Below are 57671 nucleotides of genomic sequence, written 5' to 3' on the forward strand. Positions count from 1 at the left end.
GGGATATAAGTTTTTACCTGATGGATTATGACAACTGGAGTCGGCCACATCAGTTCAACGAGGGGGTGCCACCGGCAAAAGCTGAGGCTCTCTCTAATTTACTGTCCGGAATTAGTTGACCACTACACTTTGTATGTGCTGAGCTTTGTGCTTTAATTCCCATAAACACCTTTCCTTATTTGAGTTACGTATATTAACTTGAACATCTATATCGTAACGGAAAGGTGTTTTTCTTGGTATAACCCTTGATTTCCACCCGCATAGCGGGTGGTTTTATGTTTAAGAAGCTGACGCTACTTAAACTGGCTAAAGCCATAAATAAGAACAAAAATGCCGATCTTAAATATCGGCATTTTGCTGTAAAAGAGAAGATTAATTTAATGCTTTAACGTTTCAATTTTATCTCGGCTCAGTCCGGTACTGGTGACAATAATGTCCAAACTCACGCCATGCCGTAATAAGGCACGAGCCGTTTCCAGTTTACCTTCCGCTCGGCCTTCCTCTCGGCCTTGCACAATACCTTGCTTAATACCTTGCACAATACCTTGCTCTCTACCTTGCTTGATACCTCGCTCAAGCCCTTTTTGTTCAAGCTGTTCTGCAATAGTCATCAACATCGTTTCATGCTCCGGAGATTGTTCAATCAGTTGATGGACAAATTGTGAGAGATCCAACGTATGTCCATTCAGTAAAATATAGCGTAACACCACACTGCGCTGCTCGGTTGTATTATACCCTGCATTCAAGAGTTCCACCAATTGGAGGAGCCATTCCTGCATATCCCGGCAGCGAATGTGTTTTTGCACCAGCTCCATCAGGGCAACGCCTTTATGTGTCAGGATCTCTTCATCGCTGAGCACGCTGACGTCCACCAACGGAAACGCCTGGCGGTATAAGTGAGCAGCCTGTTCAGGGAGCGTAAAACAATCCAGCCACCGGTTTGAATAAGGATACGGCCGAACCTCACCATGATAAAACAGCAAAGGCGCCACCAAAGGGAGTTCAGTATGGCCTTTTTTCAGGTGAGCCGCCATGGCTAACATGGCATAATACATCAGCCGCCAGGCCATCAATGGGTCAGGGGTGGATTGATGTTCAATCAGGCAATAGATATAACCTTGCCCCCGGGCCGTTTCAACCGAATACAGAACATCACTGTGCAGTTGACGTAAATGCTCATCCACAAAACTGCCGGGCTCCAGTTTCAATGTGGCTAAATCACACAACAACTGGATTTCTTCGGGCAGATAAAGGGATAAGAACTCCCTGGCCGTTTCGGGCTGCGTTAAAAAATGTTTGAATAATGCGTCATGGTGAGGCCGTTTTTCTTTCTTTGCCACAATCCGTTTCTCTGTCTTATTAGTTAGTCATTACCATTTATAGTATTTCTACCAAGTTACAAAAAACATTGTCTCAGATTTCCCCAGGCAAATCTTTACCGAATGCATTAATAGAAGAGCCTAAAGAATCAAATACCAGAAAAGAAAAAAAGAGAAAACATTATATTTACAACAATTACTTTATGAAAGCCATTCATTTCAATTAGTTTTTAACTTGCATTCGCATAATGATAATCCCTTTATCAAAATATCGATTATTTATATTTCCGTTAATCTTGGATGTTCAGATCGCAAAAATTTGTCTGAGTTCCCTCCAGATGATCACTTATTTTGAAATGTTATTTATAACCGGATTTTCGTGGAGAAAAAGATGACAATAACCACTATCATTATCTCCCTCATTACTGTAGGACTTATCGGTTGGGGGATCACAATTTATAACCGGCTAGTTGCTCTGAAAGAGCAGACAAGCAATACATTTGCCAATATCGATGTTATTTTAAAACAGCGTGCAGAACAGATCCCGCAGCTTGTGACCGTGCTGGAAAAGTCTATGGAACATGAACGTGATATTTTTACTCGGTTAAATGATGCACGGCAGGGATATCTTAATGCCGATACCTTCACAGATAAAATCAAAGCCTCCAATGAAATGAACAATGCATTCCGATCTGTACTGGCCGTAGCTGAAAACTATCCGACACTGATTTCAGGTTCCCAATTTTCACAATTGCAGACATCGGTGACGGATCTAGAAAGTAAAATTGCTCATCGCCGCGAAATGTTTAATGATGCAGTAACGAAGTATAATACGGCGATTTATCTATTCCCTGATCTGATTTTTGCCCGCATGTTTCATTATCAGAGGCTACCTTTATTAGAAATCTGTCAGGAAGAAAAAGCCTATGACGGTATCAAGTTTAAATAAATCAGATAGTAAACCTTATGATGACTATGATATTTTTTACTTTTATTTTTGTTTTTTCCTGCGTATTAATCTTTATCCTCAATCTCCTTTTAAAAGAAGTCGTGGGATTTAAACGCCTTCACTGGCTTTCCGTTCTTTTAATTGGATTGATCATTACCAGCACGGTTTTTTATCTCGATTATCCTTTCAAACATTTTTCCTATATACCCTATGGATTTCAAGATGCATCGCGGCGGCAAGGGAGTGAATCCCCGGGAGCATAGATAACTATGTGACCGGGGTGAGTGAGAGCAACCAACAAAGAAGCAGCTTGAAAGATAACGAGTATATACTTCATTTATTTTAACCTGCCATAATCATTTAAAAGTGAAAATACAGAAGTATTAAATTTTTATATCAAGGGAGGATTTAACTTGGTTAAAACCTTTCATAAGGAGAGTTAATGGAATTTAATCGAAAATCATTAACCATTAATAATGAATTGAAAATAAATCTGCATGTAAAATAATATTACCCAAATAAATGGGGATTAAGGTGCTTTGCCACCGGTTATTTTTTTATTTTATGAAGAAAATCGTAAAAATAACGCAATAAAAAAGAGATAAACAGTGTGGATTGTCAGACACACACCGTTTTCCCACCAATGAAATTGCTGCCAGTACACCACCCGCTTCATCAACCACTCAAATATCCCCTATCGGTTCAATCTGGTTATAATGAAAAACCCGTTTACCCACTTTTAACACTAATTTTGTGAATATAAGGGTCCGGGGTTTTACAATCACAAACGGCACTTTTCATGTAAATCGAAAGCATAGTCTTTCCTTATCTCTCAGTATTAACTACCGGAAAAAGTTAATACTGAGTTGTTTTAAAAAGGCCATAGTTATCTAGAAATAACCACTTTTCCATTGATTAGAGAAAAATAGAGGCTAAATGTGCGACCATTCTCACTGTTATTTTTATCTTCAATTAACAAAGGTTAATTATTGCTATGCTCAAGCTGTAACCTAAATAACCGTCCCCCCATATAACGTATCAGTTTATATTTACTCCAGTCTATCGGTACTGCCTGATAACCATTATCAAAATCTTCCTTAAAGCCCAGAGAATCAAAATAACCTTGTTCTGTACTATCATTGGCCTGTGCATGTTCATATAACATTAATTTGGCTATCGATTGCAAAGTCGATAAATCTTTATTTTTCATTATTTGCCAGATATCTTCATAGGCTTTTTTAACTAACTCCGTACCTGCTGCCGTTTCCGGCAAAGGCATAGCCGTAGTCCAAGCCCAAGCGGGCAAATTATTTAATGTAACTGTTCGCTCAGTATGATAATAAAATTCATTAGGGTATTCTTTCGTCATGATTTTGCCAGATTGAGTAGTATCAATATTAAAATTAATGGACTGCATACTGTTAGGTTTCAATTCACCATTTTCATCTACCACCTCAGTAACAATATTAGTAATTTCATCCGATTGATAAGGTGTAACTCGCACTAATCTAACCTTACACTCTGCGTCTTTTTCTTTATAAATATATTTATTATCCCTGGCACTTAATGGCCCCATATCAAGACTGAGAATGTTTTTACCATTTTGTAATAGCGGTGCAATGTTATATCCGGTTGATATAGTACCAGATATAGAGCTAAAGTTGTCTAAAGTAGTGATTCCATTCACTTTAAATCTGCAAAGTACCCGATTAGTTTCTAAATAAGTGATATATTTAACTTGATCCATAGTGTTTTTCCCATAAGCTGATAATGAAAATAGAACTATAAAAAATAAAAAAACTTTTCTCATTGCGATAACCTCAGTTTGTATATTGATTTCTATTTTAGTTATATTTCCTTACTCCCCAGTATTAACTGCAAAAAACAGTTAATACTGAGTTATCCAAAAAAGGCCACTATTATCTAGAAATAACCACTTTTCCATTGATTAAAGAAAAATAGGGACTGAATGTACGACCGTTTTCACTGTTATTTTTATCTTCAATTAACAAAGGTGAATTATTGCTATGTTCAAGCTGGAACCTAAATAACCGCCCCCCCATATAACGTATCAGTTTATATTTACTCCAGTCTATCGGTACTGCCTGATAATTATTATCAAAATCTTGCTTAAAATCCAGAGAATCAAAAAAAACCTGCTCTGTGCTGTTATTGGCCTGCGCATGTTCATATAACATTATTTTGGTAGCATGTTGCAAAGCAACCAAATCTTTATTTTTCATGATCTGCCAGACATCTTCATAGGCTTTTTTAACCAGTTCAGTGCTTTCCGCTGTCTCCGGTAGAGGGGTAGCCGTCGTCCAAGCCCAGGCAGGGAGATCATTTAATGTCACTGTCCGCTGCGCATAATAAAATCCCCTATCTTTAAGATTTTTCTCCGCGATTTTGCTGTACTGAGTGGTATCAATATTAAAATTAACGGACTTCATGCTGGTTGGTTCCAACGTACCATTTTTATCTGCCACACTGGCGATAATATTAGTCACTTCATCAGACTCATAAGGAGTTACCCTTACCAATCTAACCTTGCACTCAGTACCTTTTTCTTGATAAACATACCCCTCTTTTGCATTTCTGAACGGCGCTATTTCAATATAAATAGTATTTTTACCATTTTGCAATATCGGAGCAACATTGTAACCCGTCGAGATGGCCCCTGTAATTGAACCCAAATTACTTAAAGTATAAATCCCGTTGACTCTAAGAACACAATAAGCACGGTTTGTTTCTAAATAAGTAATATATTTAACTTTATCCATTGTATTTTCCCCATAAGCTGATAATGAAAATAGGACCATAAAAAAATAAAAAAACTTTTCTCATTGCAATAACCTCAGTTTGTATATTGATTTCTATTTTAGTTATATTTCCTTACTCCCCAGTATTAACTGCAAAAAACAGTCAATACTGAGTTATCCAAAAAAGGCCACGATTATCTCGAAATGACCACTTTTCCATTGATTAAAGAGAAAAATGGGTTAAATGTAAATCCATCTTCACTATTATGTTTATCCTCAATTAGTAACGGAGAATTCATACTATTTACAACTTCAAACCGGAATAATCGGCCATTGAGATAACGTACTAATTTATATTTACTCCAATCTATCGGTACTGCCTGATAGCCCTTATCAAAATAATGTTTAAAATCTAGAGAATCAAAATAAATTTGCTCGGTACTATTATTCGCCTGAGATTCTTCACATAATGTTAATTGATAGGCTGTTTTCAGTGACTCCAAATCCTGGTTCTTCAACATTTGCCAAACATCTTCATAGGCTTTTCTAACCAGTTCTGCACTTGTTTCTGTCACCGGTAATGGTGCAGAGGTGGTCCAAGCCCAAGCAGGTAAATCATTTAACGTAACCGTTCTCTCTGCATAATAAAAACCTTCATTCTCGATATTCTTTTCCGTAATTTTACTATACTGCGCTGTATCGGTATTAAAATTAACGGATTTCATACTATTAGGCTCTGCTACACCATTTTTATCTGCCACACTGGCAATAATATTCGTGATTTCATCTGACTGGTAAGGTGTCACCTTTACCAACCGGACTTTACACTCCGCATCCTTATCTTTATAAACATATCCTTCTTTTGCATCACTAAATGGAGCCATTTCGATGTAGATGGTATTCTTACCATTTTGCAATATCGGAGCAATATTATACCCCGTTGATATAGTGCCGGTAATTGAATGCAGATTACTTAGAGTATACATTCCATTGACTCTAAGGACACAACGTGCCCGATTAGTTTCTAAGTAAGTGATATATTTAACTTTATCCATAGTGTTTTTCCCATAAGCTGATAATGAAAACAATGCCATAAAAAATAGAAAAGATTTCTTCATTGCGATAACCTCAGTTTATATGTTGATTTCTATTTTAGTTATATTTCCTTACTCCCCAGCATTAACTGCAAAAAACAGTTAATACTGAGTTAGTTAAAACAAACCATAGTTATCTCGAAATAACCACTTTTCCATTGATTAGAGAAAAATAGGGGCTAAATGTTCGACCATTTTCACTGTTATTTTTATCTTCAATTAACAAAGGTGAATTATTGCTATGTTCAAGCTGGAACCTAAATAACCGCCCCCCCATATAACGTATCAGTTTATATTTACTCCAGTCTATCGGTACTGCCTGATAATTATTATCAAAATCTTGCTTAAAATCCAGAGAATCAAAAAAAACCTGCTCTGTGCTGTTATTGGCCAATGCATGTTCATGTAACATTAATTTGGCTGACGATTGTAAAGCTACCAAATCTTTATTTTTCATTATTTGCCAGATATCTTCATAGGCTTTTCTAACTAACTCGGTGCTTGCTTCCGTTTCCGGCAAGGGAGTAGCCATAGTCCAAGCCCAGACAGGCAAATCATTTAATGTCACTGTTCTCTCTGCATAATAAATACCTTCATCCTTGAGGTTTTTTTCCGTTATTTTACTATACTGTGCTGTATCAACATTAAAATTAACAGATTTCATACTATTAGGCTCTGCTATGCCATTTTTATCTGCCACGCTAGCAATAATATTCGTGATTTCATCCGACTGGTAAGGCGTCATCCTTACCAACCGGACTTTACACTCCGCATCCTTATCTTTATAAATATATCCTTCTTTTGCATCACTAAATGGAGCCATTTCGATATAAATAGTATTCTTACCATTCTGCAATAATGGTGCAATATTATACCCGGTCGATATAGTGCCGGTAATTGAATGCAAGCTACTTAATGTATACATCCCATTGACTCTAAGGACACAACGTGCCCGATGAGTTTCTAAATAAGTAATATATTTAACTTGATCCATAGTGTTTCTCCCATAAGCTGATAATGAAAATAAAGCTATAAAGAATAAAAATTCTTTTTTCATTACGATAACCTCAGTCTGTATGTTGATTTCTCTTTTGGCAATTTTGGATATATTTCCCACTTTTTTTGTTTTTTATTATCTTTTCCGTCTTTTTGTTTAGCAGAATCGCCATCACTTTTAGGTGGAGCAATTCCTGCCCCATACTCTACATAATAACTGGCGGTGATGCCCTCATGGAAAAACACCAGAGATAACTCCTTATCCTGTTTATCCAGTTCAAAACATCCTTCCGCTTCAATATCCGCCTCCGCTCTAAAATACCCCTCCACCAGATAATATTTAAACCCAGCTTGAATATTGGTTTCCGCTTTAATCGCTAGCGTACCTCTTACCATATCCCCCAGTTGAAATTCCATTTTATGCTCTTCATTACTGGCATATTTAAATGACAGATTTAACGCCCCTTCCAGAATCATATCTAATTGCGCCCCCAGATAAGCCCCATTCCGTCCCTCTTTTACCGCCTCCTGACCTTTTAATCCCTGTTCACGAATTAAGGCGATTAATTTCTCAACCCCAAATTCCGTCGCAAACGCCTCAATTAAATCCAGCCGCAGTTTTATCCCAATCAGCGGCTCTAATGCCACCGAAACCGTATGCTCAAAATAAGCTGCGTCGCCATGTGTGGCATTCACCAGTTTACTACCACCGCTTAATTTTATTTCCGGAGTCTGGATTTCCACCTCCAACAGTTTAATTTCCTGACTGCCTTCACTGGAAAACAGTTTTTGCAACGTCTCAACCGCCTGCAAGCCTTTATTCACCAGACCCAGTTTTTTACGTTTTTCTTTAAATTCCTCTTCCAGTTCACGTGTAAGTGTGTGGGAATAAGGACCCAGCTTATAAGCAAAACTCCCTTCGGCAGTTAACGTGTCCGTTAATTCATAACCCGCCGTGTGTTTATGCCAGTTTTGACCGGGCTTTTTCGCGTTCGGATTGGTTTTCTTTCTCTCCTTCAGCGCCTCCGCTTTTCTTTCCGCCGCGCTTCTTTCCCGTACTTCTTGTTCTGCCCCTATCGTCACATCCAGTGTCCATTCATATTGCGGCAACACATGGATTTTGGTACTAAGGGCGTCCACTCTCCCTAGCATCAACATTTTCACTTTATCATCCGGCAAGAGAAATGAGCGCTGGGCAAAAGGCTGACCGTAACATTGCGTCAGGGCCAGAATATAATCCGTATGCGGTAAAGAATTCAGATCCCCCTGCTGAAACAGCGACGATGCAATAAAACCTAACGGATCATTTGCTATTGGATCGACCGGCAAGTTATGACGGGAAAAACTGATTTCATAATCTACTCCCGGTCCCTTAATTGGATTTTTATCCAATTCATAAAATTGAAACGCCGGGTTATCCGGGCTATAGAAAACCGCTTTGGGACAATGTGCGTTTTCCGTTATACACTGTTTTCCCACCAATGAAACAGACACCGGTATCCCCTCCGCTTCATCAACTACCCAAATATCCCCTATCGGTTCAATCTGGTTATAGTGAAAAACCCGTTTCCCGACTTTTAACACTAATTTGTGAATACAAGGGTCCGGAGTTTTACAATCACAAACCGCACTGCGCATATTAACTGAGAGCATGTTTTTTCCTTAACCAATATTCACACTACCACCACCAACCACAATTCCACCACAACTCACCGCATCACCGGTTCTCGCCGCAGGTTTACCATCAACAAAAACGGTACTGGAACCACCGGCAATTATTCGTGAATGAGATGAATGTGGTGCCAAGCTATCGCCCTGACGAGCTAAAGGAATACCGTCAACTTTCACACTGGTCGATCCCGAAATAACCGGTGTCGCGCCACAATCATCATGCGCCGTGCCAATATCACCGATCTTTACCGCATTACCCATATTGCTTCCTCCATATCTGGCAAAATTAAAATAATTTGTCTTTAAAATGGAACCAAGGTACTGATGAATCACCTAACTCCTGTAATAGCAACTCCTCAGCCCGTATATGTCCCGGTTCACAGATTTTATTTAATATGCGTTTACAGCGAGTGGGCGATCTTTCAACAGATAGATATCTTCGTAAGAAGAATAATTTTAATATTCCCCGAACACTGTGATCATCCGTAATACCGATATTTTTTAACTCGGTAAGTATCCCCCGGATATAACCAACGTAATCAAAATCCTCAATAGTTTCCCATTCGATAATTAATGCTGCCAATGTCTGTACATAACGTTCAGCAAAAGCGATTTCAATCTTTTCCAGTTGTTCTGGCGTAATCGATAATAGCTTTCTTTTGCTGCTGGCGCCCCGTGGATATTGCTCTCTATTAACCATAAAATCATGACTTTGAATATTGCCCTGATAGTTGGTGGCAATTTTATCTATCGGCCCCATGAAACAGTGAATTTCCCAGTCACTGAGGACATTGAGAAACTCCCAGATATTACGCGGATCATAAAACCGGAAAAATACCGGTTTATCCTGTTCAGGTAATAATACTTGTAAATATTTACGCAAATGCCGACGTAATGTTTTCATATCCGCCTGAGAGCTTAAGAAAATTCCCCAAGGTATGTCACAGTTCTCCAAATAAAGTTTTAACTTTTCTGTCACTTCCACTAAATAAGGCGCCACCTTAAGCAATTCAGGCGGTAAAGATTCATCATAAAGACAGGTAAAAGGCGGATCAAAATACTCCAATATAAGAAACCATTTGGATTCTGTCGCGGCGTCAACGACAGCATACAGTTTTTCTTTAACCATTTTTATCTTTCCCCTTCGGGCAATGTGCGACAAACATCGAACCGGCATGAGCCGCACTCTGCAAAATCGCCGGATTAACCGGTTGCAATAAGACGCCGGGATTACCACCTGAATTTAAGTTAATAGACGCACCTTTGACATCTACGCCACCACCATGAATAACAATAAAATTATCACCTACTTTCAGGGTGATTTTGCCGCCGCCTTTTATCGTAATGTCATCATTGGTATCGATGCTGAATACGCCCTGTATTTTCTGTATTACATCGCCTTTGACCTGTAAGGTTTTGTCACCATCAACCTGATCGATATAGTCACCAGTGGTTTTATGTTCCTGCTGCCCATCAACAGTGACTTTACGGTTACTGGCAATCACCAGTTCATCATCATGGCCAATGCTGGTTGTACGGTTGTAATTAATTCGTTCATCCCGGGAATTCAGCACCTTAATCGCCAGATTCTTCTGAGCACGAATAAATACTTCTTCCCGATCTTTTTCATCTTCAAATCTCAGTTCATTAAAACCATCCCCTTTATAGGTTTTTGAACGAATTGACATCTGGGTCTTTGCTATCGGCAAATCGTTAGGCACAACGTTACTGGTATGATAGGTACGCCCAATAATAATTGGCTGATCTGGATCGCCATGCAGAAAATCCACCAGCACTTCCTGACCTACACGTGGGATAGCAATCATGCCCCAACGCTGGCCGGCCCAAGCCTGACTGACCCTGATCCAACAGGAACTTCGGTCATTGAATTTGCCATATTGATCCCAGGCAAACTGTACCCGAACACGCCCGTATTCATCACAAAAGATCTCTTCCCCCTCCGGGCCAACCACTGTCGCAATTTGCAAGCCATCAATACGCGGTTTGGGATAAGGCGAAGGACGCCATACCCGGTTGCAATCGCCAAAGGTGAAATCGTTCGTTAAGGTCGTTCCTGCATTACCGAAAAGAGATTCATCCGCCTGCGGCTGTCTACCGTAATGGCTGATTTTAATCACCAGCCACTGGGTATTAAATTGCTCTTTCGGATGATCAGTAAGCGTAAACCCTGATGCCGGCGCCAGAGCAAAACAGTCACTTTGTGCACGGCCAAACATAGTGTCAGTGCGGAGTGCTTCCAAACGAAATTGACTCAGGCGCTCGCCACGCTCATCTTTAAAGCGCCCGGGAAAATCATAGTAAGTGTAACTGGGCAAATCTGAACGCTGGTGATTAATTTGGCGTTCGTGATAGTAATAGTCAGCCCCCCACAGTGGATTTTTAAAAGTACGATCCTTCAACTCAATATTGGCAATCCCGACTTGTTCACGCCAACAGAATCGATTGATACTGCATTGGCTTCCTGTAGCGTCCAATTCTGGGTGATAGGGCAATGAAAATGTTTTATGTATCCGCTGAGTATCACTAAAAGCAATTATCGATTCACCCGGCTTGTGGTCAAAACTAAAATAATAAAATATCCCTTCATCAGCCAATAAACGATGGAGAAACGCTAGGTCACTCTCATCATATTGCACACAAAACTCCCGTTCAGGATGTTCATATCGCAATTTATAATAGAATTCTCTGATACCATTTTCTTTCAACAATATGCCAATAATCTCGGTCACAGATTGATGCTGAAAAATACGGGAATTAACCCGTAATCCCGCACGCCATAAACCAGGTTGAAGGGTCAGGGAATAATGACTGCGATGACGACCTGTCCTACTTTGTTCAAATTGAGTCACAATCCCAGTGATACTACGCTCTGGTTTTCCATCACGATAAACGGTCAGTGTCGCAACATTATCCAGAACATCAGCAAAATTAATATCCGGATCAGCACTGGTTAATGTCGCCTCCAGACAAAATAACGTTGATAGTGCTTCATCTAGAGTAAACTCAACCACAGCAAAAGTTTTCTCCGGGAGATGACCCGCAGTAAGTGTAAAAACCAGCCCTGAATCTGTCATTACTTTCCTCCTGATTACGTGAGGCCGAGGCTTAATTGTTCAACATATAAACGGGAGCATATAAAAAGGAAGAAATAATATACTTATTTTAATAAAAATAATGATATTTTATTCTAAAAAATCAATGAATTTTTTAGAATACAACATAAACAATCTATGCATTTAACTGGCTATCGTTAATTATGGAAAATCATTTAATTAACCAAAATCTCTGGCCTAAATCAGCAATAAAAATAAAATAGAAAACTGAATTAGTGTAATATCTCAAACAACAATATACTTTTCTTTTTTAATTATTAAATTAGCATTCAAATAGGATAAATTCATTTATCTTATTCCTTTTACATCACTGATAAATTTCAATATTTAACTGTCATGGGAAAGTGTTAAGTTAAATTTTGCAGATAAGATTATCTGTACTATATGTAACATAATAATCATCATGATAAGGAAACAATAAAATGAAACTGATCTATATAAACCCTAATCAAACTTTTGAGCTTTATACTGGTGGAAATATAATAATGCCTACTACTCATCATCCTAGTTTTAATATAGAAAACAGAGGTCCCGCGCCAATTAGAGCAGTAAATTACTGGGCGCCTCCATTCGGAGATTACAATCAGTATGCTTTTATTGACATTCAACCCGGTGAAACTAAATTTTTCCGAAGAGTACCTAATGCGGTTTACTTCTACAAAGTTGTAGTTATTAACCTCAGCAACTACCAACACGCAGAAGCTGTAATTACTCAGTTTCTCCCCGTTCATCCACTGACGGAGGTTTAAATTTCAACAATATATACCCGTCATCTTTCAAGTTGCCTCTTTGTTGGCTGCACTCGCTCACCCCGGTCACATAGTTATCTATGCTCCCGGGGATTCACTCCCTTGCCGTCGCGATGCATCTTGAAATCCATAGGGTATATTTTCAATATAAAAATTTTTATTTCATTATCTATTTAACTGCAAAAATGGTATTTACTCCATTAACCAATAGAAAATATTGATAAAAGGAAATTCACTAAAAACGAAAAACAGGATTATTTAAATAATTATGCAGGATATTTAATTGTCACAATTAAATAATTTCAATTGATAAAATCGCTGGCCTGAAAACCAGCGATTAAAGTAAAAATTAAATTAACGAAATATCTCAAACAACGACATGCCTTTCATATCGACAAATGTTTTATACGATGCTTGAAGTACGGCTTGTTGCTGATAATAATTCGAAATCGCTGAGTTCCATTCTACATCAACCAATTGACTCAAACGGCTTTTATTCGCCAGGCTGCGTTCTGCCCCCAAGCTATTTAAGTCTTCTATTTCTCTCAGTTGTAAACCCAATACCGACTCCACAGAAGAGATATTATTCAACGCGTTGCGAGCACCGCGGTTAGCCTTATTCAACAATTCCAATGCATCATCACGCGTCTTTTGATCTGCCCCGGTAAAGGGTGTTTTCAATGACTGAATCGCCATGTCTATGGTTTTAAATATATCAGATTCACTCGGGCTGCCATCCGGCTCTTTTATCGGGTTACTGGTAGACGAGAGAAAGACCTGCTCCCCAGTATGTCCAATAATCATAGAGCGGTTGCTATCCACTTTCTGAGTCATTTCCTCAGAGCCGCCTCGATAGCTAACTGTACCGCTTGTACTCTCATCAAAAGGTTTCACATCCGTTTTATAACCGGCAAAAATATAGCGGCCATTACCATCGGTAGTATTACCCAAATTCACCAGTTGTTCTTTAAACCCTGTCAGTTGAATGGCCAACGAGTTACGATCTTCATCACTCAATACACCGTTTACTGTGGCTACCAAACTTTCATGAATATTTTGAACCACACCAACAGCTTTGGATACCACACTCAATTGCATGGAAATCGCGTTATTAGCAAACGAGCGAGCGGTCATATACTGCTGGTTCTGAGATTCAGCCTGAGCAACCATGACACCCTGAGATGCCGCCATCGGATCATCGGATGGATTTATCACCCTCTGACCACTGGATAGCTGTGCTCCCTGCTGCATCCATTTCGACTGAGCAGTCGTGATACTCGTCATTTTCTGCTCGTACAATATATTGGTACTTACGCGCACAATTTCATTCCTTTTAAATATTCAGCTAAATACCCAAGATATCCGAGTATTCTCAGGCTATTTGACTCGTTTATTAGTGACGGAGTTCCAAAATAGCATTAAATAGCGTTGTGGCAGTCTGGATAACTTGAGCATTGGCCAGATAATATTGCTGTAAGTTTTGTAATGCGCCATATTCTTCATCTACGTTGACGCCGGAAACCGACTGCTGTTCAGCGTAAAGTTGTTTAGTAATATTATTCTGAGTTTCTAAATCAACATTCGCCGTGCTGGTCTGGTTACCAATAGTACTGACCATCGAAGCATAAGCACCAGAAAATGATGCTTTACCCTCTACCAATTTTTTGTTCTGCAATTCAATGAGTTTTTTGGCATTGACGTTATCACTCGGCCCACCATCTTTAGTACCGGCAACCGCCAATTGCGACGCATCTTTAATATTAACCGCCATACTGCTAATAACACCATTGACCGCTTTCAGTGTATATCGATCGTGTTCTTTTGCATCGGTTGGATCAACTTCAACTTTTAATCCATCAAATTCCAGTGTATTACCTGTTACTTTGGCAGCAATATCCGCCTTATCAGAGGCACGCTGAATTTTCCAATTAGCCCCATCATAGCTAATATGATAATCACTGGCTTTTACCGCTGAGGTATCTGTATATTCCACTTTAAAATCAACAGAACCTTTATTTTTACTATCGGCAATGACATCCGGGTTATTAAATGTGAAGAAATCTTCACCCGGTTTGCCTTTTAAATCAAAGCCAGCACGATGAATTTGATTAAATTGATCGCCCAATACCAACGCTAATTGGTTTAACTGATTACGGGAATTATCCAGCACTTCACTACGCGCCCTCAATGTGCCGTTTAATTGCCCTTTATCAATGAATTTTTCATCAATTTCAACAACATCACCAAAACCACGATCATAACCTAATGTCATGCGACTGCTGTCCGCATTGGATGAAATCGCTTCTACTCGGTAAGCGGTTGTTCCCTGAACCAGTGTCAATCCCCCTGCAAAAGCAACATTGTAAGAATCACTATCCTGCTGAGTCACACTCACGCCAACCAGTTTATTCAGTTCATTGACCAATTGATCACGCTGATCCAGTAATGCATTCGGCTCAGCACTACCACCGCCTCTCATACGGGTAATTTCACCATTGAGTTTAGCAATTTGCTGCGCATAGTTATTAATAGACTCAGCCGAGTTAGCTATTCCCCGATTAATGTTATTTTCCATTTTACGCAGGAAGGCATCCGCACTTTTCAATTGGTTTACCAGCCCCTTTGATTTACCAATCGCTGTCGTTCTGGCTGCATCATCTTCCGCATTACTGACGACATTTTGTAAACTGGTAAAGAAGTCATCAATAGTGTTTGACAGGTTATTCGCTTTGTCTGCCAGCAAATTATCAATCTGGGAAATTTGCTGAGAATAAGTGGTTAATGCACCTTGTTTCGCCTGAGCCGTAGACAGTTGTTGATTAATGAATTCGTTATATTGACGGTTAATACTGGTAACAGTAACACCATTTCCGATAAAGCCAACGGACGTCATCGTGCCACCGTTTTGATTGATAACTGTCGATTGCCGGTTGTAACCAGGAACTTTGGAATTTGCAAGGTTATTACTCACGGTTCCCAGAGCAATTTGAGCCGCTTGCAAACCGCTCATCGCGGTATTAATAAGACTGTTGGACATCAGAAGATCCTTTTGCGTTTTATTTATGTCTCCGCTAGTGGGTGGCGGCAAACAATCTTTCAGATAACTAAAAACAAAGTCTGAATTGCTTTAATTTATCGGCTGAGCTCAATAAAACTTGAGCAAAATAGAGATCAAAATAGTTTACTCAAATCGTAGGTATAGGCTTTTACCGCCTGCTCTCCAGCACCTTTTAGCTGTTGAATAACTGAGACCAGTTTTTTCGCATATCCGGGATCTGTTGCATAACCTGCCTGTTGTAAGGAATAAGCCCCTTGTTCCGGGGTAACAGAACGGGCAACGTTGGCGTAACGGGGACTTTCTGTCAGTAATTTGACGTAATCCTCAATCGCTTCCACATAAGAGCCATAAACACGGAAGTTATCCTTCATTTTCTGAGGCTCACCGTTGATATATTCTGTGGTCAGGATATTGGTTACCGCCCCTTTCCAACCTTTACCCGCTTTAATACCAAACAGATTATGACTTGGCTTACCATCAGCGGTCAGAATCTCTCTTTGCCCCCAACCAGACTCTAATGCGGCCTGAGCAATAATCAGCAGATGAGGAATACCACTGCGTTGGCTAGCTATCCGGGCAGGGGACGAGAGCGTAGATACAAAATTCGTACTGTTCAGCGGCAGCGGTTTAGGTGTCGTCTCGGGTTTCGGTACCGTTCGACGGATAAATTGCTCAAGCGCCTGCCTTGGCAAGGTTTGTAAAACTTCGTTATCCAGAGTCATGGGGATCTTACCCGCCATTTCGCCAGGGGCAGTTTTAGCGCTAGAAAGCTGCTTGAGCATCATATCGGCAAAACCTAACCCCTTCTGAGCAATATTCTGCGCGATTTGCTGATCGTATATCGAAGTATAGAGGCGCGTCTGTTCACTGCTCAACATGCCATCTTTAGGCAGAGCTGAACGCATGCTTTTCAACATCATCTGAACAAAGAGACCTTCCATTTGTTGGGCTACTTGCCGTAGCCCCTGTTGTGGATCTTTTGCCAGATTGGATTTTAACGTGTTAACCGACTGTACATCATAAGCCGCACCGGGCAGGGTTAAAAAATCATTCATCAAATGATCTCCAATTTCGCCCGCAGACAACCTGCACTTTCCATTGCCTGTAAGATTGACATTAAATCATTCGGTGTTGCACCCAGTGCATTCAAGGCTTGAATAACATGGCTCAAACTTGCACTGGCGTTAACCTGCTGCAACGCACCATTTTGTTCACGGACAGCAACAGCGGGATTACGAGTAACAACGGTACTGCCACCTGCTAACGGTGTATTGGGCTGACTAACAACCACCTGATTATCGACAATGACAGAAAGATTCCCTTGAGCAACAGCGCAGCTATCCAGCATGACATTACGGTTCATTACCACAGAGCCGGTGCGGGAGTTGATAATCACTTTGGCATCACCGACATCAACACGGACAGTGAGATTCTGCACATGGGAGAGGAATTTAACCTGCTCACTTTTATCTCTCGGCATACGCAATTGTACTGTGCGGGCATCCAACGGCGTTGCGGTTCCCGTTCCGCCCGTACGATTGATGGTATCGCTAATTTGCTGCGCCAGTGAGAAGTCTTCGTTATTTAATTGAAGATTCAGCACGCCATTTTCACCAAACTGCGTGGGTAATTCACGTTCAATCACTGCACCGTTACTAATCCGACCACCCGCAAGCTGATTGACTTTTACACTGCTTCCCCCCGCGCTAGCACCGGCGCCGCCAACCAATATATTACCCTGCGCCAGAGCATAGACCTGATTGTCGACACCTTTTAGTGGTGTCATCAGCAAGGTACCGCCACGTAAGCTTTTCGCGTTCCCCAATGAGGAAACCACTACATCAATATTCTGCCCGGCACGGCCAAACGGCGGTAACTTCGCGGTGACCATCACGGCAGCCACGTTTTTCAACTGCATATTGGTTCCCGGAGGAACGGTAATCCCCAATTGGGATAACATGTTGCTTAAGCTCTGAGTGGTAAATGGCGTCTGAGTCGTCTGGTCACCCGTTCCATCCAGCCCAACCACTAATCCATAACCAATCAGCGCATTTTCCCGTACTCCTTGAACCGTGGTGAGATCACGGATACGTTCTGCTGATGCCGTCGTTGTCACCAGAGTCAGCAATACAAGAAGAAGGCTGACAGTAAATTGTTTTATCATAACCATCCCCTGTTAAAATGGTGCAACATTCAGGAAGAAACGCTGTAACCAGCCCATGTTCTGCGCTTCATTGATATAACCATTCCCCACGTATTCAATGCGGGCATCAGCGACCTGATTGGAACTGACGGTGTTATTAGCATTAATTGTCCGTGGGTTAACGACACCGGAGAAACGAATAAACTCGGTTCCCTGATTGATAGCAATCTGCTTTTCACCGACCACATGTAAGTTACCATTTGCCAATAACCGATCGACTGTCACGGTAATTGTCCCTCTGAAGGTGTTATTCGCATTAGCACCGCCTTTCCCACCAAAAGTATTCTCAGCTTCCATATCCAGATCGGTTTTATCTCCACCAATTAGCCCTTTCAGAAAACGGGGAGTCAGTGCTGCGGAAAACGTGTTTTTTCCATTACGGCTAGCATTGGCCGAAGAATTCTTACTGGCGCTGACATTTTCCTGCAATGTAATCGTCAGGGTATCGCCAATATTTCGAGGTCGGCGATCTTCAAATAGCGGCTGATAACCATAATAAACCGGCTGTACTACTTGAAAAATAGCGCCATTAGGGACTGGCGCGGTTGCCACAGAAGGTGCTGCGGTGGTTGCTCCCTCAACCAGGGGTTTTTGCGGTATATACGCACAGCCCGTTAGTGACAATACCGCCAGTGCTATACTACAACGCCATTTATTCGCCACATTTTTCCGTAAATGGCGGAACTGACAAACAGCGCTGGTCTCGGCAACAGCCATTGTATCCATCTTCGATACTCTTAATTTATCCCTGAATAACGGGGAAACTTGCGTGTTCCCCCGCGGTTCTGATTGACGATTTAGGTTATAACTGAGTCAGTTTTTGCAGCATCTGATCAGACGTCGACACCGCCTTACTGTTAATTTCATAAGCACGCTGAGTCTGAATCATGTTGACCAATTCTTCAGCGATATTGACGTTAGATGTTTCGACATATTTATGCTGGAGCAACCCAGCGCCATTGATTCCCGGTGTGTTTTCAATCGGTACGCCAGAGCTGCTAGTCTCTACATAAAGGTTTTCGCCGATACTTTCTAACCCACTGTCATTGATAAACGTTGTCAGGGTAAATTGACCAACTTGCTGAGGTGCCGCTTGCCCCTGTACTTTCACGCTGACAACACCATCACGGCTAATGGTGAGGTCCGTCGCGTTATCAGGAATGGTAATGGTAGGGAAGATCAAAAAGCCGTTAGCGGTTGTCAACTGCCCGTTTTGATCTTCCTGAAATGAACCGTCACGGGTATAGGCACTGGTACCATCAGGTAACTGAACCTGAAAGAAACCCTTTCCTCTAATGGCAACATTATGGCTGTTATTAGTTTCAGATAAGTTTCCCTGACTATGTATACGTTCTGTTGCTACCGGACGCACCCCAGTACCTATCTGTAAACCAGAAGGCAAGCGGGTTTGTTCCGATGACATCGCTCCTGGCTGACGAATGTTCTGGTAAAGCAGATCTTCAAAAACGGCACGCTGGCGTTTAAAACCATTGGTGCTGACGTTTGCCAAGTTGTTGGCAATCACATCCATATTGGTTTGCTGGGCATCCAGCCCAGTTTTAGCAATCCATAATGATCGGATCATCGGTTTTATCCTCTGTGTCTAAATCAACCCATTGCTAATAGCTGATTAGCACGTTGTGCATTTTCATCTGAGCTATGGATGACTTTCATCTGCATTTCAAAACGGCGGGCATTGGCAATCATATTCACCATGCTTTCCATTGGGTTGACGTTACTTCCTTCAAGCACACCGGGAATTAATTTCACCTCATCACTGGCTGGCAAGACGTCACCCTGTAACGCCTGCGCCTGTTCCGTCATGTGAAATAGGCCATCATCACCACGGACTAGCTGATCGCTCTCCGGTTTCACCATTTTCAATCTGCCAAGTTGCCCCAACTGTGTTGGCGGATCACCAGGAATCAGTGCAGATATAGAACCATCCGTCGCCAGGGTTAACTCAGCCTGTGGCGGAACATTGATCGGGCCGTTGTCCCCCATCAACAAGTTACCTTGAACAGTTAGCTGACCTTCCGCTGAAATCTGAATACTGCCGTTACGCGTGTAAGCCTCAGAACCCTCTTCAAGCTGAACCGCCAGATATCCCCCTTGCCCAATCGCCACATCCAACGGACGAGAAGTATAGTTCATCGGCCCTTGACGATTGTCAAAGCCCGGCGTTGAAGCGACAACTAAAGTACGGGTATTAAAGGCAGCGCCTTCAACAGGCACCGCCCGCAAAGCAGCCAGTTGCGCCTTAAAACCCGGCGTCGAGGCATTAGCTAGGTTATTTGCCGTCACTGCCTGATGTTCTAGTGTCTGACGAGCACCGCCCATTGCGGTATAAATGACATGATCCATAATGCTATCCTGAAATTATCAGCGCATACTGACCAGCGTTTGCAGGATCTGATCTTGCGTTTTGATGGTTTGCGCACTGGATTGGTAGTTGCGCTGCGCCACGATCATATTAACCAGCTCCTGGCTCATATCGACGTTGGATGCTTCCAGCGAACCACTGAGCAATTTACCAAAACCCCCCGATCCCGCAATGCCAACAACTGGGCTACCTGAAGCACCCGTCTCTATCCAAACGTTGTCACCCTGCGCTGCCAGCCCCTCTGGGTTAGCAAAGTTAGTCAGAACAACCTGACCTAATAATTGAGATTGCTGATTGGAATAGGTGCCGATGACACGGCCATCGTCCTCAATACGGTAGCCATTGAATTCACCTGCGGCATAACCGTCTTGCTTGAGTGTCGATATGCTATCAGCATCAATTTTCTGCTGTTTACTGCCATTAAAATCAATGGTGATATCAGCGGCATTAGAACCATTCAGAGAGGGAACATTAAATGTAAACTGATTGTTGTCACCAATCAGCTTACCATTACCATCAAATTTCAACGTCCCCAATGGAGCTGCTTTAGCGCCCTCAACCGCACTATCCTGAGCATGAACCTGCCATTCGTTATCGTTCGTTTTCACAAAGAAGACCTTGATGGCATGTGGGTTACCCAGGCTATCAAAGGCGGTAACACTAGTAGGATAGTTATAAGAATCCTTATTTTCTGGCGAGAAAACATCTGCCGGTTTTTTATGCATCGAATTAAGGTTGGTTGTCATCGTAACCTTAGTTGTTGCTTTAGCCGCCAATATACCTTGAGGTATTGTAATCGGCTCTGGGTTAGCCCCTTTCTGAATCTCCGGCACACCACCATTGACACCGACTGCGGGATAGCCAGTCAATTTCATGCCTTGCATGTTGATAATATTACGGTTCTCATCCATCTTGAATTGACCGTTACGGGAGTAGTAGATCTCACCGTCACCGCCTTGCATACGGAAAAAACCGCTCTGAGTGATCGCCAGATCCAGTGGGCGATTAGTCGTCGTCGGCGTACCATCTTTAAAATTCTGATTAACACCCGATATTTTTACCCCCAGACCCACCTGAGAACCGGCAAATATGTCAGAAAAAGCAACCGTGCTGGATTTAAAACCATATGTCGCCGCGTTAGCGATATTATTACCAATAACATCCAAATTACCTGCCGCGGCGTTCAAACCACTTACTGCTTGTGAAAAAGCCATATTATTCTCCGTTAAAATTCTTGCTGGTTAAAGAATTTGACGTATCTGATCCATCGTGACGGCACCGATCCGCCCTAAATCTAACTTCGCGCCGTCCGCGTCACGAGTAACACCATTTACCTTCGCAAACCTCAGCGGCTGAAATACTCTCTGTTCGCCTTTATAGCTGGCAGTAATGGTGAAGTTATAAGCGCCATCCTCAACATTCGTGCCATCTTCTTTTTTGCCATCCCAAGGGTGGAAGCTATGGACACCCGCTTCCAATCCACCGAGATCAATTTGGCGTACAACCCCGCCTTGTTTATCAGTAATGGTGACTTGCACACTATCCGCGGGCCTTTCCAACTCAATACCATATGGTGTCGTACTGACGTTCCCAGCTTCTTTGTTTAAACCAGCCAAAATAGTATTCCCAGGGATCATAACGCCTCGCCCAATCAAGGCTGATGCCTGTACAGGCTGATTATTATTTATCTGACCGACAATAGACCCCAGTGTGGTATTCAGCTTTTCGATCCCCGCTAGTGTGTTAATCTGCGCCAAATGGGAGGTCAGCTCATTGTTCTTCATCGGGTTAGTTGGGTCTTGATTTTTCATTTGCGCGAGCAGCAATTTCATGAAGTTGCTATTCAGCTCTTCACTACCCTTTTTCTTGCTAGCCAATGCTGACTCTCCAACAATCGTGTTATCCAGTGCTCCATTCACTGAGCTGGTAATAGCCATGAGTCACTCCTGTTATTGACCTAACGTTAATGTCTTTAACATTATCGATTTAGTTGTATTAAGCACTTCAACGTTGGCTTGATAACTACGGGAAGCGGAAATGGTGTTAATCATTTCTCCGACCACATCAACGTTTGGCATCCGTACATAACCCTTCTCATCAGCCAACGGGTGTCCCGGCTGATACTCAAGGCGGAAAGGGGTAGGATCATCCACAATTTCACTGACTCTGACGCCGCCTGTTTCTTGCCCCGCCGCCGCGGCAACACGGAAAACCACCTGTTTAGCCCGATATGGCTGACCATCAGGACCCGCAACACTATCGGCATTTGCCATATTGCTGGCGCTGACATTTAATCGTTGGGATTGCGCTGATAATGCCGAACTAGCAATATCAAAAACACTGAGTAAAGACATTGCCCTTATCCTTGCTGTAAGACTGACATCATGCTTTTAACTTGAGAGCTGGTCGCAGTCAGTTCAGCCTGATATTTCAAGCTGTTATCCATAAAATTGCTGCGTTCCATATCCATATCCACCGTGTTGCCATCCATCGCTGTCTGATGAGGCACCCGATACAGTAAGTCCATCTCCATTCTCTTCTGAGGCTGAATAGGAATATGCCGATCGGATGTCAGCGTCAGCCCGATCCCGTTTCCGGTGACCCGACCGTGTGCAATGGTTTTTTTCAGTTGTGTGGCGAAATCAATATCCCGCGCTTGATAACCGGGCGTATCCGCATTGGCGATGTTAGCGGACAATATTTCTTGCCGCCGTGATCGCAATGACAGGGCTTCCTGCTGAAAATGAAAGGCTGCATCTAATTTATCGAGCATATTCCTCCCTCTGATGTGACTGACTTGTGTTGTGAACCTTAATAGCGCTTTTCGCGATCGCGAAATTCGCAGTAAACAGAATAAACGCAGAAGGAAAAGCCTATCGGATGAATAGACGCTAATTGGATTGCTATTTATCCCATTGGCCGATATTCAATGTAGGTACACTTATATACAATGAAATGTACACGACTAAATGTACGCGACTAAACGGCAGCGTATTGACCTATAGAAATAACGAGAGCGAGAAGATGCAAGCTATAAATATTATCGGGCTGTTCGCATTTTTCTTTATCACTTCGATGGCATGGGGCAATAATTTACCCCAAGCTATAGAGCACTATTTCCAGCAGATACACCGGGATAATCATCATAAAGTTTCTGTTAACATCAAAACCCCTGAACAACAATGGCCCCAGTGTGAACGGCCAGAAATTCAACCCGCTATCGGTGGTCAAAACTGGGGAAATCTCTCTTTACCTGTGATCTGCCATCAACAACGCAAATTCATTCAAGTCTCTGTCAGTGTGACAGGGAATTATCTGGTTACTCGCCGAGCTATCTCGCGTAATGATGTTTTATCAGATAAAGATTTTCAGGTCAGAAGTGGATTACTGGAAAGACTACCGCATGATCTGGTCATTAACAAAAATGAGATAAAAAATAGTATTGCGATACGTAACATCCCGGCGGGGCAGGCGATTACTCATAATATGTTACGCCGCCCGTGGGTTGTACGGTCAGGCCAGAGTGTGGCGGTGATTATACAGGGAAATGGCTTCCAGATACGCAACGAAGGGAAAGCTATTAATAACGCCGCTATTTCTGATAAAGTCAGGGTTCGAATAAATTCAGGACATGTTATAACCGGCCAGGCATTAGAAAACGGCAATGTGAAAATCATGTTATAAGTTCTAAAGTTTTCGTTCACTGTGCCGATATAACCAGCAGAGCACGATTTGCAGGTATGCAAATGGCATGTAACCTGCTCCGATCCATAGGTGAACCTATGCCTGGCCATAAAGGATAATGATTATGAGTATCGAACGCACTCACCCCTTATTAGCTATCGCTGCTGTTCAACAGCGACCTACTAATGAAAGCGCCCAGAGCACCCGAAAAACCGCCGGCGTTACCTTACAAAGCAGCGATGCACAAGTGAAACTGAGCGAAGCACAAACAAAACTGGTTCAACCAAGCAGCCAGGATATCAATATCCAAAAGGTGCAAAAGTTGAAAGAAGCTATTGCTCACGGAACCTTAAAAATGAACAGCGGTAAAATAGCAGACGCTCTGCTCAAAGAAGCCGCCGAAAACTTTCAATACGATAAGAAATAATTAAACCCGCTATGGAAGAACTTCAACAACTACTCAAACAGCAAGTGACCTATTTGACCTCGCTGACCCAAACTATGGCGGAAGAACAACGTATTTTGCGCGAAGGTTTTATTGAAGCGCGAGATTTGCACCAGATAACAGAACGAAAAATTTTCCTGTTGTCCGCGCTTAGCCATTCAGAACAGCAACGTCTTAATTTGAGCAAAGCATTAAACATCATTGCGCCTTATGATAAGCAACCTTTGCTGGCCACATTATGGCAACAGATCGGCAAAGCGATTATCCGGGTTCGTGATTTAAACACCCATAATGGTTCGTTGTTAACCCAGCATCTTGATTTAAATAGTAAAGCCATTGCTTTCCTAAAAAGTCATCATAGCCCCTCTCTTTACGGTTCAGACGGCCAGGCTGCCCGTTACAGCATGCTTTCCGGCCACAAAGTTCAGGTTTGATTCAGTGCATTACCGCCCATTGCGGTAGTGCTACTTTTTATTGTTTTGATAGTATTTGTCAGCACCACCTTCCCGTTCAAACCGAGCTTCGTCGCTGCTCACGGAGTCCTCAAGCATGAATAATTCAAACGAAACGCAATGTACTGTGAAACAGTTGTTGCAATCAGGGAAGAACGGATTAGCAAAAATCACCATTTGTAAGTCAATATAACAATTGCACAACTATAATGTTTTGCGTGTTACGAAAATATATTGCAAAATAGGAATAAGCAACAATGGGTAATTATCAAAATTAACAGCGAGAACATCCTTCATTTCATTAACCTACCTTGGGAACCATACATTGATGCACAAGCAACTAAAAAAAAGAAAATCGAGCGGACAACAGATACCAAAAACGCCTCAGCAACAATTCAAAACTTACTGGAAGTCCATCGAAAAATACCAGTTGAAGATCGCCAAGCTACAACAGCAACAAGACGAATTGTTCATGCGCTTTCAACAGGAGATCTTACCGGTAGAACATCAATATATGCAGTCCAGATATGATAAAGCGGCACGGTTGCTTTCATTTGCCGATAAAAAATCGCTGGGGAAAACCCAACGGAGAGAATTATTTTTCTGGATAGAAGAAGAGCTTGCTGAGTTATGTACTTACCCCTTTAACGAAAACCTTGATCTCAATAAGTTGACCGATCACTTTTCCAATCTTCATGCGTTGAAAGAAGAGGAAATTCCGACACCAGAACAGATGGCTGATATCCGGCAGACTTTTGATGAATATTTTGATTTTAATGAAGAAATATCTGATGAAGAATTACTTGAAATGATCAGAAGTCCTGAAAAAATGCGTGCCACCTTAGAGCAACATTTTCAACGGGAATCAGAACATTTCTACGATGAATATGATGCAGAAGAGACCATTGACTTCGACCCTGCGGAAGAAGACCAGAAAAAACTGGATTCTTTATTTAAATCGCAGGAAGTGAGCCAAATGTATAGAAAAATAGCCAAGGTATTACATCCGGATCGTGAACAAGATTTGGATGAGAAGAAGAAAAAAAACCAGTTGATGGTACAGTTATCAAAAGCCAAGAAAGATAATGATGTCTGGACGATCATAGACATGTACCACAAGTACATTGATCCAACTTTCAGTTTTAATAGCCGGGATATATCCAACATCAATAAATTGCTTAAAGCACGTATAGACATATTGGCCGATGAGCTTAATCAGCTAAAAAAATCTGATTCGTTACCGGGTATGATTTGGCGCACACTGGGAGGTGAGACATCGAAGGCAATAGAAAATAACCTCCGCGAACACTGCAAAAAATTGCGGCAACATATAGAAAACGAAATCCAACTACGCGAAAGCCTACGCTCACTCACCGTACTAAAAAGCTACCTTGCGGAACGACGTAATGTCTTAGAATTTGAACAGGAAATTATCGACTATCTTTTCAAACAACATTGAATCCGCTGAGTATGGCGGAAATTTCAGCGGCTTACACATCAGGCTCAAGGGTATCCCCTATGGATTTCAAGATGCATCGCGAAGAATAGGGTGCTGCTACGCTGTAATAGCCCACGTTTGTGGGCGAAGTGCCGAGGAGGATGTTCAGCTTAGTGACTATGATATTATTTTAACATTCTCAAAAACATAAACTGCACCGGCTTTGGATTTAGAATCGACATTCTCTATCGTTGCCCCAACTGCCAAACTTGTCCCCGCCTTATTCAGGCCGACGGACCCACCAAAACCATTTAAATTGTCTGAATTGCCTGAAGGATTCAAAATCTCCATCGGTGTTTCCATATTCCACTTATTATTCAGACAGGTATACAGATACACCCTGTAAGACGCTCCTACTGCCAGACGATCTCCCGCATCATTCAGTTCTAGAGAGCTACCAAAATATACGCCACTTGCAGGGGCCGAAAACTTAATGGGATTTTCTCTATCCCAGATCCCATTCGTGCGCGTATACAGATAAACCTCCCCATCTGTGGATTTATAAAACTCTGTACCCACCACCAGACAATCTCCCTCTGCATTCAGGCTAAAAGTCTGGCTAAAACTAGATGATTCACCTTCAGGGTGACTAAACTTAATGGGGTTTTCTCCATCCCAGATCCCATTTGTGCGTGTATACACAAAAATCGTGCTTATTGTGGGACCAGAAGAAGAATCGTGACAATGCACCGCCAGACAGTTTCCTGCGGCACTCAGGTGGGCAATCCAGCCAAACTCATAAAAATTAGGAGGGAGCGGAAGCTTAATGGGGTTTTCTGTATCCCAGATCCCATTCCGACGCATAAATATACGGAACGGAGAGTAGTATCTGGCCCCACCCACCAAACAGTCTCCTGCTCCGCTCAAGCTGACATTCACACCAAAGTATTCACCTACAATCGGAAACACAACGGGATGTTTTGTATCCCAAACGCCCTTCGTGCGCGTATACACACAAACCCGCCCTCGGTTATAAGTGGGATACGGCAACATGTTTCCCAACGCCAGGGTATCGCCAGCCGCATCCAGAGAGACATCCCATGAAGATCTATGATATTCATCTTCATAAGCCTCAAACACAATAGGCTTGCTTATATTCCACTCACCACTCTTCCGGCGCGTATATACATAGACTTTATTAATCATCCCAACCGCTAAACAATCTCCCGCCGCGTTCAGACTAATAGAGCTACCAAAGTACTCCTTCTCTTTGGGGAAGGGAGAAACAATTCGCGTTATCATGGTGCGTTTCAAACCCAACACCTGCGTGATCTCCATCCGCTCACGCCGCGATAAACTGAAAAAATCCGCAAACTGAATCTGCCGATCGGCATCCAATTTCAGATATCCTCCCCTATCAAAAGAGAGTCCTCCTGGTTTCAGTGATAGCGCCAAAGCGCCTTGTTCGAGGTTTAGCCCACCAGAATGGCGCGTGTTGAGGGTCAGTTTTCCTTTGCCATCTCGTTTCAGCCCTGTGGTTGGGCCATTACCCTGAGCGCCATCAATGATTTCATATACCTTATATGCCTCATCAATCAAATGGGAAAAGGCTTCCGGCATGAGCCGAACACCAGACTTAAAACTCGCTTTCAATGAGTCAACAGTACTAATTTCTTTATCAGTCATCATATTTCCTCAAAAGCCAGCCGTATTAGACAGTCACCGTCACCTGTTTTCTGTATGGGCATCAATTGATATTCTCAAAGATATAAACTGCACCGGCTTTGGATTTAGAATCAACACTTTCTGACGTTGCCCCAACAACCAAACTCGTTCCCGCCTTATTCAGGCCAACAGGTCCACCAAAACCATTTAAATTGTCTGAAGGGTTCAAAATCTCCATCGGTGTTTCCATATTCCACTTATTATTCAGACAGGTATATACATACACCCTGGAAGACGTTCCCACTGCCAGACGATCTCCCGCGTCATTCAGTTCGAGAGAACCGCCAAAATGCTTTACGTCACTTGCAGGAACCGAAAACTTAAGGGGATTTTCTCTATCCCAGATCCCATTCGTGCACGTATACAGATAAACCGCCCTATCAGAGAGTCCATAAAAATTCGTACCCACCGCCAAGCGATCTCCCTCTGCATTCAGGCTAAAAACCCCGCTAAAACTAGATGATCCACCTTTAGGGTGACTGAACTCAATGGGGTTTTCTGTATCCCAAACCCCATTTGTGCGTGTATACACATAAATCACGGAAATGTAATCATCACACACCGCCAAACGGTTTCCCGCAGCACTCAGGTGTGCAATCGCGCCAAACGCATAAGAACCTGAAGGGACCGGAAACAGAATGGGGTTTTTTGTATCCCAGATCCCATTCGTGCGTATAAACATACGGAACGGAGAGGAGTATTGGCCCCCAGCCACCAGACAATCTCCTGCGGCGTTCAAGCTGACATTCTCACCAAATTTTACAGCAACCCACGGAAACACAATGGGATGCTTTGTATCCCAAACGCCCTTCGTGCGTGTATATACATGAACCACTTCTTGCCATATCTCTCCCAACGCCAGACAATCTCCCGCCGCATCCAGACCAACACGCCATGAAGATAGACCATATCCAGGTTCAGTATCCTCAAACACTATCGGCTTGCTTATATTCCACTCACCACTCTCCCGGCGCGTATACACACAGACTTTATGATTCGACCCAACCGCTAAGCAGTCTCCCTCCGCGTTCAGGCTAACAGAGCTACCAAAGTACTCATCCTCTATGGGGGAAGGAGAAACAATTCGCGTTATCAGAGTATGTTTCAAACCCAACAACTGCGTGATCTCCATCCGTGCTCCCCGCGATAAACTGAAAAAATCCGCAAACTGAATCTGCCGAGCGGCATCCAATTTCAGATATCCTCCCCCATCAAAAGAGAGTCCCCCTTCTGGTTTCAGTGATAAGGCCAAAGCTCCCTGTTCAGGGTTTAACCCGCCAGAATGCTGAGTGTTGAGGGTCAGTTTTCCTTTATCATCTCGTTTCAGCCCCGCGGTTGGGCCATCACCCTGAGCGCCATCAATGATTTCATATGCTTTATATGCTTCATCAATCAAATGGGAAAAGGCTTCCGGCATGAGCCGCACACCAGATTTAAAACTCGCTTTCAATGAGTCCACAGTACTAATTTCTTTATCAGTCATCATAATTTCCTCGAAAGCTGTATTAAACAGTCGCTGCCATCTGCCTTCTGTTCTCTGTCTTCTATACGGTCATCATTTGACATTCTCAAAGACATAAACTGCACCAGCTTCAGACACAGAACCAACCTCGGCTGAAACTGCACCAACCGCCAAATTCGTCTCCCACCTATTCAAACTGACAGCCTTACCAAAACCATTTAAATTGTCTAAATTGCCTGAAGGGTCCAAAATCTCGATAGGTGTTTCCATATTCCACTTATTATTTAGACAGGTGTACACATACACCCGGGAAGCTGCCCCCACGACCAGACGGTTTCCTACATCATTCAGTTTGATAGCACTGCCAAAATACGTTACGTCACTTGCAGGAGCCGAAAACTTAATGGGACTCTCTGTATCCCAGATCCCATTCGTGCGCGTATACAGATAAACCTTTCCCTTAGTGTGGACATCATAATCTACCCCCACCGCCAGACGATCTCCCTCTGCATTTAGGCTAAAAATCCGATTAAAATTGGATGAACGATCTTTATCAGCCATGAACTTAATGGGGTTTTCTTTATCCCAAATCCCATTCGTGCGTGTATATATGTAGGACCAAGCGTCGCCCGCCACCGCCAGACAGTCTCCTGTGGCGCTCAAGCTGACATTGTGACCACCAGCGTATCCACGTTGATCTTCCAGCGGAAACACAATGGGATTTTTGGTATCCCAGACGCCATTCGTGCGCGTATACACACAAGCCTTCACTTTTGGAATAACATCAATTAAATATCCCACCGCCAGGCAATCTCCTACCGCATTCAAACTGACATCCCATAAAGAACGACGAGATTGATCTTGATCATCCTCAAACACAGTGGGAGCGTTTATATTCCACTCACCCTTCCGGCCCGTATACACACAGACTTTATTATCCATCCCAACCGCTAAGCAGTCTCCCGCCGCGTTCAGGCTCACAGAAGTGCCAAAATGTTCATTCGCTTTAGGGGAAGGAGAAACCATACGCGCCATCATGGCACGTTTAAAACCCAACAACTGCGTGATCTCCATCCGTTCCCACCGCGATAAACTGAAGAAATCCGCAAACTGAACCTGCCGATCGGCATCCAATCTCAGACGCCTTCCTCCATCAAAAGAGAATCCACCTTCTGGTTTCAGTGATAAGGCTAAAGCCCCCTGTTCAAGGTTTAACCCGCCAGAAAGGTGAGTGTTGAGAGCCAGTTTTCCTTTATCATCTCGTTTCAGCCCTGCGGCTGGGCCATCACCCTTACCGCCATCAATGATTTCATATGCCTTATATGCCTCATCAATCAAATGGAAAAAGGCTTCAGGTGCGGGCGGAACACCGGACTTAAAACTCGCTTTCAATGAGTCAACAGAACTAATTTCTTTATCAGTCATAATATTTCCTCAAAAGCCATATTAGACAGTCACCGTCATCTATTCTCTGTCTTCTGTTCTCTGTCATCTGTCATCTGTTTTCTACCTCCTGTGCCCGCATCCAATAACAACTTGGCAATTTGTTTCTGCGTCTCCTCAGGAAGCAATTTAAAAGCTTGGGCCGAAACCGCTACAGTCCCATCCACCGACAGCACCCCGGATTTATCTAACATCAATCCCCCATCGAGCTGTAGCTTTAACGCAAGCCCTTTCGGTTCCAACGAGATGCCATCACCAATCTTAACCGCCAAACGGTTGTCGATAACCTGCAATCCAACTCCCGGATGATAAGTTTGATCACTATCCCGCCAACCAAAAAGCTGTCGCCACAATATGGCCCAATCAATCAGTGAATAAAATGCCGCCTCAGTCGGGATCTTGCCAGGGGCGAAGTGAGCACTAAGCTGGCTAACCGTTTCATCTGTTATCTCTTTCGCCATCGTTTTTTCCTCATTTAGCTAGTCGTAAAGGTAAACTTTCCCTTCTCCACTCTTCCAGCCACTGGCGCCAATCGCCAACGTATTGCCGTCACCGCTAAGACAAATGCCGGCACCAAATTTATGGTTTAATTCCCCATCCACTGCCAGTAATCTGCCCTGCGTAATCCATTGTTCATCCTGATAACTAAACCACCATCCTGCACCGGTTTGCACACCAGTGTTATCTTTACCAACAGGTGTTGACACCACCAGTATCTGACCGTCACTACTCAAAGACAGCTCACTGCCAAACCTTTCCCCGGCAGTCACCGCTTCTCTCAGTATCCCCATGGATTGCCATGCATTACGGTAACGCTGGTACAAATAGACCGCACCAACATTGCCCTTCTCTCCCGGACACCCCACCGCCAAAATATCGCCGCTATCGTTCAGGCTGAGACTAGCACCAAAGCTGTCACTGCTCTTGAGTGAAGGAGAGGTCTGCGAACTGAGTGGCGGTTGCGGCTGCCAATATTCCCCGTGACGATGAAATAACGTCACTTCACCGTTATTACCGTTACGCCCCGTTGCTGCCACTGCTAAGGTTGAACCATCTGCACTCAAGCTCAGTTTGACGCCAAACATATCGCCCTGTGCCGGAAAAGCTAAGGTCAGACGCTCACCAAGCTGTGACCATTTCTTTCCGTCATACTGATAAAGATACACTGCACCACAATTAGCCAGTGAACCCGATCCCCAGCCATAAGCACCTACTGCTAATAGGGTGCCGTCTGCGCTCAGGCTCACAGAACAACCGAAATGCTGCTGAACGTTCGCCTCACTCAGCCAAAGTTTGGCCGATTTCTCCCACACACCATTTGCCAATCTGTGATAAACGAACACTGAACCATGCCCACCATCACTGCTCCGATTATCAATACCCACCGCGAGAACATTACCGTTTCGATTCAGGCTTAGTGCTCTGCCGCCATAACCACTGACGTAATCAGCGAATTGCTGCCGCCAGCCGTTATCGGTATAAGAAAATAGATATACAGGTTCCTTTCCTTCTGCCCCACTAAGCGCGATAGTTTTCCCATCACCGCTGACACTGACAACAGAGCCAAGGTTTTTATTGTTACCGTTAGCCGGCAAATCAAACGCGGGCAACTGCACTTTACTCGCTGCCATCTCCCCAGCATGAATCAGCCAACGGTAAAGTTCTCTTTGTTGTTCCTCCGTAAAACTCTCAAATAATTCCAGCGACAATTTAAAGTCGGAGCGTAATCCCAATTCGCCATTAATAAACTGTAAGCCGCTGTCCTTATTAATATTAACCGCAATTTCACGGTCTTCTCCGATATGCACCCCTTCACCGGGATTCACCAAGAGTAAATTCACCTCATCCAGATCTCGGTTCAATCCTGCGCCTGGACTATTATCGATCTGACCAGGGTCCAGCCCGGCTAAACGCCGAGCTTCCGCCGCGATTTGCACCAATTGAGTATAATTTTCACTTTTCGGCATGGAATATAATTTAAACCAGGATTTAACTTCCTCTTTATCCAACAAATTATTCTCTCTGGATGTAAATATCTTGTTGTGAGCCATTAATACCTCCAATGCAGAATGACAAATAAATTAACGTTGTTACACGCCGTTCTATTCTTTTACTTTCTGGATAAACAATCCCCCCTAACCAGGCATTCCTTCTCTTGGTACAAACAGCACCTCTGCGGCTTTTAGCTGCTCGTAGTCTTTCTTACGCCAGAAGAGCTCTTCATCGGCAAACTTCGCCAAATCGTCGGGCGTAGCAACATGTTTAATCCCCACCCCGCGTATTTTTTCTGCTGGTATAAATAACACCCTCTTAACCTCCATCTGTTCGTAGGTTTTCTCATTCCAATAGCCTTCTTCATCGACAAACTTCGCCAAATCATCAGGCGTAGCGACATATTTAATTCCAAGACCAAGTGGAGTCTCTCCTGCTGGTGTAAACAATACCTCCGCAGTTTTCATCTGCTCATAAGTTTCTTTATTCCAGAAGAGTGATTGATCAGCAAACTTCGCCAAATCATCGGGTGTGGCAACATGTATCACGACAATATCTTCCTGATGTAGCGGCGGTTCAGTGGACATAATGTTCCCCCCCATTAATAAAGTCAGACCTTGGTATAGTTGATACAGCCCTCGGAAAACTCGCTCCCGATAACACTTATTTAATATTTAACTTGACTACGTTATTCGTTTTTCGTTTTTCGTTTTTCGTTTTTCGTTTTTCGTTTGAAACAATCAGCTATATTTAAGCATTATAGAAAAGTGAATTTTTGCCAGCCATTTAATAAAATTTTAATTACTTTTTTTTAAAAATATCACATAAAAAGATATCGTTTAAACAATATTCCACTGGTATCGCAATAACCATTTATTTAATTAGATTTAATTTAATTAACCAAGAGTTTTATTAGAAAAAACATAATAATCAATGATACTTATAAATGTTACGTATTTACACCGAGCTATTTCATTGCCACATAATAAAAACATTTCACTTTAATAATCAAGAAAATATCGCGCACACTTAAATAACACCAAAATTATAATTATCCACATTAAATAATTCAGAATATGAAAGTGATAAAACAGCAGTTAAGAGAAATCGTTTTTTGTCTGTCAGCGTGTTTTTAAACTCTGGAAAAAAGGACAAACGCATAAGGTAAAAACAGGTAAAAACTTTAATCAATAAAGATAAAAAAAGCGATTAAAGATTTTTTAAAGCAGGTAAAAGATCTGAAACTATCTTCCGCTGATTTTACATTTATCTACCCAGCCATAACCATTTAAAACCCCGTACTCCGGTGTTTTATCGAGGTTATTTTACGCAGAAAACTATAAAAATAACGCAATCAACAAGGGATAAAACGGTTAATGTGGCAAGATTTAAGCCCTGAAAAGAGAATTAAGCAGCCCCCGCCAGAGTCACCTATGACTGAGCGGCGGGAGCAAGTCACTCGCTATCCATTACCACCAATGGTCGCAGTCATACGAATTTGACGGTTATCACTGATTTCAAGATTAGATAAAACCACTAATTGAGGCAAAGCCCTACGCAAGAAACGCGATAACAGCGGGCGTAATGCATGATTGACCAACAGTACCGGAGGCGCGCCCAACATTTCCTGACGTTGTAGTGCTTCCGTTGCTTGCCGTTGCAAGTTATCCGCCAATCCGGGTTCCAAACCACCGCCATTTTGTAACGCCTGAATTAACAAGCGCTCAAGGCCCGCATCCAATCCGATGACCTGAATTTCCTGCGCTCCGGGGAACCACTGTTGAGCAATTGCCCGACCAAGCGCAATTCTAACCAAAGATGTCAATTCATAGGGATCAGTTTGTCCAGGTGCATGTTCAGCCAAGGTTTCAATAATTGTCCGCATGTCTCGAATCGGCACTTGTTCGGACAACAGATTTTGAAGCACCTTATGCAAGGTTGTCAGATTAACAACATCAGGAATAAAGTCCTCCGTCAGTTTAGGCATCTCTTGGCTGACTCGCTCAAACAGTTGCTGGGCTTCCTGACGACCAAACAATTCATTGGCATATTGCGTCAACAGATGATTCATATGGGTCGCAACAACCGTACTGGCGGCAACCACCGTGTACCCCTGAACCTGAGCTTGCTCTCTGAGGCTATCATCAATCCAAACCGCAGACAGGCCAAAAGCGGGATCTTTCGTGATATCACCTGGCAATTCCCCCACTGCACCACCGGGATTAATCGCCAGCCAGCGCCCCGGATGCGCTTCACCACGACCAATTTCCACTCCTTTCATCAAAATACGGTAGCCCGCTGGGGCCAGTTCAAGGTTATCCCGGATATGAACAACCGGCGGTAAGTATCCCATCTCTTGGGCAAATTTCTTACGAATTCCGCTGATTCTCCCCAATAACTCACCATTTTGCCGAAAATCAACCATCGGGATCAGGCGATATCCCACTTCCATACCCAAAGGATCTTCAAGCTGAACATCGGACCATGAAGCTTCTGATGTCTGTTGCTGCTCTTCTATTTTTGGTTTTTCTGTATTTATTGCCGGCGCATCAGTACGGCAATATAGATACCAGCCAAGACCAGCCAATGCCGCGGTAAATAACAGGAAAACAAAATTGGGCATTCCCGGTACCATGCCCAACAATCCGAGAACACCCGCACTCAACATCATCACTCTGGGATTGTTGAACAGTTGAGTCACCATCTGCTGACCAACGTCCTGATCCGTTGCTACACGGGTAACAATAACACCCGCCGCAGTAGAAATAATGAGAGCAGGTAACTGTGCAACCAAACCATCACCAATGGTTAACAGGGTATACGCTTCTCCCGCATCCCCCAAACTCATACCATGTTGAGCCACACCAACAATTAAGCCACCAACGACGTTGATAACTAAGATCATCAATCCCGCAATCGCATCGCCACGCACAAACTTACTGGCACCATCCATCGAACCATAAAAATCCGATTCTTGTGTCACCTCAGTACGGCGTTTCTTCGCTTCTTCTTCACCAATTAATCCGGCATTTAAATCGGCATCAATTGCCATCTGTTTACCTGGCATGCCATCCAACACAAAACGGGCGCCCACTTCGGCAATCCGCCCCGCACCTTTAGTAATGACCATAAAGTTAATCAATACCAAGATGATAAATACCACAATACCGATAGCGAAGTTGCCACCAACCAGAAAATGACCAAATGCCTCTACAACGTGCCCCGCTGCCGCAGAACCCGTGTGCCCTTCCAACAAAATGATACGGGTTGAAGCTACGTTAAGAGATAAGCGCAATAACGTGGAAAACAGCAAAATGGTCGGAAATGCAGCAAAATCTAGCGTACGCCGGGTAAACATCGCCACCAGCAACACCATGATTGATAGCGCTATGTTAAACGTAAACAGCAAATCGAGCATGAATGGCGGCAATGGCAATACCATCATCGACAAAATCAAGAGGATCAATACCGGCCCGGCAAGCATTTGCCATTGCGAGCCTTTCATATTGCCCGGTAAACGAAGTATAGAGGCCAAATTAGCCATGACGATTATTTTCTCCAGCAAAATCCAGTGCTGGCGGCACTGGCAGATTTTCAGGTTTCTTCGGCTTCAAGCCGCCTTCCCGTTTCCAACGTTTCAATTGGTAGACCCAAGCAAGGACTTCCGCGACTGCCGCATAAAGTGTCGCGGGAATTTGCCCGCCAACTTCACTATGGCGATAAAGTGCCCTGGCAAGTGGCGGCGCCTCAAGTAATGGAATGCGGTTTTCTGTACCTATCTCTTTAATCCGTAATGCAATAATCCCCGCCCCTTTCGCCAATACTTTTGGCGCACTCATCGCTTTTTCATCATATTTCAGAGCAACAGCATAGTGAGTTGGGTTGGTGACAATGACATCCGCTTTCGGTACATCCGCCATCATACGCTGACGAGCAGCCGCCCGTTGTTGCTGACGGATACGCGCTTTAACATGTGGGTCCCCCTCTTGTTCTTTAAATTCATCCTTTATTTCCTGCCGGGTCATTCTCAGTTTTTTCAAATGGCTGTATATCTGGTAAACAACATCGAAAGCCACCATCGGTATCAACATGAAAACCACCACATAACCGGCGAATATCAGCATTTGCATAGCATCATCCAGTGCCAACAGTGGCGGTTGAGCTATGAGCCGTAACATGGCAGGCCAGTTCATCCAAAGGAACAAAGCAGCACCAATACCGACAAATCCCGCTTTAAGTAGCGCTTTGAATAATTCCGCCAACGCATTCATTGAAAAAATACGTTTCAGGCCAGAAATGGGGTTCAATTTTTTCGGATCAAATTTGATGGATTTGGTACTGAACACTAATCCACCCAATAGCGCCGGGGCACTTAATGCAACTAACACTAATCCAGCAAAAACTGGCAGCAGGGCCAAAACAGCCTGTTGCAGCAACCTACCAATCTGTTGAACCATCTGCTTATCATTGCTGACCATACTGTGATCAAAGCTAAACCCTTCAAACACCATCAACGACAATTCATGCGTCATTGACTGACCGCTCATCCAGAGCAAACTTAAACCACTGGTCAACATCAAGATAGAACTCAGTTCTCTGGAGCGGGCTACCTGCCCCTCTTTTCGCGCTTTTTCCCGCTTATGGGACGTGGGTTCTTCTGTTTTCTCAAGATCGCTATCTTCAGCCACGGCTTTCCTTGTCAGATTTTCAAACGCTATCAATCAGAAAATATGGAATCAAATGGCGGTTAGCATGACAAAAGAGAAAAAATCCGATGGCTGGAACAATGAGAAATTTGACCGGGTATTTGCGGGATCAAGTTCAATAACAGTAAGTGGTTCAATACAACTAATCAAACTGTTATCCACTTAGCATCAGAGCTAAAAGCAAAAAATTCGATCTTATGATGAAACGGAATCCGGTCACCGGTGATTATGAGTTCTGGGAACCGGGAGAATACCGGCCAACAATTTTATGGACACCAAACGAGCAGGAATTCAAAGTTCCACCCCATACCGGGAATGAGGAACAGCCGTTTATTCCATCGCAGATAACCGTGTTACCGATCCCGGATAAAGTCGGCAGCGATATTGAATCGTTGCCAATGCCGGAAGAGAAGGATTTTCGGGATTATATTCTGATACTCCCCATCCCTAATATGCCACCGGTGTATGTGTATTTGAGTAAGCCTAGAAGTGGATTGCCACAAGATGGACACAATTATTATCCTGCCCAAAAACAGAGGAAATTACTGGGGTTTCTGGGTTACGGTCAGCTAAGAAAAAAACTCCAAAACAAAATGGGGGTGGTAAACGGGATAGATGGGTAGATAGTAAAGGCCGAAGAATTTATGAATGGGACTCTCAGCATGGTGAATTGGAAGTTTACCGAGTAAGTGATGGTGAGCACCTTTGCTCTATAGATTATAAGACTGGAAAAGAGCTAAAACCTGCTATCAAAGGGCGAAACATTAAACAATATTTGTGAGGTATATAATGGGATTAAAATTAAGATTGGAATGGTTTGATAAACAAACAGAATTAGGGGAAGGATGTGAATATTCTAAAGATTTTGAAGATAATGCTGATGTTATGGTTAGTGGATTAGGCATATCAACAGAAGATAATATAAATAACGGCGGCTTTGATGTGGAATCTAAATGGGTGAGTATTCTACAGCCCCATTTCAGGCATCAAATTGATTTATCAGCTTATGATTATCAAATCTCTTTTGATTATCGATATTTGTGGTAAACAGAGATTCAGCGGATAGTGGGATAATGATCAATAAACCGCTATCCGTGTTTAACTAGGTTTTCGTTCCATACACGCCAAAAAACGCAAGCAATGCAAACAGTTCAGTCATATATTACCCCTTAAGTGGGATTTAAGCTTTTTGTAGAGTGCGTCGGGTGCCAGATCAGCATTATTCGGCCAGCACACTGCGCCACACTCATCAACACGCGCTTGGGCAAAGAATTTCTGCTCTTTCAGTGGCTCGAACATGGGTCCGAACAACCGATCCGCGATGCACACCTCTCCATAGGTGCCATCATCGAACGTCACCGCCAGGGTGTATTCTGGCTTTATTTCCACTTTCGTTACTCTGCGCATGATAATCACTCCAGCGGTTCAATCTTGTTGAGAGGCTGATGCTGCTCAGCCAGTTACCAGTCATTCAGCAGATCCTGCCTGTGCTCAACCGCCCATTCGATGACCAGAGCCCTTGCTCGTTTGGGCAATGAGCCTTCCATGACTTCCAAGGTCTCAAGGTTTCAATTGAGATAATAGCCTCATGTCCACCGTAGTAAGCATGGAAATAAGCATGGAAATGAAGCGGATTATGGTCGTCGTAGTACATCCGGATCAGGATGCCAAAAAACTCACTGATAGTTGGCATTTGTAATGGCCTGAGAAACAATGATTCACCAATCACGTAATACCATTTACAGTAGCACTAAGATTGACACTACTCAATCATGAAATACGAGATATAAATATCGAGAAAGGGAATCCTTTAGTTGGTTCATCAATCCCTAAATACAGATACCCAATATTTCTCAAATAGAACATTCACGACACTGTAGTGTGCAAGGATTAATGTTAAATGTATTAGGGGACAGATAGCTTATTGTCTCAAAGAGAACAAAATCACTGAATATTTCCTGCTTAGAAATGGATATGTTAGTAACGGCTTAACCAGAACTCAGGTTATTTAAGTTAATTTCCATTCAGAAATGCATTATCACCACCCATTTAAATTATTTTCCAATTTAAATATTATATTTAAATAATTTCAATAGTCCTTCCCACCTTTATTATTACAATAGAATATTATCTCTAATATATTTCTCCATTTTATTTACAGTAAATCTAATGTTTCATCGGCTAGTACCTGATCCCCTTCATGAGATGATCATATATATTGATTGAAAAAATCTTATATCATCCTTTTATCACTCCAATTACTTCTCCTGATTTATAATTATCTTCATGAATATAATGTTAGATACTTTATCTCTGGCAGAATATCATGGCATTTTCGCAATTCACCAAGCACTAGCACATGTTTAATTCAATTTATCCCAAGTTAAACCTTTAATTCTTCTGGGGTTCCCTCTCTATATGGCACCAGCGTCGTCCTATCTTGCGAATCAACCGCACAATGATTATTACCGACAACAACCATGACCAAATCGCTAGTTGCTTTAATCGCGTGATCTATTTGTCCATTCACAAAATAACAAACTCCAGGCTCTATTTCATGCTTTTCACCAGCATAAATAACATAACCCGTTCCTGAGAGTACAAATAAGATATGATGCCCTAAGTGAGTATGATTCTGCATCCCTTCATTTTTACTGAAACGAATTAGATCAGCACCAAAGCCATCAAACGAAACTAATCCCTCACCCGTTCCCATACTGTTAACCATTTTATGACTTCTAGCCATTGTATCGACAACGAGATGTTCACCATTCCAGTGACAAAATCTATTTTTAATAAATTCCATATTACCTTCCTTTTATCTCTATAAATAAAATTTTAAAGTAACTATCATCTCTCTTTATTAATTGAAATAATACTATCTCTCTATCAAGTAAATAATATTTCCCAGTAAAATTTAATCATCACAAAATTATATAGATAAATAAACTAACTGGTTATTAACAATATATCAAACAGAAATATGTAATTCCATAGTAGTATTTTACAAATATTCACTTTGTGACAACAATCACTGTAAAACGCTCATTTTAAATATCTTTGTAAAGATAACCCCAGTTTAAAATGATATTATCCCAAAATTAGGTTAGCCAAATCCGCCGAGGACCTTCTTTCAATACAAACGAAAACATAAGACAAACAAAAGACACCCCACAATCTCGTAAGAGATTGTGGGGTTTCCACCATGCTCTCTGGTTTTCCTGTCTCGCTTCACTGCCTACTGTTTTGCAACCACGGATTCATTGTGAGGTAACCAGTAACGCCGATGTTCAAAAGCATATTTGGGCAATCGAATACGCAGCGGTTTCTGCCCGGAAGGCCAGCAAGTACGCCAATCTATATCCTGACCTCGTAACCATAAAAATCGAGAGTCGTCTTCTGCCATATGTAGCCATTGATCTTCTTTCGTTGAAGTAGACGAAGCAAAATCCCGTAACTGCTTCAAAAGATCCTGCCGTGATGTTGCAACAAACAGTGCCCGATAGGATAACGCTGCCCTACCAAACTGTAATGTCCAGCTAACCGCTGGCAGTTCAATGCTTTCATCGTTCTCGATAAAATCCCCTAGCATAGTCACCATTTTTTGTAACGATACCAGGCTATTAGCCGAAATGGGATAATAATACCCCTCCAAATTGGCTTTAATCTGTTGCTGCGCTTGAGTTGGCGCCTCCTCTAAAATGACATGAGAATTGCTGCCCCCCAATCCAAAAGAGCTGAGTCCAGCGAAACGCTTTTGCCCTGCCCCCACTCGCCAAGAATTTTCCTCTGTAGCCAGTTGTAAACGTGAATCCACACTGTCAATTTCAGGATTCAAACGCTGAAACGCGGCGCTAGGTACAATAGATTTATGCTGCAACATTAATAAAACTTTAACGATGCCAGCTAACCCCGCAGCGCCTTCTAAATGCCCAATGTTGGCTTTTACTGAACCAATATAGCAAGGTTGTAGCGCTTCTCCTGATTCATCATGATTAAAGACCTCATTAAGCGCATTAAATTCTATAGGATCACCCAACGAGGTTCCCGTTCCATGTGCTTCAAGGTAACTGATTTGTTCCGCAGAAATTCCAGCCTGTAGCAAGCAATCTTTAACCAACGCAATTTGCTGCTCAGGGTTAGGCGAAGTCAATGAATTAGCACGTCCACCATGATTGACCGCCGATGCTCGAACGTATCCATAAATCGGATCCCGATCCTCTAAGGCCTGTTTTTGCGTTTTCAAGAATAGACAGACAGCCCCTTCACCACGGACAAAACCATTAGCATCCGCGTCAAAAACCCTACAACAGCCATCTTTAGATAACATTCCCGACCGGTAATAAGCAGCCATGTTGAATGTGTTGCTCAATAGGTTAACGCTGCCAACTATCGCCTGTTGGCATTCCCCCGAACGCAATGAATTCACCGCTTGAGTCAGTGCCGTCAATCCACTTGAACACGCAGTATCAATTTGCAAACTTGGGCCAATAAAGTTGTAATAAAATGACAATCTGTTAGCCAGAAGGCAATTCAGTGTCCCTGTCGTTGCATAAGCATTTGCCATCGCCATATCGGCCGCAACAAGTTCACGATAATCATTACTGCACGAACCAATAAAAACACCCGTCTTTGATCCTGAATAGCCAAGCGGATTGGCGCCGCTATCTTCGATCGCTTGCCAGGTCAGCTCTAATAGCATTCTCTGTTGCGGATCCATCATGGCCGCAACTCGCGGAGAAATACCAAAGAATGGCGCATCAAAACCATCAATACTATCGAGTAACCCCGCTTTCAGGGCTTTTTTAGGTAACGGAATGACGTAAGGTTTTCCTGATGCAAACCGCTGCTCTGGCATCTCTTCTATCACACTGCGTCCAGATCTTAAGATCTCCCACATCTGCTCTGGAGAATCTTCCGCCCCAGGAAGTCGGAAAGCCATGCCCACAATAGCAATAGGCATCTGTTTCGTATCACCCGCACTACTTACTGAGGGAGTAATGGAACTTAAATGCTCCAACAAGGCAGATTTAGCTATCCGTTGTTCATTCGGACTAAGCGAATGATATATGTGATACAGATTATCCATGCTTTCCTCCTTCTATGAGGCGCTGTAACCTTAATGCTGCTTCGCCATCAAGACTACGCATCGCATTAATAAAGTCATCTAAGGAATGTTTATTCTCAGTCAGTTCAGTTTTGGCAGTGTCAAGATATTCAATCAATCGATGCGGCGAGCTATAACGCCAGAACAGCGTCGGCGATAATTTTCGACGAAAATGCACCGACATCAACTCTGCAAGTTTTACTGCCTTGAGCGAATCAATGCCCAAATCAGCCCAAGTGCGCTGCATCATTGATTCAGTAAAATCTTCGTCCCAATTCAGGAAATCCGCCAACAGCGTGCGTAATTGCCCGGAAACCGATTTACCTGATTTACCTTCTATCTGATGCACGGTAGATCGTGGCCCAGACAGAACACGAACCTGAGTAATAATCTCGGTAATAAATTCAGACGCCTCTACCCCATTGAGCAGATAGTGATTAAATGCCAGAACGAGGTTCATCTCTTTGTTGTGAGGCGCACCGATGAACAATGTTGACTGAGATGGTGGCACAATAAGAGGTACAGCAAAGGTAGCACCATCGTTGCCGGTATATGAGATCATCATAGGAACATCAATATCAACGGGCAGTTTTTCCGCATCGGGATCAAGTACACCATTCAAGTGTTGCCTGAACTCAAAAAAGCTCATGGTCTGCGTTCCCGGTACTTTTAACGAACTCAAATCGCCTTTTTCATCCAGAAAAGCAATACCCAGGTTGATATCCGTATAAGTGTGATAACGCTCTTGATCAAGCGGCCTCGAACGCAACATCGGGAATTTTTTCAATGCCTGAGAAATCGCATAAGTGATGACCTGAAATGGCGTTATCCACGCCTGTTGCCCGGAGGTTTCCGTTAAATGATGAATGGCGTTATCAACAAGCTCAATCGGTAGTGGTTTAGCTGCCCAACAAGGTTGTACCGCAGCACTATTTAACCGTATTGCACGATTAAGACGCTGCTGATCTCTGGACAGAAAACCCACATTGTCATTTTCTGCATTGCTCTTTTCTGACGGCCTGGTTTCTTCTGATATCTTAATTTCACGGTATTGCTGGAGGTAATCATCTATATGACCAGGCAATAATGTCCCATGTTTTTCCGCCAGTTGGCTAAGAATGTGCGGCTCAATTTGGTGTTCTTGTGCATACTGACGGGTTTTTGGCGGAATACGCGCAGGAGGAGCAGATACTTCAGGAGCCGCCTCCACTTTCTCTATTTTTTCTACCTCCTCCGCCACTCTCTCCATTTTCTCCGGCGGAGGCGTTAACTCTTCACTGACAGGGGAAGGCTCTGCTATCTCGCCAACAGCTCTGATGACTGCAATAGGCGATCCAACAGGGATAATATCATTTTCCGCCGCCAACCATTTTTCCAAGATCCCCTCAACATCAGACTCAATAGTAAAGGCGGCCTTATCCGTCTCCATTTCATAAACAGGTTCATCACGCTTGACATGATCCCCCACCTGCTTAAGTAACTGGATGATGACGACTTCAGTGGTTCCTTCTCCCATCGGGGGAATAAGCAACTGTGCCATAAGTTCTCCTTAGCTCATTACCGCATAGACGGAGGCCAAAATGTCATCCGTACCGGGTAAAACAGCTTTCTCTAAACAAGGATTAAAAGGAATATGAATATCTTCACGCGTCACCAAACGCGGAGGTGCCAATAAAGAGAAGAAATTGTCATTCTCATCCAAAATATCAGCAATAATGGATGCACCAACACTGGCCGTCCGGGTATCCTCCTGTACAACGATAAGCCGCCCGGTTTTGCGTAAAGATTCCGCAATCCGTTGTTTATCCCAAGGTACCAGACTACGTAATTCAATCACTTCAATGTCAATATTGTCTTTTTCCGCCTGAAGAGCCGCCATAGTCGCAAGCTGAATCGTATTTCCCCAAGCAACCAGTGTAATATCCTTTCCTGCCCTGACAATATTTGCCTGCCCAAGCGACACCGGACTCACTAACCGACGCTCATGGCGCTCTCTCATAAGGTGTTTAGGGATCAGGATCAGACTCGGCATGTCCAGACTTAACGCGGTACGGAACAACGCGACGGTATCAGCCGGTGTCGTTGGAACAAGAACGTTAATACCGGGAATATGCGCCAGGATACCGTCCGAGCTTTGGCTGTGCCATATACCACCACCAGGGAGATAAGCGCCATAAGGAGCATATATCACCACCGGGCAACGCCATTTTCCTACCGTTCTCCAACTTAAAGTGCCAAGTTGTGATTGTAATTGATTGAGACCTAGCCCAACAAAGTCAATAAATTGCAGTTCAACAATCGGACGCCAACCACAGGCGGACAATCCAACAGACGAGCCAATAATCGTGGCTTCTGAAAGGGGAGCATTAATAACACGATCAGGATAGCGAGTGGATAAACCACGGGTGAAACCAAAAACACCACCTTTAGGATCTTCAATATCCTCACCAAATAACAGCACATTCGGGTGCTGACTCAATGCCTCGTCCAAAACCTGATTTACCGCTTTGACCTGTGTCTCTTCGGCTTCCATCTCAACATGTACGGTAGGCGTTCCTTCACGATTGCATAAATAGGTACTGACACTTGCAGGATCAGGCTCTTCTTCGTGGTAAACACGCTCAAATATTTCCGCGACATCCGCTTTAATGCGCTCTTTTTGTTCAGCCAGAGCTTGCTCGGTAATCGCTCCTTTTTCCTTTAAATAAGCGACATAATTTTCAATAGGGTCCTGTAGTACCTCCAGCTCATCCGGGGTACGGTACAGTTTGTGAGAATCTGAATTGGAATGAGAATCTAACCGATCCATACGACAAACCAATATGCAAGGAGTCCGCTCAAATCTCGCCTTATTGAATACCTCCTGTGCAACAGGAAACAAAGTTTCCGGTTTGCGGGCATCAACGCGGCGAATCAAACACTCGTTAAATATTCCCAACCGATACGGAGCCATCTTCTCCGTTGAGGTACTAATACCCAATTTATTATCGGAAACCACAAAGACTACCGGCAAACGCCTTTCAACTGCAAAGCTGACCGCTTCATAAAATTCTCCCTGCCGGGTCGCCGCATCGCCGACACCACACACGACAAGCCCATTTTTATTGTCCAACACGCTTGCCCAGGCGGCTCCAGCCGCGGGAATACATTGGGTTCCGGTCAAGCTGACTACCGAGAAGATATTATGCTCTTTGGAGCAGAAATGATTCGACATGGTTCGGCCGGCCGAGTGAGAAGTGGCCTTACCCATAAGTTCCCTTGTCATTTCAACAATAGACATACCACGCGCTAATACTAATGCCCGATCACGATAGTAAGGAACCAGTACATCATTCTTTTCCATAAGCTGAGGCAACACAGCCAACCCTTCATGTCCAGCAGCCGACACATGGAACCAAGCTCGACCTTGTCGTGTGACTATCGCACTACGATTATCAAATTCCCGTGACAGCAGCATGTCATAAAGTAACTTTTGCTCATCCAAACAATCATTAATTGAAGGGCTGTGTTCCTTAAGAGGTACTTCATTGATCTGTACGTCTATCACTCTCTTTTTCCTCACAAATAGTTAACGTGGTAGTTGTCGTTATTGCGCTTAATGCTTGATAAAAAAGCGAATACGGGGTAGTCCCGTTCATGATTACTTGAGAGACTATAGATCCCGATATAAGAAGTGAATGTAGGGCTATTGCCTACACGAATTGCAAAAGATAGAGGTATACGGTCACAATTTTTAATTACGTTTATACCCGTCATCTTTCAAGTTGCCTCTTTGTTGGCTGCACTCGCTCACCCCGGTCACATAGTTACCTATGCTCCCGGGGATTCGCTCCCTTGCCGTCGCGATGCATCTTGAAATCCATAGGGTATATGCACCTAACATGGAGGGAAAAATTATCTCCATAACCATAAATGGCTTCGGCTGTCATGGTATTCCCTAAATTTTTAGCATTGTCCTGAACATAATGTGACACCATTTAAAAAACTCCAACCGATGAACAACAGCCATTCGTTAAGAGTAGGGCCAACAAGCACCGGCATTTACATGATTACAATACAATATAATCACAATACAATTAAAAAACAGGTTGTTACCTATATCTTTGAGTCCTGCAATGATAAGACATAGGAATAATTCATTACTTTGCTAAATTATTTTGATAATCAGATTTTTTCGACAAGCTCTTCATTAGGTATTTTTATGTTTAACCAAGACATAGCCTAAATAATAACACGTATTATATCAATCGAACTTGAGCCTTTATGCTCACATTAGAATTCATTATGTTTTGTGATGAATATCAATAATGACCTCCTCATATCAAACAATAGATATAGCTGAATTGACGACGTCATCCAGCATCAATCCTGATATTTTATAAAAATTTAGCTTATTATCTCTTATGTTTTATCATAAAAAAAACTGTAGTAATGCGGGAATGATCACAAAAAGGGTAGCAAAAAATTTAACTATATGATTATTATGAAGTTATCATCCCAAACAACGCTGATATTATAATGCAATTAGTAGGATATCAACATATAAAAATATATTTCATAACCTTTTGAATATATTACCAATCATTTAAATAGTAAATTAAAAAAATGATAAGATAAAATATAATTCCCAACAGATTGATTTTAATGAATTTATCTCTATAAATAATAGAATTAAATGCGTCATTTTCATACTTCGAAAGATGATTAATTCATGCAATTATTTCTACTTCAGATACTCTTTCTCATTTCAAATAACAACAACTTTGACAGCCCCCTTTGTTTAACATTGACAAACAATTCCAACACTTTCGTACCATGCCAATCATTCCTGTTGATCTTGAAAACGCAACCCTGACCACCCCGGTGGTGGAAATCCATTCCACCGTTACTTATCTTTCATACCGAATTTGAGTATTCGATCACAATAGCTTTATCTGGTGAGTAGAGTTGATTGCGATCTGCTAATCAACTCAATTATCTTTTAGCCCAAAAACCAGCTTGATAATTTAACTACGATATAATAACTCATATCCCAAAAGGGTAGCATATCATGAAAAACCTTCACTATCTGATTGTCACACCAGGATTAATATTTTCAGCCTCTGCCCTCGCTTCACCCACCAATAGCATCGAAGCACGCCTGGATGCACTGGAGCAGCGACTGCAACAAGCAGAACAGCGGGCTGCCCAAGCTGAAGCACGAGCCACTGCCGCCGAGCAACGCGCGCAGCAACTAGAACAGCACGCTATCGAAACCAAACAACAGACCATACAAATAGCACAAAGCACCACTCCGCTGGAAAACAGTGCTTCATCAACCAACAACTTGAAATTGAATGATTTTGGCGATCTAAAATTATACGGCGATGTAGAATTCAATCTCGATAGCGCCAGCCGAACCGGTCAGCTTACTTCACTTAAAACCAGCGATAATAAAGACTGGAAACCTGGCGACAAAGAGCGTTGGAATGTTAATGGCCGCATTTTGATCGGACTGGACGGTTACCGCCGTGATCAAAACAACAACTTTGCCGGCTTTAGAGTGCAACCATTAGCAGACATGACTGGCAAAATGAATCTTGACGACGCCGCTTTCTTTTTCGGCAATGAGAAAAACTGGCAGGTAAAAATCGGGCGTTTTGAAGCTTACGATATGTTCCCACTCAACCAAGATACTTTTATTCAGTATTCTGGTAATACCGCCAATGATTTGTATGCCGACGGTTTCGGCTATATCTACATGATGAAAGAAGGACGTGGCCGCAGTAACAGCGGTGGTAACTTGATGCTGAGCAAATACGCAGGTAACTGGTATTTCGAACTCAATACCCTACTTGAAGATGGCACTTCACTATTCCGAGATAACACTTACCACGGCAACACACTGGAAAATAAAAAAAATGTCGCCTATTTGCGCCCGGTAGCAGCCTGGAAAAAAGATCAATTTAGTGCAGCCATAGCGATGGAGAGTAATGTCGTCAATAACGCCTATGGCTACCAGAATAATCAAGGGCAATGGGTCGATCAATCCAGACGCAATGGTTACGGCATGACATTAAGTTGGAACGGTCTGGAGGCCGATCCTGATGATGGCATTGTTGCTAACCTGAATACCGCCTATCTGGATGCCTCAGATGAACATAATTTCACTACCGGCATTAATGTGATGTGGCATCGTTTCGAACTGGGTTATATCTATGCCCATAACAATATCAAAACGTTCAATACTGACGATACAACCGCATATATTAATCACCCATTCAATGAACCGGGTAAATACGATATAAATACCATCCATATGTCATATCAGATTCCTAATATTATGAATATGAAAAACTTTAATCTCTATCTTGGCGCCTACGTCTCTATGCTGGAGGCAAATGCCAACAACAAAATTGCCAACAGTAATAATGACCGACGCTACGGCGCACGCGCCAGATTTAAATTTCTTTTCTAATTGCAAACTAATGGGTGTGCAGGACCAAGACGAGCAATGTCTCCAACTATCCACAACGGAATTAAATGAGAAACGCTTCTATGAAGGAATATGACTCAGCTGGCTGATTCCGAGTACCGTAAACATCTTGCGAAACTGGAGAAATAATCATGGCTACTTACAGAGAACTGTTGGCTAAAGAAAGTCCTGAAATGCAGGCACGAGTCGCGGAACGGGTCGAAGAAGCCAGTATCCAGCTCGCCCTTAGCCAACTGCGTGATGAGCTAAAAATTTCACAAGCAGAATTGGCCGTCTTCCAACAGGTAAGCGCATAGCTTTCTACCTTTAAGGAAGAAAACCCGCTCTACGGATTTTCTTCAACTCATTGACAAAGTGCTGTTTTTTTTCCGGCACTTTGTCTTAATTAACCTCGGTTTCGTTTAAAAAGTCATAAAAACCAGCCCATACTCGTTTTTCCTCGCTGCGCAACTCTCTCAAATACTCTATGACGGGGAATATACCCGTCATCTTTCAAGTTGCCTCTTTGTTGGCTGCACTCACTCACCCCGGTCACATCGTTATCTATGCTCCCGGGGATTCGTTCCCTTGCCGCCGCGATGCATCTTGAAATCCATTGGGTATATAGAGGTTGTGACAAACGGCAATTTTGGCCGAATCAATAAAAGCGGTTGATAATATACTAGATTTAAAATCAATTAAATTTAATATTCTGATGCCTCTTTATATGTAAAATTTCTTTGCCAAATAAAAAATAAAACCCCAAGTTGACATTGTATACTCTGCGATCTATTTTCTAATTAAATTTTAGTGAAAATATTTTTATTGTTAGGCTGTTTATATGATTGGCGGAAGTTACAGTAAAGGCGTTTCACTCATTAAAAAAGGGTTAAAATAATGATGTTTAATAATGGATTAGAATTTTTTAGTCATGAAATGATCAGTGAAGAATTTAGATAAAAAAATTGACTTTACTAATCCTTATGCGCTGCTAGCCAGGGATGATAAAGGAAAGATGGATGTCAAAGTATTGTCGGAGGATGCGATTGTTTCACCCAGCAAGAAAGGCAATGCTATTGAGGTGATTAATTCACTCAAAAAACGGTTGTTATACTATAGTAGATTTGTCTAATGGTCTAATGGTCTAATGGCCTATTGATTTAAAATTATCTCTCTCATTTATCTAGCAATATTCTTTACTATCTGACTTGTCAGAAATTGATTGATTGATTTTGTAGATCGACAAAAAGCATGGCAATGTTGTTGCACTGACTATGCAAAATCGAGATATTCTTATTTATAGGTGTTTTTTAAAATCATTAAATATAACTAAATAATTTTTTGAGTTAATTAGTATTAACTGGTTTTTCCTAAGATATCGTAATTAATTTAATACGATGTCATTGTAGTTCACCCTAATAAAGAGATATTACAATGGGCTGGAATATATTTATTAACGCACCAAATAGTTACCGTCTTACTACCGCACATATCCGCAACAGCTTGCAGCAACAAGGGTTTGCCACTTTCAATGCCACCGATCTTGACCTTTCTGACAGTGAAAAAATCGATCTTATCTCTCTGTGTGAATTATCGAAGTCACTGCCGTTAGATCGATTTGGTGAAGATGGTCGTCACCGCAGTTATTGTGAAGGAGTATGGAGCCGTGAAACAGAAACTATTCATTGGAAAACAGGTTATCCGCAGCCCGATGATAGCATAGAGATTGATTATCATCAGGGAAGTGAATATCAACCTGAATTTGGTGGTGTAGTACGCAAATTCCTGCGCATGTCTGATGAGATACTTAATAAAGGGCTACTTAATAAACTCATTTGGCACGATCTGAGTCTAACCGGCATGGCGGAGCATTATTCCCGTTTGCTGTGTGGGGTGCATCTAATCCGAATGCAGGCACTACCGGGTAAACCGGCAAAAATTACGCCTAACTGTTTTCATCGTGACGGTCAGCCGTTCACCGCTGTACATTTGATTGAACGTTATAATGTCGAAGGCGGTGCAACACATATCGCACCGCCTTCTTATGCAAATTGCCAGCTTGAAGAAGTCCCTGCTCATGAGATAACTCGTTTTCTCCTTAATGATCCCCTTGATAGCTACATCATCGATGATGCAGCGATTTGTCATTATATCAATCCCGTAACTTGCGATGAAAATGCCAGCGTTGGCGTTCGCACTATCATTCTGATTGATTTCACCCCGCTAGAACAGAGTGATAGGCGTTCCCAGTAGCGCTTTTGCCATGAAAGTGGCTGACAACCAGGAGTGCCAGAAATGATAGTTGTTACGGCAATCACTAAGCTGCAAAAATCTTTTTATCTTAGGAAAAATTTTGTGAGTAATTATTCAAACACCTTATCGAATGTTCCATTCTTATTGCCAACGCCTGCTCAACGCAGGCTATGGTTCATCAGCCAAGGAAATATGGACTTAGCATTATATAACGTGCCATTTTCGTTACGTTTGCATGGTTTGTTAAATGAGGAAGCGCTTGAACAAGCTATTATTTTTATGATTGAGCGCCATCCGGTGTTGCGTTCACAATTTCATGTTCTCAATGGAGAATTGCAGATAGCATTGAATCCGCAGTGGCCTGAATTACGTATCAGTGATCTCAGCGATTATTCCCCGGAGGAACGCGAAACCAAAGTACAGTCTATCTGTGATAACGAAGCCAGATATTGTTTTAATCTCAATAACGATTTGCCTTTTCGTTATTTACTGCTTCGCCGGCAAGAGAACGATCATCAGTTGATATTTACACTTCACCATATTGTATTTGATGATTGGTCGACTCACGTTTTTCTTAATGATTTTAGCCATGCCTATAACCAGTATAAAGTAGGCCAACAGCCTAAGTTGGCGACAATTACCTACCCGCATGCCAGTGACTCTGTAATAGATATTCATACGAATAGCGCTCGTCGGCAACGCTTACGCGATTATTGGGGAAAACAGCTGGCGGAATTGCCTGAACTACATAAATTACCCACCGATCGACCACGGCTATTAGAACAACGGGGACGTGGCGCGGTATATCAGAAGTCACTTCCTTTATCTCTCGTTGGACGTATTTCTAAAATCTGCCAACGTTATGGATTGACACCTTATATGGTGGCAATTTCCGCTTTTGCAGTATTGCTGAATCGCTATTCACATGATGACGACATCGTTATTGGCAGTCCATTTGCGAATCGTCACAATATTGATGAACATGTCCGCCTTGGCTTTTTTATCAATTTATTACCGTTGCGTTTTCGCTTTAACAAAGGGATAAGTTTCAGTGATCTATTGGTTCAAGCGCGCGATATATTGCTTGATGCATATGAAAATGCTGATTTGCCGTTTGATGAGATTGTCGATGTGGTACAACCCCTGCGTTCTCTGAGTCATCCCCCTGTTTTTCAGATTATGTTTGATTATTTGAAGAGTCCGGGACAAGCATTGCAACTGGATGGGTTAGCAGCAGAAGTACAATTTATCCATTCTGGTACTGCTAAATATGATTTGACGTTATCGATAGAAGAATCCCCGAATTCACTACTCTGTCTGGTTGAATTTGATACCGATTTGTTTGATAACCTCACCATTACTCGCATGGTGAATCACTATGAGAAATTGTTGGATGCATTGTTAAGTGAACCTGAGCGTTCTGTCGCCAAATGTAGCATGTTGCCGCCAGAAGAGCTGGAAACACTGGCTCGCTTCTCCCGGCCAGCAGAACCTCTGCCGGTATTGGCGTTTATTTCAGTAGCTGAACGCATCAAGTCACAAGTGCGTAATAATCCAGATGCACGAGCTATTGTTTGGCGTGATCAACGTTTCACCTATGCTCAACTGGATGAGTACGCGCAATGCCTGCTCGCGAAGATGCGCCAGTGTGGCGTTGGGCCGGGTAGCCGGGTTGCCGTATTGATGAGCTACCGGCCAGAAATTGTCATCTCTTTTTACGCTATTCTCTCTGCCGGTGCGGTTTATGTGCCGTTGTCCCCCTCTGATCCCCGCTTCGCCGATAAGATAAATGATGCACAGCCAGTACTGATCCTCACCAGTGAACAGGATGCTATTGGTTTGCTTGATTTTCGTGCCATTGTGCTGGAAGTTGATAGGCTGTTTCGTCAACCAGCGCCGCCGGATGTGCAGCCAATCTGGTCAGTTCAGGAGAGTGATTCAGCCTATGTTATTTATACTTCTGGTTCAACCGGTAATCCAAAAGGAGTAGAGGTAAGCCACGGTAGTCTGCATGCATCGTTCCATGCCTGGTGCCATGACTATCGTTTCACCCAACCCGGGGAGCCGGTATCACTACAACTTGCTGCACCGATTTTCGATCTCAGTATAGGGGATTTCAGTCGTACTCTGGGCTGTGGTGGATGCTTGGTTATGTGTCCGCGTGAGTGGTTGCTAGATGCAGCTGAAATGCACCGCTTAATGATGAGCGAAGGCGTGACCTTCGGTGATTTTCCTCCTGTGGTACTGCGTCAATTAATTCAGTTCTGTCAGGATAATGGGGAACGTCTGGATGGATTATCAACACTGGTATGTGGGGCTGATGTCTGGTTTGGTCATGAGCTGCACGCAGCACAAGCGCTGTGCCGCCCAGACGCGCGTATTCTGGGTTCTTACGGTGTAACTGAAGCAACCATTGATAGCACTGTTTTTGATCCGGAAACACATCCATTGGAGGCCGGGCGAGTAATTCCATTAGGTAGGCCGCTGGCTAGCTGTGAGCTATTCATTGTTGATAAACACCTGCAACAAGTGCCGATTGGCATTAGTGGTGAATTGTTGATTGCAGGTGTTACCGTAGCAAAAGGATATCTCAATAATCCTCAACTCACGGCAGAGAAATTTATTACCGGCAAATTCGATAACCAAGGCCGTTTTGTGGCAGACAGTTTTGTGGCAGACAATAACAATAATAGTAGTACGCGATTCTATCGCACCTCGGACATTTGTTGTTTCCTGGCTGACGGTACTATTGATTTCATGGGACGCAGTGATCATCAGGTTAAAATTCGCGGTTTTCGCGTCGAGTTAGGCGAGGTGGAGAGCGCGCTATTGGAACACGCAGATGTGCGCCAGTGCGCGGTTGTCGCCTGTAATGACAGTACAAATAATAAAGTGTTGGTCGCCTATGTTGTGTCATCGGCTGATACTGACAAGTTACGTGGTTATTTGTCCCTGCGGCTACCCGAACATATGATGCCGCGTGCTTTCGTGTTTCTCGATAAATTACCAACTACCCCCAATGGGAAGGTTGATCGCAAGCGCTTGCAGGTTCCAGATTTTTCGCTACCAGAAAATCAGGAATCTATGACAGAACCGGCTAACGCTCGTGAAGAACAATTGCTGGCATTATGGAGAACGGCATTAGGGGTTCAGGTCATCGGTACGGAAGATAATTTCTTCTATTGTGGTGGCAATTCATTAATTGCTGCCAATCTGATTACGCAGATCAATAAGACATTTGGTGTTCAGCTTAAACTTTCCGCTATTTTCAATCATCCAACTATCGCCGGGTTGGCCTCGTTACTGGACGGTATTGAAAAGGATAGCGTTGAAAAGAGCAGTACGAAACAGAGTGTTGCTGTGCAGCACGTTTCGCAGGCCAGTGATTTACTCTCATTCGGCCAGCGCAGTTTGTGGTTGATTGCCATGCAACGGCCGGATGATTGCAGTTACAACGTACCTGTCACATGGCGTCTGCATGGTAATCTGCATTTTAATGCGTTAATGCAGGCGCTGAATGATGTAGTGCAACGTCATGATGTATTGCGTACCACATTCTCCAGTCAAGTCAGCAAAGTAAACAAGCCGGATGGAACATCCAGTTTTGAACCCAGTTATCAGGTTGCGCCTGAATTAACGCTAACCCTGCGCCAACAGAATATCTCCGGCGGCGAATCTGCGCTGGCATCGAAGTTGCGAGAAGAAATGATGGCAAGTTTCGATCTCGCCAATGGACCACTCATCCGTGCAGTACTGTTTACATTGTCTCCGCAAGAGCATGTGCTTTGTATTACTCTGCATCACATTATTTCCGATGGCCGCTCGCTGGCAATACTTTTTGATGAGTTACGGCACTGCTATCAGGCACGTCTGGCCGGTAAAGCACCCATGCTACCCGTGTTGGCAGCAAACTATGGGCATTTCATTACCTGGCAGCGCACTCGACTGACTGAACCGGCGGTACAGCAACAGATTCATTTCTGGCGTCAACAATTGGCGGATGCGCCAGCTACTCTGATACTGAATGAGATGGCTGCACCAACTGACGAAGCGGCTGCAATAAGTTGTGTTGTTCCCCAAGTGTATGTTGAAGGTGTAGAGAAATTGGCTCGCGAGCAAAACTGTACACCGTTTATGGTCTGGTTGAGTTTATTTGCACTCCTGCTGCGCCAGCAAAGTAATGAGCAGGATCTTATAGTCGGAACACCGGTGTCGCTGCGCACCATACCTGCATGGGATGCGCTGATTGGCTACTTTGCTAACACTTTGCCAGTACGTATCAATAGCCGTGAGTTACACACTTTTCAGCAACTCTTAATGCATACGCGACAGGTTAGTCTCGACATCCTTGAAAATCGTGATTTACCGTTCGATTATTTGGTACAAACACTTAATTTGCCACGTGTGGCGGGTAAAAATCCTGCTTTCCAAACTATTTTCTCCTGTGAACTGGATCAACCAAACGATGCAACATTAGGAGACATGAAGGTTTCAGACGTTGAGTTGGGGGACTATCGCGCCAAAATTGATTTGGAGCTGGCTATTAATCGTGTAAATGGTCAGGTTTACGCTCATTTTATGGCAATGCCGGGGGGATTATCTGCCGCCACTCTAGGACGGATGAGTGAGTATTTACTGGCTATTTTGCCACAACTCATTGAAAAACCAGATATTGCATTGGCGGATTTGTTGACGGTTAATGCTGGCCGTAGTACTCAACCAGAACTCATGGCTGATAAGCCACAGGGATTGTTTCAGTTGTTTCAACAGAACCTGTCCCGGTATGGCGGACATGTGGCACTGGAAAGTGATGAATTAAGTCTGAGTTATCAGCAGCTTGATACATTGACCGCATATGTAGCGCAGCAACTTCAACAAGTAGATGTAAGCCGAGGTGATCGAGTTGGCATTCTGATGGGGCACCATCCACATAATGTCACGGCAATGCTGGCAATTAACCGGATTGGTGCGGTGTTTGTGCCATTGGCTCCTGATAACGCCGAACCAGCAAATCGGTATGTGATTGATAATGCGGAAGTAAAAGCGATATTGTGCCGAAATGAAACAGCGCCTCTGTGCCAGCGTCTTGGTCTGGCGGCAATTAATATCGATGAGTTAGATATAGCCAATGCACCCTATATGACTATGGCGGCGATCTGTCAGCCGGATGATTGTGCTTACGTTATTTACACTTCTGGATCAACGGGTAAACCGAAAGGTGTTGCTGTCACCCACCGCAGTGTCTGCCATAACATTCTGGCAATCCGCGATGAGCTGAGGCTTGAACCTTCTTCTCGCATAGTGCAGTACTCCTCGCCCGTGTTTGATGTGATGTTGGGAGAAATTTTTCCAGCGCTTGTAGCGGGTGCTTGTGTGGTCTTCGGTAAGAAACAGCAACTGTTGCCTGGCAGTGATCTGACAGAGTGGCTGGCACATAAACAGATTACGCATATGTGGATTGTACCTTCCGCGTTGACGATAGTGCCGTTAGTACCGCTGCCTAATCTCCAGGTGCTTATCGTAACCGGTGAACCTTGTATGCCCGAAGTCGCCCAACGCTGGTCTGTAGGGCGTAGGCTGATGAATGGATACGGCCCTACTGAATGTGCGATTGTGGTATCCCTTACCGATTATCATGCCGAAGGACAAAATCTAGTGCTGCGTCCAATGGGCGATGTTCGCTTCCATCTGCTTGATGAACAGAGAAAGCCCGTGGCACCGGGGGAAATGGGTGAACTTTATTTAGCGGGAACCTGTGTTGCACAGGGCTATCTGGGTATGGATGAAAAAACCGCTGAGGTGTTTTTACCCGATAGCTTTGCACCACAATTAAAAGCTCGTATGTACCGTACCGGCGACATGGTGCGCCAACGCATGGATGGCGCACTGGAGTTTGTTGGTCGGGTTGACCGTCAGGTAAAAATCCGTGGTCACCGAATTGAACTGAATGCTGTGCGTGCCGCCCTAAGTGCGTTACCGGGTGTACGTCAGGCCGAAGCGCTGGCGATCACCGATAGCAAAGGGAATAAAGAGTTGGCGGGATACATTGTCGGCGAAACCAGCCGCAGTGAGATCCTGAGCGAATTACGCCAACAGGTTAATGAAGTGATGGTGCCGACAGCGCTGTTCTTCCTTGATGCTCTGCCTACCGGTATTACGGGAAAAATCGATCTGAAAGCGTTGGCTGAAATGAAA

General features: G+C 43.1%; 46 protein-coding genes and 4 pseudogenes (1 of these 50 running past the window's edge). 13 read left to right on the forward strand and 37 right to left on the reverse strand.

Annotated features, from left to right (window positions below):
• Window positions 1-377: 377 nt before the first annotated feature.
• Entirely contained in the window at window positions 378-1340 is a 963-nt protein-coding gene (locus tag AAC155_RS09895; protein WP_113041990.1) for an Rpn family recombination-promoting nuclease/putative transposase, read from the reverse strand.
• 370 nt (window positions 1341-1710) lie between these two features.
• Between AAC155_RS09895 and AAC155_RS09900 the strand changes: the two genes are divergently transcribed.
• A complete protein-coding gene (locus AAC155_RS09900; protein ID WP_113041991.1) occupies window positions 1711-2268 on the forward strand; it encodes a LemA family protein in 558 nt (185 codons plus the stop codon).
• Window positions 2269-3250: 982 nt separating this feature from the next.
• On the opposite strand, the gene AAC155_RS09905 is transcribed toward AAC155_RS09900, so the two are convergent.
• The 19 genes from AAC155_RS09905 to flgB all read right to left on the reverse strand — a co-directional run bounded on the left by AAC155_RS09905 (window position 3251) and on the right by flgB (window position 23088).
• Window positions 3251-4078, reverse strand: coding sequence for a hypothetical protein (locus AAC155_RS09905; RefSeq protein WP_229015748.1), 828 nt, complete (start codon window positions 4076-4078; stop codon window positions 3251-3253).
• A 109-nt stretch (window positions 4079-4187) separates the two neighbouring features.
• Entirely contained in the window at window positions 4188-5048 is an 861-nt protein-coding gene (locus AAC155_RS09910) for a hypothetical protein (RefSeq protein WP_229015747.1), read from the reverse strand.
• 173 nt (window positions 5049-5221) lie between these two features.
• On the reverse strand, window positions 5222-6145 hold the full coding sequence (locus AAC155_RS09915; RefSeq protein WP_113041993.1) for a hypothetical protein: 924 nt from the start codon (window positions 6143-6145) through the stop codon (window positions 5222-5224).
• A gap of 109 nt (window positions 6146-6254) precedes the next feature.
• Complete coding sequence (locus AAC155_RS09920) at window positions 6255-7178, reverse strand: hypothetical protein (RefSeq protein WP_113041994.1); 924 nt, start codon at window positions 7176-7178, stop codon at window positions 6255-6257.
• Complete coding sequence (locus tag AAC155_RS09925; protein ID WP_113041995.1) at window positions 7178-8770, reverse strand: hypothetical protein; 1593 nt, start codon at window positions 8768-8770, stop codon at window positions 7178-7180. The genes AAC155_RS09920 and AAC155_RS09925 overlap by 1 nt, the downstream gene beginning before the upstream one ends.
• A 9-nt stretch (window positions 8771-8779) precedes the next feature.
• Window positions 8780-9049 (reverse strand): type VI secretion system PAAR protein, encoded by a 270-nt coding sequence (locus tag AAC155_RS09930; RefSeq protein ID WP_113041996.1) that lies wholly within the window; start codon window positions 9047-9049, stop codon window positions 8780-8782.
• Between the two features lie 25 nt (window positions 9050-9074).
• Window positions 9075-9917, reverse strand: a complete 843-nt coding sequence (locus AAC155_RS09935) for a DUF4123 domain-containing protein (protein ID WP_113041997.1) — start codon at window positions 9915-9917, stop codon at window positions 9075-9077.
• Window positions 9910-11883 carry a type VI secretion system Vgr family protein gene (gene tssI, locus AAC155_RS09940; RefSeq protein ID WP_113041998.1) on the reverse strand — a complete coding sequence of 658 codons (1974 nt, stop codon included), beginning with the start codon at window positions 11881-11883 and terminating at the stop codon, window positions 9910-9912. The genes AAC155_RS09935 and tssI overlap by 8 nt, the downstream gene beginning before the upstream one ends.
• A gap of 1142 nt (window positions 11884-13025) precedes the next feature.
• Window positions 13026-13991 carry a flagellar hook-associated protein FlgL gene (gene flgL, locus AAC155_RS09945; RefSeq protein WP_113042000.1) on the reverse strand — a complete coding sequence of 322 codons (966 nt, stop codon included), beginning with the start codon at window positions 13989-13991 and terminating at the stop codon, window positions 13026-13028.
• A 73-nt stretch (window positions 13992-14064) separates the two neighbouring features.
• Complete coding sequence (gene flgK / locus AAC155_RS09950; protein WP_113042001.1) at window positions 14065-15708, reverse strand: flagellar hook-associated protein FlgK; 1644 nt, start codon at window positions 15706-15708, stop codon at window positions 14065-14067.
• Between the two features lie 134 nt (window positions 15709-15842).
• Window positions 15843-16784: a flagellar assembly peptidoglycan hydrolase FlgJ gene (gene flgJ, locus AAC155_RS09955; RefSeq protein WP_113042002.1), complete on the reverse strand. Its 942-nt coding sequence runs from the start codon at window positions 16782-16784 to the stop codon at window positions 15843-15845.
• Complete coding sequence (locus AAC155_RS09960) at window positions 16784-17893, reverse strand: flagellar basal body P-ring protein FlgI (RefSeq protein WP_113042003.1); 1110 nt, start codon at window positions 17891-17893, stop codon at window positions 16784-16786. Before AAC155_RS09960 ends, flgJ begins: the two co-directional genes overlap by 1 nt.
• A 12-nt stretch (window positions 17894-17905) precedes the next feature.
• Window positions 17906-18658, reverse strand: coding sequence for a flagellar basal body L-ring protein FlgH (locus AAC155_RS09965; protein WP_113042004.1), 753 nt, complete (start codon window positions 18656-18658; stop codon window positions 17906-17908).
• A gap of 76 nt (window positions 18659-18734) precedes the next feature.
• Window positions 18735-19517 carry a flagellar basal-body rod protein FlgG gene (gene flgG / locus AAC155_RS09970; RefSeq protein WP_113042005.1) on the reverse strand — a complete coding sequence of 261 codons (783 nt, stop codon included), beginning with the start codon at window positions 19515-19517 and terminating at the stop codon, window positions 18735-18737.
• Between the two features lie 23 nt (window positions 19518-19540).
• On the reverse strand, window positions 19541-20296 hold the full coding sequence (locus AAC155_RS09975) for a flagellar basal body rod protein FlgF (protein WP_113042006.1): 756 nt from the start codon (window positions 20294-20296) through the stop codon (window positions 19541-19543).
• A gap of 18 nt (window positions 20297-20314) precedes the next feature.
• Window positions 20315-21529 carry a flagellar hook protein FlgE gene (flgE, locus tag AAC155_RS09980; protein WP_113042007.1) on the reverse strand — a complete coding sequence of 405 codons (1215 nt, stop codon included), beginning with the start codon at window positions 21527-21529 and terminating at the stop codon, window positions 20315-20317.
• Window positions 21530-21556: 27 nt separating this feature from the next.
• Complete coding sequence (gene flgD, locus AAC155_RS09985) at window positions 21557-22252, reverse strand: flagellar hook assembly protein FlgD (protein WP_113042008.1); 696 nt, start codon at window positions 22250-22252, stop codon at window positions 21557-21559.
• Between the two features lie 12 nt (window positions 22253-22264).
• Window positions 22265-22669, reverse strand: a complete 405-nt coding sequence (gene flgC, locus AAC155_RS09990; RefSeq protein WP_113042009.1) for a flagellar basal body rod protein FlgC — start codon at window positions 22667-22669, stop codon at window positions 22265-22267.
• Window positions 22670-22674: 5 nt separating this feature from the next.
• On the reverse strand, window positions 22675-23088 hold the full coding sequence (gene flgB / locus AAC155_RS09995) for a flagellar basal body rod protein FlgB (protein WP_113042010.1): 414 nt from the start codon (window positions 23086-23088) through the stop codon (window positions 22675-22677).
• Window positions 23089-23339: 251 nt separating this feature from the next.
• Between flgB and flgA the strand changes: the two genes are divergently transcribed.
• From flgA to AAC155_RS10015, 4 genes are all read left to right on the forward strand, one after another.
• Window positions 23340-23999: a flagellar basal body P-ring formation chaperone FlgA gene (flgA, locus tag AAC155_RS10000; protein ID WP_113042011.1), complete on the forward strand. Its 660-nt coding sequence runs from the start codon at window positions 23340-23342 to the stop codon at window positions 23997-23999.
• Window positions 24000-24123: 124 nt separating this feature from the next.
• Window positions 24124-24426, forward strand: a complete 303-nt coding sequence (gene flgM / locus AAC155_RS10005; RefSeq protein WP_113042012.1) for a flagellar biosynthesis anti-sigma factor FlgM — start codon at window positions 24124-24126, stop codon at window positions 24424-24426.
• Between the two features lie 11 nt (window positions 24427-24437).
• Complete coding sequence (locus AAC155_RS10010; protein WP_113042013.1) at window positions 24438-24878, forward strand: flagella synthesis protein FlgN; 441 nt, start codon at window positions 24438-24440, stop codon at window positions 24876-24878.
• 346 nt (window positions 24879-25224) lie between these two features.
• Window positions 25225-26355 (forward strand): hypothetical protein, encoded by a 1131-nt coding sequence (locus tag AAC155_RS10015; RefSeq protein WP_113042014.1) that lies wholly within the window; start codon window positions 25225-25227, stop codon window positions 26353-26355.
• Between the two features lie 156 nt (window positions 26356-26511).
• Here the strand turns inward: AAC155_RS10015 and AAC155_RS10020 are convergent, their stop codons facing one another.
• From AAC155_RS10020 to flhB, 8 genes are all read right to left on the reverse strand, one after another.
• Entirely contained in the window at window positions 26512-28023 is a 1512-nt protein-coding gene (locus AAC155_RS10020) for a hypothetical protein (protein WP_113042015.1), read from the reverse strand.
• 58 nt (window positions 28024-28081) lie between these two features.
• The gene (locus AAC155_RS10025; protein WP_113042016.1) at window positions 28082-29545 is read right to left on the reverse strand and encodes a hypothetical protein; all 1464 of its coding nucleotides are present in this window, start codon (window positions 29543-29545) and stop codon (window positions 28082-28084) included.
• 69 nt (window positions 29546-29614) lie between these two features.
• Window positions 29615-30949, reverse strand: coding sequence for a hypothetical protein (locus AAC155_RS10030; RefSeq protein WP_113042017.1), 1335 nt, complete (start codon window positions 30947-30949; stop codon window positions 29615-29617).
• Window positions 30950-30981: 32 nt separating this feature from the next.
• The gene (locus AAC155_RS10035; protein WP_113042018.1) at window positions 30982-31425 is read right to left on the reverse strand and encodes a hypothetical protein; all 444 of its coding nucleotides are present in this window, start codon (window positions 31423-31425) and stop codon (window positions 30982-30984) included.
• A gap of 18 nt (window positions 31426-31443) precedes the next feature.
• Complete coding sequence (locus AAC155_RS10040; protein WP_113042019.1) at window positions 31444-33015, reverse strand: FG-GAP repeat protein; 1572 nt, start codon at window positions 33013-33015, stop codon at window positions 31444-31446.
• Window positions 33016-33099: 84 nt separating this feature from the next.
• Window positions 33100-33543: a hypothetical protein gene (locus tag AAC155_RS10045; RefSeq protein ID WP_113042020.1), complete on the reverse strand. Its 444-nt coding sequence runs from the start codon at window positions 33541-33543 to the stop codon at window positions 33100-33102.
• 875 nt (window positions 33544-34418) lie between these two features.
• Window positions 34419-36500 (reverse strand): flagellar biosynthesis protein FlhA, encoded by a 2082-nt coding sequence (flhA, locus tag AAC155_RS10050; RefSeq protein ID WP_113042021.1) that lies wholly within the window; start codon window positions 36498-36500, stop codon window positions 34419-34421.
• The gene (gene flhB, locus AAC155_RS10055) at window positions 36493-37644 is read right to left on the reverse strand and encodes a flagellar biosynthesis protein FlhB (protein WP_113042022.1); all 1152 of its coding nucleotides are present in this window, start codon (window positions 37642-37644) and stop codon (window positions 36493-36495) included. Before flhB ends, flhA begins: the two co-directional genes overlap by 8 nt.
• 215 nt (window positions 37645-37859) lie before the next feature.
• On the opposite strand from flhB, the pseudogene AAC155_RS10060 reads away from it, so the two are divergent.
• Window positions 37860-38443, forward strand: a pseudogene (locus tag AAC155_RS10060) (colicin E3/pyocin S6 family cytotoxin); the annotation flags it as partial.
• A gap of 8 nt (window positions 38444-38451) precedes the next feature.
• Entirely contained in the window at window positions 38452-38709 is a 258-nt protein-coding gene (locus AAC155_RS10065; protein ID WP_113042023.1) for a colicin E3-like toxin immunity protein, read from the forward strand.
• A gap of 108 nt (window positions 38710-38817) precedes the next feature.
• Here AAC155_RS10065 and AAC155_RS10070 read toward each other — a convergent pair whose 3' ends face one another.
• The 3 genes and pseudogenes from AAC155_RS10070 to AAC155_RS24455 all read right to left on the reverse strand — a co-directional run.
• The gene (locus AAC155_RS10070; RefSeq protein WP_113042024.1) at window positions 38818-39069 is read right to left on the reverse strand and encodes a DUF2442 domain-containing protein; all 252 of its coding nucleotides are present in this window, start codon (window positions 39067-39069) and stop codon (window positions 38818-38820) included.
• 53 nt (window positions 39070-39122) lie between these two features.
• Window positions 39123-39209, reverse strand: coding sequence for a DUF4160 domain-containing protein (locus AAC155_RS24450; protein WP_392392046.1), 87 nt, complete (start codon window positions 39207-39209; stop codon window positions 39123-39125).
• A 26-nt stretch (window positions 39210-39235) separates the two neighbouring features.
• A pseudogene (locus AAC155_RS24455) lies at window positions 39236-39355 on the reverse strand (DUF4160 domain-containing protein); the annotation flags it as partial.
• Between the two features lie 143 nt (window positions 39356-39498).
• Here AAC155_RS24455 and AAC155_RS24460 point away from each other — a divergent pair.
• A pseudogene (locus AAC155_RS24460) lies at window positions 39499-39654 on the forward strand (IS982 family transposase); the annotation flags it as partial.
• Window positions 39655-40045: 391 nt separating this feature from the next.
• Here the strand turns inward: AAC155_RS24460 and AAC155_RS10075 are convergent.
• The 5 genes from AAC155_RS10075 to AAC155_RS10095 form a co-directional block, all read right to left on the reverse strand.
• Window positions 40046-40468 carry a cupin domain-containing protein gene (locus AAC155_RS10075; protein ID WP_113042025.1) on the reverse strand — a complete coding sequence of 141 codons (423 nt, stop codon included), beginning with the start codon at window positions 40466-40468 and terminating at the stop codon, window positions 40046-40048.
• Window positions 40469-40900: 432 nt separating this feature from the next.
• Window positions 40901-42751 carry a type I polyketide synthase gene (locus tag AAC155_RS10080; protein ID WP_113042026.1) on the reverse strand — a complete coding sequence of 617 codons (1851 nt, stop codon included), beginning with the start codon at window positions 42749-42751 and terminating at the stop codon, window positions 40901-40903.
• Window positions 42744-44309 carry a biotin/lipoyl-containing protein gene (locus tag AAC155_RS10085; protein ID WP_113042027.1) on the reverse strand — a complete coding sequence of 522 codons (1566 nt, stop codon included), beginning with the start codon at window positions 44307-44309 and terminating at the stop codon, window positions 42744-42746. Before AAC155_RS10085 ends, AAC155_RS10080 begins: the two co-directional genes overlap by 8 nt.
• Window positions 44310-44318: 9 nt before the next feature.
• Window positions 44319-46316: a dehydrogenase E1 component subunit alpha/beta gene (locus tag AAC155_RS10090; protein WP_228900291.1), complete on the reverse strand. Its 1998-nt coding sequence runs from the start codon at window positions 46314-46316 to the stop codon at window positions 44319-44321.
• A gap of 186 nt (window positions 46317-46502) precedes the next feature.
• The gene (locus tag AAC155_RS10095; RefSeq protein WP_158536538.1) at window positions 46503-46673 is read right to left on the reverse strand and encodes a hypothetical protein; all 171 of its coding nucleotides are present in this window, start codon (window positions 46671-46673) and stop codon (window positions 46503-46505) included.
• A 1146-nt stretch (window positions 46674-47819) separates the two neighbouring features.
• Between AAC155_RS10095 and AAC155_RS10100 the strand changes: the two genes are divergently transcribed.
• A complete protein-coding gene (locus tag AAC155_RS10100) occupies window positions 47820-49226 on the forward strand; it encodes a carbohydrate porin (RefSeq protein WP_113042029.1) in 1407 nt (468 codons plus the stop codon).
• Between the two features lie 149 nt (window positions 49227-49375).
• A complete protein-coding gene (locus AAC155_RS10105) occupies window positions 49376-49540 on the forward strand; it encodes a hypothetical protein (protein WP_228900862.1) in 165 nt (54 codons plus the stop codon).
• Between the two features lie 119 nt (window positions 49541-49659).
• Here the strand turns inward: AAC155_RS10105 and AAC155_RS24465 are convergent.
• A pseudogene (locus AAC155_RS24465) lies at window positions 49660-49782 on the reverse strand (IS982 family transposase); the annotation flags it as partial.
• Between the two features lie 384 nt (window positions 49783-50166).
• On the opposite strand from AAC155_RS24465, the gene AAC155_RS10115 reads away from it, so the two are divergent.
• The 3 genes from AAC155_RS10115 to AAC155_RS10125 all read left to right on the forward strand — a co-directional run.
• A complete protein-coding gene (locus tag AAC155_RS10115; protein ID WP_112877907.1) occupies window positions 50167-50355 on the forward strand; it encodes a hypothetical protein in 189 nt (62 codons plus the stop codon).
• A gap of 302 nt (window positions 50356-50657) precedes the next feature.
• Complete coding sequence (locus tag AAC155_RS10120; RefSeq protein WP_113042030.1) at window positions 50658-51476, forward strand: 2OG-Fe dioxygenase family protein; 819 nt, start codon at window positions 50658-50660, stop codon at window positions 51474-51476.
• Between the two features lie 102 nt (window positions 51477-51578).
• Window positions 51579-57671, forward strand: partial view of a hybrid non-ribosomal peptide synthetase/type I polyketide synthase gene (locus tag AAC155_RS10125; protein ID WP_229015616.1) — the beginning only. Its footprint extends 6399 nt past the window's final position; only the first 6093 of its 12492 coding nucleotides appear in the window; the start codon lies at window positions 51579-51581; its stop codon lies off the right edge, out of view.

The organism is Photorhabdus sp. HUG-39, from assembly GCF_963878365.1.
GTDB classification, from domain to species: domain Bacteria; phylum Pseudomonadota; class Gammaproteobacteria; order Enterobacterales; family Enterobacteriaceae; genus Photorhabdus; species Photorhabdus kayaii.

What these genes read in the sequence shown, in the direction of transcription:
- AAC155_RS09900 (WP_113041991.1), top strand. Translation starts at nt 1,711, where the DNA reads ATGACAATAACCACTATCATTATCTCCCTCATTACTGTAGGACTTATC.
- AAC155_RS09905 (WP_229015748.1), bottom strand. Translation starts at nt 4,078, where the DNA reads ATGAGAAAAGTTTTTTTATTTTTTATAGTTCTATTTTCATTATCAGCT.
- AAC155_RS09910 (WP_229015747.1), bottom strand. Translation starts at nt 5,048, where the DNA reads ATGGATAAAGTTAAATATATTACTTATTTAGAAACAAACCGTGCTTAT.
- AAC155_RS09915 (WP_113041993.1), bottom strand. Translation starts at nt 6,145, where the DNA reads ATGAAGAAATCTTTTCTATTTTTTATGGCATTGTTTTCATTATCAGCT.
- AAC155_RS09920 (WP_113041994.1), bottom strand. Translation starts at nt 7,178, where the DNA reads ATGAAAAAAGAATTTTTATTCTTTATAGCTTTATTTTCATTATCAGCT.
- AAC155_RS09925 (WP_113041995.1), bottom strand. Translation starts at nt 8,770, where the DNA reads ATGCTCTCAGTTAATATGCGCAGTGCGGTTTGTGATTGTAAAACTCCG.
- AAC155_RS09930 (WP_113041996.1), bottom strand. Translation starts at nt 9,049, where the DNA reads ATGGGTAATGCGGTAAAGATCGGTGATATTGGCACGGCGCATGATGAT.
- AAC155_RS09935 (WP_113041997.1), bottom strand. Translation starts at nt 9,917, where the DNA reads ATGGTTAAAGAAAAACTGTATGCTGTCGTTGACGCCGCGACAGAATCC.
- tssI (WP_113041998.1), bottom strand. Translation starts at nt 11,883, where the DNA reads ATGACAGATTCAGGGCTGGTTTTTACACTTACTGCGGGTCATCTCCCG.
- flgK (WP_113042001.1), bottom strand. Translation starts at nt 15,708, where the DNA reads ATGTCCAACAGTCTTATTAATACCGCGATGAGCGGTTTGCAAGCGGCT.
- flgJ (WP_113042002.1), bottom strand. Translation starts at nt 16,784, where the DNA reads ATGAATGATTTTTTAACCCTGCCCGGTGCGGCTTATGATGTACAGTCG.
- AAC155_RS09960 (WP_113042003.1), bottom strand. Translation starts at nt 17,893, where the DNA reads ATGATAAAACAATTTACTGTCAGCCTTCTTCTTGTATTGCTGACTCTG.
- AAC155_RS09965 (WP_113042004.1), bottom strand. Translation starts at nt 18,658, where the DNA reads ATGGATACAATGGCTGTTGCCGAGACCAGCGCTGTTTGTCAGTTCCGC.
- flgG (WP_113042005.1), bottom strand. Translation starts at nt 19,517, where the DNA reads ATGATCCGATCATTATGGATTGCTAAAACTGGGCTGGATGCCCAGCAA.
- AAC155_RS09975 (WP_113042006.1), bottom strand. Translation starts at nt 20,296, where the DNA reads ATGGATCATGTCATTTATACCGCAATGGGCGGTGCTCGTCAGACACTA.
- flgE (WP_113042007.1), bottom strand. Translation starts at nt 21,529, where the DNA reads ATGGCTTTTTCACAAGCAGTAAGTGGTTTGAACGCCGCGGCAGGTAAT.
- flgD (WP_113042008.1), bottom strand. Translation starts at nt 22,252, where the DNA reads ATGGCTATTACCAGCTCAGTGAATGGAGCACTGGATAACACGATTGTT.
- flgC (WP_113042009.1), bottom strand. Translation starts at nt 22,669, where the DNA reads ATGTCTTTACTCAGTGTTTTTGATATTGCTAGTTCGGCATTATCAGCG.
- flgB (WP_113042010.1), bottom strand. Translation starts at nt 23,088, where the DNA reads ATGCTCGATAAATTAGATGCAGCCTTTCATTTTCAGCAGGAAGCCCTG.
- flgA (WP_113042011.1), top strand. Translation starts at nt 23,340, where the DNA reads ATGCAAGCTATAAATATTATCGGGCTGTTCGCATTTTTCTTTATCACT.
- flgM (WP_113042012.1), top strand. Translation starts at nt 24,124, where the DNA reads ATGAGTATCGAACGCACTCACCCCTTATTAGCTATCGCTGCTGTTCAA.
- AAC155_RS10010 (WP_113042013.1), top strand. Translation starts at nt 24,438, where the DNA reads ATGGAAGAACTTCAACAACTACTCAAACAGCAAGTGACCTATTTGACC.
- AAC155_RS10015 (WP_113042014.1), top strand. Translation starts at nt 25,225, where the DNA reads ATGCACAAGCAACTAAAAAAAAGAAAATCGAGCGGACAACAGATACCA.
- AAC155_RS10020 (WP_113042015.1), bottom strand. Translation starts at nt 28,023, where the DNA reads ATGATGACTGATAAAGAAATTAGTACTGTTGACTCATTGAAAGCGAGT.
- AAC155_RS10025 (WP_113042016.1), bottom strand. Translation starts at nt 29,545, where the DNA reads ATGATGACTGATAAAGAAATTAGTACTGTGGACTCATTGAAAGCGAGT.
- AAC155_RS10035 (WP_113042018.1), bottom strand. Translation starts at nt 31,425, where the DNA reads ATGGCGAAAGAGATAACAGATGAAACGGTTAGCCAGCTTAGTGCTCAC.
- AAC155_RS10040 (WP_113042019.1), bottom strand. Translation starts at nt 33,015, where the DNA reads ATGGCTCACAACAAGATATTTACATCCAGAGAGAATAATTTGTTGGAT.
- AAC155_RS10045 (WP_113042020.1), bottom strand. Translation starts at nt 33,543, where the DNA reads ATGTCCACTGAACCGCCGCTACATCAGGAAGATATTGTCGTGATACAT.
- flhA (WP_113042021.1), bottom strand. Translation starts at nt 36,500, where the DNA reads ATGGCTAATTTGGCCTCTATACTTCGTTTACCGGGCAATATGAAAGGC.
- AAC155_RS10065 (WP_113042023.1), top strand. Translation starts at nt 38,452, where the DNA reads ATGGGATTAAAATTAAGATTGGAATGGTTTGATAAACAAACAGAATTA.
- AAC155_RS10070 (WP_113042024.1), bottom strand. Translation starts at nt 39,069, where the DNA reads ATGCGCAGAGTAACGAAAGTGGAAATAAAGCCAGAATACACCCTGGCG.
- AAC155_RS24450 (WP_392392046.1), bottom strand. Translation starts at nt 39,209, where the DNA reads ATGGAAGGCTCATTGCCCAAACGAGCAAGGGCTCTGGTCATCGAATGG.
- AAC155_RS10075 (WP_113042025.1), bottom strand. Translation starts at nt 40,468, where the DNA reads ATGGAATTTATTAAAAATAGATTTTGTCACTGGAATGGTGAACATCTC.
- AAC155_RS10080 (WP_113042026.1), bottom strand. Translation starts at nt 42,751, where the DNA reads ATGGATAATCTGTATCACATATATCATTCGCTTAGTCCGAATGAACAA.
- AAC155_RS10085 (WP_113042027.1), bottom strand. Translation starts at nt 44,309, where the DNA reads ATGGCACAGTTGCTTATTCCCCCGATGGGAGAAGGAACCACTGAAGTC.
- AAC155_RS10095 (WP_158536538.1), bottom strand. Translation starts at nt 46,673, where the DNA reads ATGGAGATAATTTTTCCCTCCATGTTAGGTGCATATACCCTATGGATT.
- AAC155_RS10100 (WP_113042029.1), top strand. Translation starts at nt 47,820, where the DNA reads ATGAAAAACCTTCACTATCTGATTGTCACACCAGGATTAATATTTTCA.
- AAC155_RS10105 (WP_228900862.1), top strand. Translation starts at nt 49,376, where the DNA reads ATGGCTACTTACAGAGAACTGTTGGCTAAAGAAAGTCCTGAAATGCAG.
- AAC155_RS10120 (WP_113042030.1), top strand. Translation starts at nt 50,658, where the DNA reads ATGGGCTGGAATATATTTATTAACGCACCAAATAGTTACCGTCTTACT.